Here is a 43,751-nt window from a genome sequence, read left to right as displayed (position 1 = left end):
ATTTCTTTCATTTACAAATTTAATAATTCTCTTGGCTTTATGCTATTTTGCTAGCACATTACAAACATAGGAACTAAGTGTTTGGCGATACATCCCGTTTGTCGGTTTGAATTGAAAAAAGAAAAGAGAGGCAATCCTCAATACGAGATTGAGAACGCCTCTCTTATCTTAGGTAAGCATTTGGTTATTAATTGTCTGGCTTAGAGATCCCAGAATCACTTTTTAACAGTAACAGGGAATGTCTTAGTCATCTTCAAGCCCCAAACATCTTCTACAGTCATCTTCACGTTGATGGTAGCCTTGCCGTCAACCAAATCAGAATCACTGATGTTAGATACAGTTTTGATTACACCTGTTGCAGCATCAATTGAACCGTATTTCTTACCGTCGTTGTCGGCGATAGCGAAGGTTACGTTCTTGATTTCGTTAGCTCTCGGAGTAGCAGCTGGTGTGAACGTATACTGAGCGGTATAAGCGGCTGCGTCTTTGTAGCTGTCGAAGAGTGCTTTTAAGGTCTTTTGAGTAGAACTCAAGTTTTCATCCTTGATGATTTGGTCGTAAGTACCCTTGTCTGCATTGTAAACATAGATAGTACCTACTACCTGGTTAACGATGTCTTGCCAGCCCATCAAAGTAGACGTCTTAGCATTTTGAGAATTAACTTTGATGTAGAAGTGGTCATTAGCTGTCAAGCTGGTATAATCGTCGATGGTCATGCCAAAGTCAATCAAATCGTCCTTGCTGATTTCGATAGGTTTGCCTTCTGCATTGACAACATAACCGCCATTGGTAGCATATGCACTATAATTATTAATCTTCTTCGGTGTTCCGTCAACAGCGAATAACTGCAAGTTCTTGCCTATGTTGATACCGGCAGCATAAGTTGCGCTGATACCGGTAGTCACGTCGATAGTCTTGCCGAATACGCCAGCCATCTTCGTGTCATCGATCTTGATGTTCGAACCGTCAGCAGTATAAACAGCACTCAGAACCTTAACCTTGAAGTCGTATTCGATTTCATTGTTAGTATTGCCGAACAGATAGAATGTACCGCGGATGTTACGTTCCTTGTTCATGTGGTTCTTGCCTTCATTGCCAAGTGCAACGCCTTCAATAGGAATTACGATATCGTTGCCGTATACCCAATTTTCAGAACCCCAAGCTTGAGAACCGTCTGATTCTAACCAGTTCATATAGTCAAGGTCTTCATAGCCAACCAATGTAGCGATGTTAGAAACTTTACGAACAACGCCTTCATCTATGCCATAAGAAACTTGTGTACCGTTAACTTTACCTACAACCTGCAGAGTCTTTCCGTCTTCTGTATAAGCTGTAGCCAAAGCGAACAGGTCTTCAACTTTCGGATTAGTAACTTCCATAGAAGTTTCGGTCTTGTAGATTACAGTTGTACCATTGGCAGCCTCCAATACAACTTTATAGTCACCCGGAATTACATCTGTAGACGGCAATACGAACTGGAATGCATCCGCATTCGAGTAGTTGGCCGATGTACCGTCAGCTTTCACTACCTGAACGGCATATGGACCGTATTCTACTTCATCTTTGTCTACCAAAGTAATAGTCGGACCAGCCGCAATAAAGTTATTAAGTTGAGTAGCGGTTGTGAATCCAAGTTCTTCGATATCCCACTTGATGATTTGTCCGATTCGTGAATCGCTGCTGCTTACAGCCTTAGTAGACAATGTGATGTTCTTTTCAGACAACTGTCCGGTAGAAGCGATAGTCTGAGCAACATAGATTGTAAATGTTTGGCTGTCAGCAGAACCGTTCAGACCAAGTGCTGTAACTTTAACGGTTACAGGAATCGTCGTGTCATTGCCTGGATTAGCGACAACCAGTTTATGACCGTCAACGATTGACAAACCGTATTTCTCAACCTGCAGCTGGTTTGCCAACTCAATGATGTATTTGCCTTCATATTCATTTTCGAAGTAAATAGGAGCTGTTGCCGTAGGCTCGTTGCTGACCGGAGCCAACAAATCGATTTCAGCAGCCAGTTCAGGATTATCACCTCGATAAATAATGACATTATTTCTTACTACTGTGTTAGAAATAGTATATGCAAACGGAGTTTTAACCACTTTGCCATTGGCATTTTCTACAACAAGTGCGGTAGCGCTCTTCGTTTCAGCATACTTACCGTCTTCATTCATTTCTTGATTAACCTGCAGCGTCCACAAGCAGTCATCTTCACTGGCAGATCTACTCATTACACCCCAATAATCAACATTCCATTCACCAGAAATGCCTTTAGTCGGGTTAGACAAAGTAATATCTTCTACTACACCATCTTTCAACGTTTGCAAGCTGAACTTAAATCCATCTGCTAAGTCAATAGAAGCCGGAGTTACCAATACAGGCAATTCGGCACCTTGTTTCAGCAAAGTTTCTTTTTCAATCTCACCGATTTCGGGGAATGCTTTCAGCAAAGCCTGATAGTTTTTACTGGTAGTTGTCGGATTCCATTCTGCAGTTTCCACTTCAACTTTTACAACAGCAGCCGGAGCTTCCACTGTATAAGCGTCCGAAGTAGTAGGCAACAGGTAAGCTGTTCCGTCTACGTTCAGTTCGATGAAACCATCTTTTTCTACTACATAGATTTGGGTAGAGCCAGCGTATACGCCTGAGTCAACAGCCTTGTATTCGCTTGTAGCTTCATCCCATTCCCAAACAAACCAGTTGCCTGTTTCCTTGTCGATGTAAGGAGACTTGCCCGGTTCGCCAGCTTCACCGGCAGGACCTTGTTCGCCAGCTTCACCTTGCTCGCCTTGTTCACCTTTTTCACCTTTAGCGCAAACGCCAGTGTCTACACCGTCAATGACCCAGTTGTTGGTAGTGGGGTCAAGTGTGATGACAGTACCCGGTTTTCCGTCTTCACCGTTGATACCGGTGATGTTCTGTGTGGTACCGTCGTTCATGGTTACAGTGAAACCATTTTCGATAGGAGTAACCGATGATACCCACTTGCCTTCGCCTACCAGCTTCTGCAAGGCTGCGATTGCATCCTTGTTAGAAGTGATTTGCTGTTGCAGGTTATTGATGTCATCATCATAATCCTTACAAGAGGTAAAAGTTCCTGCCGAAGCGAACAATAACGCTCCGAACAGCAGTGCACTTAAATACTTTTTTCTCATAACAAATAAAATTTAATTTATAAATTAAAAAACTCAAATCGTTCTAACTCAGGTATTTGCAAGCCCTGCTTTACCTTTTGTATCTGCCTGTTTCTACTCAGGCTTGTAACCGCTCCGGCTACTGACGGATTGTTTGTAAACGGTTGATTTATAGGAATGTATTCGAATTGCATTAGGATTTGTTAACTAAATGTGCCGGATATGTGCCGGTTTTGTAGTCAGGAAATTGCGCTAAAACGGGCATAAAAAGATGTATAAACAGCCTTAATGGAAATGTTTGGGACTATATTTTGTCACGAAAAATGGACATTAATAAAGTTTAACTTATCCTTTTTGAATGTTCCGAAGAAGGTTCCTTCTTAACCATGCGCTGTATGAAATTGTGCATTTTGTATATGCCATGTAGTAGAGACGATGTGCACATCGTCTCTACAGAAACAGTGCGAAATGTTCAATGAACTGATTATTTTATGGAAAGAATACACATTATCTGATTGAATTTAAAGAATTATTTCCGTAATCGCTTGTGTTATCTCAATAAATCTTCTAATTTTGCATCGTGTAACAGACCGTACTGGAGGATATTTTAGTTCAAACAATTAAATAATTTAAATTCAATCATTTATGTGGTTAAGTAATTCATCTATTGGAAGGAAAGTGGTGATGAGCGTAACAGGTATCGCCCTTGTCCTGTTTCTTACATTTCACATGTTGATGAACCTTGTTGCACTGTTTTCGGCGGAAGGTTATAACACAGTATGTGAATTCTTGGGTACTAACTGGTACGCTTTGATAGGTACCTTGGCGTTAGCTGCCTTGTTTGTAATTCACATCGTTTACGCTTTCTGGCTGACGATGTTGAACCGTGCCGCACGTGGTAACGAACGTTATGCGGTGAGTGCAAAGCCTAAAACTGTGGAATGGGCTTCTCAGAACATGTTGGCTTTGGGTGTGATTGTCATCCTGGGCTTGCTGTTGCACTTGTTCAACTTCTGGTACAACATGATGTTTGCCGAATTGATAGGCAATCCGATGATGGGCGGTCTGGAAGCAACCGACGGTTACGGTTACATTGTACAGACTTTCTCTAATCCGGTATTCTTCGTTCTGTACATCGTTTGGTTGTGCGCTTTGTGGTTCCACTTGACTCATGGTTTCTGGAGCTCTATGCAGACATTAGGCTGGAACAACACCATCTGGATCAACCGTTGGAAGTGCATCTCTAACATTTATTCTACGATTATCGTGCTGGGCTTCATGCTGGTTGCGGTAGTATTTTTTGTGAAGAATTTATAATGTAGGCACTAGGTTACAGGTACTAGGTACTAGGTTACAGATACTTTATATTAAGGATGAAAAAACCTAGTCAACTAGTCAACTAGTTCCTAGTCAACTAAAAAAGAAAACAATTATGGCTAATATACTCGACTCTAAAATTCCTGAAGGTCCGATAGCTGAAAAATGGACCAACTATAAAGCTCACCAGAAACTGGTGAACCCCGCCAACAAACGTCGTTTGGATATCATCGTGGTAGGAACCGGTCTTGCAGGTGCTTCTGCAGCCGCTTCTTTGGGCGAAATGGGCTTCCGTGTGTTTAACTTCTGTATTCAGGATTCTCCGCGCCGCGCTCACTCTATCGCTGCTCAAGGTGGTATCAATGCTGCAAAGAATTATCAGAACGATGGCGACTCTGTATATCGTCTGTTTTATGATACTGTAAAAGGTGGTGACTATCGTGCACGTGAGGCAAACGTTTATCGTTTGGCTGAAGTTTCGAACAACATCATCGACCAATGCGTGGCTCAGGGTGTACCTTTCGCACGCGAATATGGAGGTCTGCTGGCAAACCGTTCGTTCGGTGGAGCACAGGTGTCACGTACATTCTATGCCAAAGGACAGACCGGACAGCAGTTGCTGTTGGGTGCTTACTCGGCATTGAGCCGTCAGGTAGGTGCAGGCACAGTCAAGCTGTATACTCGCTATGAAATGGAAGATGTGGTAATCATCGACGGCCGTGCCCGCGGTATCATTGCCAAGAATCTGGTAACCGGTAAACTGGAACGTTTTGCTGCACATGCTGTAGTTATCGCTACCGGTGGTTACGGTAATACTTACTTCTTGTCTACCAATGCGATGGCATGTAACTGCTCGGCTGCAATGGCTTGCTACCGTAAAGGTGCGTTCTTCGCTAATCCGGCATACGTGCAGATTCACCCGACTTGTATTCCGGTACACGGCGACAAGCAGTCTAAGTTGACTTTGATGTCTGAATCGTTGCGTAACGACGGACGTATCTGGGTTCCGAAGAAGCTGGAAGATGCCAAGGCTTTGCAGGCTGGTACCAAGAAAGGCAGTGACATTCCGGAAGAAGACCGTGACTATTACCTGGAACGTCGTTATCCGGCATTCGGTAACTTGGTTCCGCGTGACGTTGCCAGCCGTGCGGCTAAGGAACGTTGCGACCACGGTTTCGGTGTCAACAATACCGGCTTGGCTGTATTCCTCGACTTCTCTGAAAGTATCGAACGTCTGGGATTGGATGTAGTGCGCCAGCGTTACGGAAACCTCTTCGATATGTACGAAGAAATCACCGATGTGAACCCGGGCAAATTGGCAAACGAAATCAACGGCGTGAAATATTACAACCCGATGATGATTTATCCGGCTATCCACTACACCATGGGTGGTATCTGGGTAGACTACGAATTGCAGACTACCATTAAGGGTCTGTTTGCTATCGGCGAATGTAACTTCTCCGACCACGGCGCAAACCGTCTGGGTGCTTCTGCCTTGATGCAAGGCCTTGCTGATGGTTACTTTGTATTGCCTTACACCATCCAGAACTATCTGGCAGACCAAATCACTGTTTCCCGCTTCTCTACCGACTTGCCGGAATTTGAGGAAGCAGAAAAGGCTGTCCAGGCTAAGATTGACCACCTGATGGGAATCCAGGGCAAACGCTCGGTAGATTCTATCCACAAGGAACTGGGCCACATCATGTGGGAATACGTAGGTATGGGACGTACCGAAGCCGGACTGAAGACTGCTCTTGCGAAGCTGAAAGATATCCGCAAGGAATTCGAAACCAACTTGTTCATTCCGGGCAAGAAAGAAGGTCTGAACGTAGAATTGGATAAGGCAATCCGCTTGAACGACTTCATCACCATGGGTGAACTGATTGCATACGACGCATTGAACCGTAACGAATCGTGCGGTGGTCACTTCCGTGAAGAATATCAGACCGAAGAAGGCGAAGCCAAACGTGATGATGCCAACTATTTCTATGTATCTTGCTGGGAATACCAAGGCTCGGATGATAAAGCTCCGGTTCTCTACAAGGAACCGCTGGTTTACGAAGCTATTAAAGTTCAGACAAGAAATTATAAGAGTTAATTAATTTCAGTTGACAAGGTACTAGTTGACTAGTTGACTAGGTTTTAAATAGTATAAGCTTATGAGGACCCATAAAGAATTGGTCGTTTGGCAGAAAAGTATGGAAATGGTCAAGTGTCTTTACTTGGTAACTCAGGCTTTCCCTAAAGAAGAAATATATGGAATCACTTCCCAAATGCGCCGTGCTGCCGTATCGATTCCGTCAAATATTGCAGAAGGATTCGGCAGAGGGTATGATAAAGAGTTGATTCATTTCCTATATATGGCTTTAGGATCTGCATCAGAATTGGAAACGCAGTTTCTTATTTGTAAGGATATTGCATATATTTCGGATGCACAATATCAAGAGCTGGACAGCATGAACAGTGAAATAATAAAAATGTTGACGGCTTTGATAAACAAACGTAAGTCATTTGTATTTTAAACCTAGTTACCTGGTACCTGGTACCTAGTAACCTTAAAAATAAAAACAATGGATAAAAATATATCATTTACGCTGAAAATTTGGCGTCAGAACGGACCGAAGGAAAAAGGTCATTTCGATACATTCCAGATGAAAGATATCCCGGGCGATACTTCGTTCCTGGAAATGCTGGATATCTTGAACGAGCAGTTGGTTGAGGCTGGTAAAGAACCGGTAGTATTCGATCACGATTGCCGTGAAGGTATCTGCGGTATGTGTTCTCTGTATATCAACGGACATCCGCACGGACCTGCAACAGGTGCTACTACCTGCCAGCTCTATATGCGCCGTTTCCACGATGGCGATGTCATTACCGTTGAACCGTGGCGTTCGGCTGGTTTCCCGGTTATCAAAGACTTGATGGTAGACCGTACGGCTTACGACAAGATTATGCAGGCTGGTGGTTTCATCAGTGTACGTACAGGCGCTCCTCAGGATGCCAATGCTATCCTGATTCCGAAACAAGTGGCTGACGAAGCGATGGATGCTGCTTCTTGTATCGGTTGTGGCGCATGTGTAGCTGCTTGTAAGAACGGTTCGGCAATGCTGTTCGTATCAGCAAAGGTTAGCCAGCTGAATCTGTTGCCGCAAGGTAAACCGGAAGCTTTGCGCCGTGCGAAAGCCATGATTGCCAAGATGGACGAACTGGGCTTCGGCAACTGTACCAATACCCGTGCTTGTGAAGCTGAATGTCCGAAGAACGTTTCAATCAGCAATATCGCTCGTTTGAACCGCGACTTCATCAAGGCAAAACTGAAAGACTGATGATTTTTAGGTGCCAGAGGCTAGGTGACTAGTTGACTAGGTACTAGGTGACTAGGTACCAGGTACTAGGTGACTAGGTATTAGATACTAGGTACCAGGCACTGGATATTTGACGAGTTGACAAGTTGATAAGGATTTAAATCCAAGTCTTCTTGTCAACTCGTTTTTTATGAATGTCCGGGAGCTATGCAAAAGAATTTTAAACTATTTGTAATATCCTTGTATAATGTTGGAAGAATCAAGCTGAATGACTATATTTGCAAAGTGATTTTTTTCATAGTATTAGATTTAAGGTTAACAAGGTTGGGAGAAAGCGTTCTCCCATTTTTTTTGTTCTTGGGAACAGTTTCTGAATATCTGCAAAATGCCAATGGTATAAAAAGGAGTTATGCTCGCTTCGCTCATAGGAGTTAAAGGACAATGGTTCTGTTAGGGTTTCCATTAGTAAAAGTATTGGCTTCTCACTCACTTTAACTTCTTGGAATAACTCCTTATCTTGAAATTATCCGTTATTTTACAACTTGTTAATTTGCCCCCCCCTATTCGTTAATGTGTTTTAAAAATTAAGCACTCGTATCTTAAATATATTTGTATTTAGTAATTAATTGCTACATTTACCCCGTTTTGATAGAGGTTCGATAGAGATTAAAAAAGTTCAGTATGAGATTACTAATTGTAAGTATTTGTCTGGTCGTGGCAAGTCTTACCGCATCTGCACAGAATGTAGTGGTAAAGACTAATTTATTATACGACATAACCGCAACAGCAAATCTTGGTATAGAATTTAAAGTGGCTCCGAAATGGACTGTAGACATATCGGGGAATCTCAATGCATGGACTTTCAGCGATAATAAGAAATGGAAACACTGGGTGCTGCAGCCCGAAGCACGCTATTGGCTGTGCGAACGTTTTAACGGACATTTTGTCGGTGCGCATCTTGTAGGCGGCATCTATAATATGGGAAACTGGAATACAGACTTTACTTTCCTGGGTACCGATTTCGGACAGCTGAAAGAACACCGCTACGAAGGCTGGCTGGTAGGGGCGGGCATAGCCTACGGATACCACTGGATGCTGGGCAGGCATTGGAGTGTAGAGGCTGAGATAGGCATCGGATATGTCTATACACAGGCAGATAAGTACGAGTGTCCGCGCTGCGGAGAGCAGCTGGAAAACAACAAGCCACACCATTACGTGGGACCTACCAAAGCAGCGGTCAATCTCATTTATGTATTCTAACGGAAGGGAGGCGGTGGATATGAAAAGAATGACACGTAACATATTATCTTATTTGTTCGGGAGCGGGTTGGCTTTGTTGCCACTCATGTCTTTTGCACAGGTACCATCGGCGGGCAATGCTGTCGGTGTCGATGACGTACAGATCAGCCGTGTGCGCGACAGTGTACGCATCACATTGCTGTTCCGTCTCGATAGCCTTCAGATACGTTCCAACCGTTCGCTGGTGCTTCAGCCGTTTTTCAAGGGAGAAAGCGGCGGGCAATGGTTGCCCTCCGTCGAACTGATGGGCCGCAAGCGTTACCTGTATTACCTGCGTAATGATTCGCTTGTTTATGCCGGAACGCCTTGCCGCGTGATGAAAGCCGGTAAAGGGATGCCGTCCCGGCTTCCCTATCAGGCAGTCCTGCCCTACCAGCCGTGGATGGAAGGTGCGTCGCTCTATCTGGGTAAGGACGAATGCGGGTGCGGACAAGTAATAAACACCATGCAGCAGCCCCTTGCCGTAGCAGATATTGCGTGGCATCCGGCATTGGCATACATTGCTCCGCAGGTCGAGACCGTAAAGAGCCGTCAGCTCAGCGGCCGTGCTTATCTCGATTTTCCTGTCAACAAGACTGAAATTTACCCCGATTACCGGCGTAATCCGGCAGAACTGGCAAAGATACGTGCCACGATAGACAGTGTGCGTGCCGATAAAGACGTGAATATCGTGCAGATATACGTCAAGGGATATGCTTCGCCCGAAGGTACTTACCGTTCGAATGCACGTCTGGCAGAAGGTCGTACCGAGGCATTAAAAGAATATATCATGAGCCGTTACGGGCTGGCTGGCAGCTTGTTTGCCGTAGATAGCGAGCCCGAGAACTGGGAAGGGCTGCGTGCCTATGTAGCCGGAAGCAACCTTGCCGATAAGGAAGGCATTCTGGAGATAATCGATAGCAAAGATGAGCCTGATGCCAAAGAGCACCGCTTGCGTTCGGCTTATCCGCAGGCATACCGCACCCTGCTTGCCGACTGTTATCCCGGACTGCGCCGTTCCGATTACCGCATCGACTATGTGATACGCGGATTCAATGTCGATGAGGCGAAGCAGGTCATCCGCACCCGTCCGCAGAACCTGTCGTTGCAGGAAATGTTTGCCGTGGCGCAGACCTACCGTCCCGGAAGTCCGGAGTTTATCGAGGTGTTCCAGATAGCCGTGCAATACTACCCTACCGACCCGGTGGCAAACCTCAATGCGGCAAATGCCTTGCTCGAACAAGGACTGGCGCAGCAGGCAATGCCTTACCTGATGAAAGCAGGCGACAGTCCGCAGGCAGCCAATGCACGGGGCGTAGCCTTACGTATGCTGGAACGGTACGATGAAGCCGTCCGCTGGCTTCACCAGGCTTCCGAAGCCGGACTAGAGGAAGCCCAAGCCAACCTGTCGGGCATTTGAAGGCTCACCACAGATTACACAGATTGAATAATTAATTTTTCATTGCCAATAAAAAATCTGTGTAATCGGTGGTGAAAGAAAAGAGAGTGGTTTTTGATAGAGATAACTTTCGTTCTTTGACTTATTGGGAAATACGGGAAAAACAATTAACTTTGCAGTGATAAGTTTAAATGAATATTCGCATTTTGCCCAATGCGCCCTCACAGGGAATATTCGCGGATATTCAATAAAACTTAAGAACTCAAAAACTCAAAACGATATGGCAACAAACAACCTGACATTGGAAATGCAGCGTGAAGAACTGATTCACGAATTGCAACGCGTAGATAACATTGAGGTTATCGAGAAGGTGAAACGTTCCTTGAAACGTGCCCTTGCCGCCGTAAAGCGCAAAGAGCAGGAAGAGGAATCCGACCATGTGACCAAGGAGCAGTTTGCAAACGATTTGTATAACGCCTTTGTAGAAATGTATCGTGCAGAGCGGGATGGCGTAAAACTGAAAACAGCGGAGGAATTGCTGAATGAATTATAGCATCAATACGCTTCTTGATTTCGACCGTGAACTAAAACGGTTAAGCAAGAAATATAAGTCGATAAAGCAAGATTATGCCCGCTTGTTGGACGAACTCCATGCCAACCCTACCGCCGGAGCCGACTTAGGCGACGGCGTGCATAAAGTACGTATGGCGATAGCCAGCAAGAACCGTGGCAAGAGTCATGGTGCACGGGTCATTACCTATGTATATAAGATAGATGAGGAAAGCGGCATCATTACCTTGCTCACCATTTATGACAAGGAAAAGGTCGACACGATTTCTGCTGAAGAAATAGTCCGGCTGAAAGAGTTGGCAAAAGCCCATCTCGGCATATCAGCCCAATAAAATTCCGTTATATTTTTCTGCATTTGCTTAGAAACTGTTTTGATATGAAATATCCGCAAACATCCTATGTAGGGGCGTATTGCATACGCCCTGAAAAACATCCACGTGGATTAGTTGGCGCATTCGGGCATATGCGATACGCCCCTACATGGCAATTGGGTGAATTGCGGAATCCATTAGATTTTTTGTAGAATTTCAAAACAGTTTCCTAGTCATACTACTGACTTTTTCGAATAATACAATCAATCCGCCAGTCCCAATGCAGTAGGACTGCTGTCCCATTGCACCGGTACTCCAGTCCTAGTACTATAAGGACTGCAGTCCTGAGCCCTTAGGATTTTGCGAGGACTGAACCTCCCGGTACTGCGAAAGTCGCTTCCTTGCCAAAGTCATATATCATAGTCTTTTTTCATAAGACCAGTTCACTTTTTCCCGTATTTCCCATAAGTTCGAAGGCAAAAGGTAACAAGTGTATTAAGAAACTTAGCCAACTAAAAAAGAGATTACTAATTTAATTATACTACGATTATGAAAAAAGTGAAGTATTTAGCAATGTTGCTCGCGGCAGGCATGTTTGCCGCATGTAGCGACAATTTGGAAGACACAGGCGCAGGAAATGCGGGTGGAGATACTCCGAGCACTACGGAGGGATATGTGAAAGTGGCGATTAATATGCCTACTACGAGCGGAAATTCTTCAAGATCAACAGATAATGGAGAATCAGGTGCAAATGTAAGCCTTGAAGATGGTGATCCTAAAGAATATAACATAGAAAATGCCATATTAGTTTTTTTTAAAGATGATAAAAGTGGAGATTCTCAAACAAATCCGCCTACAGATCCTGATGGAAATGCACAATTTGTGAAAGCCTATCCATTAACCAAAGCAGATTTAACGGTTTCTGGTTCTACTGAAACCCCACAAGTAACTGAACAAGTTTCAGTTATTACAGAAGCACCCAAAGTTGAAAGCACGGAACAACTTTACGTACTTGTGATTTTAAATTATGATTCAGATTTAATCTCTCCAACGAATGGTGGTTTATCTGTAAACAATACCCCATTAACAGCAGGAACTGCGACAGTGCAAGGAAGTAAGCTTTCTGCACTTCAAGCAAAATTAAATGGGGCTGACGTTGACCTTTCAGCTTTTATAGGGACTTCTAAGAATCAATTTACGATGACTAACGCACCTCTTTCTAGTGCAGCTGGTAATAGTGGTAGCATTGCGAGTGCAAAAGCTTACACTTTGGTCCCTGTAACAGTATATGATACAGAAGCCGATGCACTTAGTCATCCTGGTTCTTCTATTTATGTAGAACGTGTAGTAGCTAAAGTTTCTTTGAGCAGTACAAGCTTTGATGCAAATAAACAAATTAAAGTAACCAAACTTAATGCAAGTGGAACTTCTGAACCAACTGGCGATTTAGTAGAATTTACAGGTTGGTGTTTGAATGTAACAAACAATTCTACGAAATTGGTACGTGATGTTAGTGGATTTAACACAACTGATTGGCTTGAAACAACAAATGCTACCGGCAATAGGGCGGAAAGGTTTGCAGGAACGAGAAGCATCAATGCTTCATTCGGAATAACAGGAGAGAATGGTTATTATCGAATTTATTGGGCAAAAGATGGTAATTATGTTGGTTCTGGAGAATCGGATGCAACAGACTTTACAACTTATTATATTAAAAATGGAACGTTTATACCGAGTGAGCCGACTTGGGAAACCGAGTTACCAACAACAAAAACTGATAATGCTTGTTATTGTTTGGAAAATACGATGAATTATGACCAGCAATTAGAAGATCGTACGACAACAGTTTTATTGAGAACAAATTATTGGACGAAGTTTAATGGAGACAAAGCAGCAACCCAAAGAAGTTTCTTTATCTGTGGGATAAGCGACACTAAGTATCCGGAAAAACAAGTAGGAGAAAGTACCGGCACCCACACCGATTGTTTTATTGAACATCTCATAACAGAAGCTAACAAAATTCTTGCAGACGAAAATGACTTTGCAACTTATTCTGATAGCTATTCGGATTTAGTTGTAAAACAAGGTGCTAACTCTGGTACATATACTAATGTAGAAGATATATTAACTTTTAGTGCTACAGGAACTAAGAAAACGGCTCAAGTAGCAGCAGTAAGTGCTGTAGTAGGAGGAAGAATTTCTTATTACAAAGACGGTCTTAACTTCTATCGTACTACTTTAATTCGTCATTTCCAAGATGGAGAAGGAGTTATAGTTCCTGAAAGTGGTATAGCAGCAGCTACTGATTATAAATTGCAACATTTAGGTCGTTATGGTGTAGTTCGTAATAACTGGTATGAAATAAATATTAATTCTATCAGTGGTCCAGGTGATCCGGAAGTTGATCAACCAAAACCTGATCCTGACGATTCGGCAGAAGGTTTTGTGAATGTGACCATCAACGTCCTCAGTTGGGCAAAACGTTCTCAAAACGTAGACCTCTAATTTTGTAAAAGCAAAATATAAGCAATGTCATCCTGAGCGGAGCGAAGGATCTCGTGAACATCCACGTGGGCGCATCCGAGATGCTTCACTGCGTTCAGCATGACAACTGATTTTCATCAAATTAGGAAAGAAAACCTCTGTGCCATAGTGTTCATTATTAACTATTAATTATTAATTGTTAATTATTAAATGAAAGCGATATATACCCTACGAATGCTGGCTATCCTGTGGGCTGGAATCACCCTTTCCGCCTGCACCGACTGGATGTACGACGACCGCAGCGGATGCGAACACGGCGTATGCCTTAGCTTCAAGTACGACTACAACCTGCAGCGTGCCGACATGATCGGCCACGTGGGTAGCGTAGGCGTATTTGTTTACGATGAAGAAGGACGCTTTGTCACTTCCTATATCGAGCCAAATCTCCGCCGCACGCAGCCCTGCCTGTACCTCGACTTGCCCCAAGGAAACTACCAGTTCCTTGCCGTAGCCCAGCAGCGTTCTTTCGACGAGCTGCAAGCCGGACCCGGAGCAAACTTCACCTGGTCGGCACCCGATGCCGGAGACGGGATAGACGACTTCAGTGTATCGCTGGCACATCAAGACCTGGGCAACGGCTTCGCCACGGTGCCCCATGGCAACTTGCCGCTGGACACGCTTTGGCACGCCGTCAGCGCAACGCCTCTTTACGTCCCTGCCGAAGGCTATGCTTACGATACACTTTCGCTGGTGCGCGACACCAAGTCGATATCCGTATCCTTGCGTGAGATAGACCGTCCCGAAACCATGGACGTTGCCGACTATGATTTCTTCATTTACCACCGCGACCTGACCATGGCATACAGCCCAGCAACGCACGACCTGGAAGCATCTGCCCAAGCACGCACGGCTATCTATACGCCCTACGCCACTTGGAACACCTCGGACACCGATGCTTCGGCAGCAAGGTCGGACGCCGGACGCACGGCGCATGCCGACTTCATGACCTCACGTCTCTATGCCGATGGCGCCGAAGAAGACCGTGCACGCCTCGTCATCCGCCACCGCGACACAGACCATACAGTGATAGAAGCCGACCTGTGCAACCTCTTGGGTCAGCTTCGCAACTACGATGAAACGCAGCGTTACTCCCTCCAAGAGTTCCTCGACCGCGGCTACGACTTCCGCCTCACCTTCTTCCTGCAAGGTGGCGAGTGGCAATACGCCGAAGTATCCATCGGCATCCTCGGCTGGAGCAAGCGCATCCAGAATGTATCATTAGACTAAGCAAAACCATGAAACGAAACGCTCTGACATACCTCCTCCTCCCCTTCCTGCTGGCACTGCTCGTCACTGCCTGCAAGGACGACACGCTTCCCGCTTCTCCCGCAGAAGAAGAGGAAGCAGGCAGCGGCGTGTATGTAAGTGTGGTAGTGAATACGGGCGGCAGCAATGCTTCGCGTGTGCCTACGCCAGGAGAAGGCGGTGATGGTCCGCAAGCAGGTACAGTTGAGGAGAGCACGGTGCATGACTTGAATGTGTTTTTCTTTCAAGGGGATGATGGGATAAACTCGGATGCAAATACAGAAATAACTCATTGCCTATATTTTAGCCAAGACAACAATAACTTATTTGGTGGAATAGGGCAAGGTGATTATGATGCGGTTTATTATTCTGCCACAGAAGATGTAAGTGACAAGTTGCAAATAGGCGAAAGATATAATGTATTAGTGATAGCCAATGCAGGTGATTTAAGTAATAATGCGACATTACAAACTTTAGGTAATTTACGTGATTATCAAGTATCGGAAACAATAACCGATGACGGATATTTCTTAATGTCATCAGAATCAGACGCTTTTATAGATATAAAAGCAAATACTCCAGCCACAGCGGAACCAGTATCAGTAAATATTGAGCGGATGACGGCACGGGTGGATTGTGCGTGGGAAGATGATTATTATGAAATAGATAATTCGAGCGCTAAGGTTAAGATAGAATCAGCTATGTTAGTCAACAAATACATAGGGGATACCTATGCTTTTAAGAGGATAACAACCAGTATAACAGATAATACGATAGAATATTTAGGTGATGAAATTGGTGACAATGATACTCCTGCTGAGAATTATGTTGTAGACCTCAAAACGTTAGACGATGATTTTACTCCAAGTGCTACCTATTATGCAAATTATTATCCGACCTTATCACTGTCTGAGAATAGTGAATGGAGAATATTGGATAAAAATGTCACTTCTACAGACGAATCAGGAACGATCTATTACCGTTTAGATTATACGCAAGAAAATGTGTTTCGTGTGTCTGATGGGTTTAATGTTGCAGCTTGTTGCACTGGAATTGTTTTTAAAACCACTTACTATGCAGGTGGCAATACAAATGGGGCCGGCGAAACACGTTATTACAGCTATTGGATTCGACACGCTGCTGATAATAATGACGAAATTAGCCCGATGGAATATGCCATTGTGCGCAATAATATTTATCAACTTGAGGTAACGGGGTTTAGTGTAGAAGCAGTCACGCTAACAATCACAGTTGTACCTTGCGATCAAATAGAAAATAATATCACATTCGATTGAATGTATGATGAAAAATGAATACACTATGAAATTGAAGGCATACATACAATATTGGATTGCTTTATGCAGCATTATCTTTGTTGCTTCGTGTTCTGATGATTTGGATCTTCCGGTAGAAACAAATGTACGCGAAGGTATACCAGTAGAAATTAAGGTTAAATTTGGTACATCTGTACAACAAACTGTAGAAACACGGGCGGAAGGTGATGATGTGGTATATGATTATTACATATTTGTGTTTGACTCTAACAAGATATTAAAAACCAAGGAGTACCATAATGCTGCAGATGATCGGTTTACGTTCGAAAAGCAAATAACGATCCACACGACCTCGGGAGTCAGTTACATCATGGCTGTTGCCAATATACACGGAGAAGGATTGCCTTCTGAATATGGGAACAGCAATGTGACACGTTCTACTCAAGCGGCGTTAACCAATGCTACAGTGGGAACTTTTAGTATGGACGATTTAAAAAGTCTTCGAATCGGTCTGGTGGATGCATTGAATCCTGATGTCATCAACCGCCAGAAATCTTCTTTTGCGATGTCTGGCAAATATGTTCCAACAAGCGGTGAAGATCGTGGCGACGGTTATTGTGTAATTCCGGAACAATCTGCAACTTTGACCGGTGAAATCCAATTATATCGTACAGATGCCTGCATTACATTCAATTTGCGCACAGGAGATAAAGTATTGACGGTAAACGGTGGTAATACTCCCACATTTACTCCAACTTCTTTTCGAGTTGTGAATATTCCTCGCTATTCCCGAATGATGAATGAAACGGAAGATTGGGATGGTACTTCAGGCGGTGATAATGTATCTGAAAATGATTATTACGAAATCCCGGAAACTACTCCTATTACTATCTCTACGAATGTTACGGAAAATAATAAAACATATCAAACGTTTACATTTTATTTACCGGAAAACCGAAAGTCTGCTAAATCTGCTACGCAAACTGATGGCTCTCCGTTGGAATATACCGATCGTGAACGGCAAGAAAAGCAGGAAAATGCTGATGGAACAATGGATAATGGCGCATGGTCTTATGCTCCAGAACGGGGTACGTATGTTATCATCAATGGAACATTTTCCGGGTATGCTTATGAGAACGGAGAAAATGGTAATGTTGTTCCTATTGATGCAGAAGTGACTTATAAAATCCATTTGGGTGATTTTAGTGAAGCAAATGGCTACGACTATTCTAATTTTCATACTAAAAGAAACACGGAATACATCTACAATGTGTCTGTAAATGGGGTAGACAATATCATTGTAGAAGTTGAAACAAATCAAGAAAATCAACCGGGTGCTACGGGTGATATTTATTTTACCAATGAAACGAATTTATACACATTGGATGCACATTATGAAACCTGTTTGATGCGTTTTACCAAAGCTATGGTGACAGAATCTCCTTCAAGGCTTACTTATCGGGTGCGTACACCTTTTACGGAATATTTGGCAGACACGGATGAAAACAGAGCAGCAGATGCTAACTGGGTGCGTTTTGCTGTAAACAAGATAGACAATGGAGGAATATATAGCGATGACCTGCAGAGTTATAGCGAAGGAAATGCAAGTGAAGGAATATACAATAACGGTTCTTATAATGAGAAAGAGTTATTAACTGTAGATGAATTAATAGAAATACTTAAATATCTTGCAGACCATGAACACGATTCACGTTGGAGGAACGATGTGTTTGTGGTTACTTGTTTCGTGAATGAATATTACTATACCCATGATGCAAATGAAAGCGGATATCAAGATGATTATGATAACGGTGCACAATATGCTATACCTGCCACTGCTACCAATGTTGACAGAAGTGTTCCTGCTTGGAAGTATGCCGTAAATCAACCTAACCGCACTCTACAGTTGTTGTGTGATGTGCGCTCCAGCGCGGATGGCGAAAGCAGCATTGTGGATGCAGCCTATGTCATTAGCCAGCGTTCCATACAAACCTTTTATAATACAGATGTTTCATTGACAGGATTGACTTCTGCATTAGGGGTGGAAACTATCAGCGAAACAGGAAGTGAAATAACATCTATGGGGTATTCTGCTAATAACTCTTCAGATTATCCGCAAGACTTCCGGAGAGGATTGACCAATACCAAAGCAATGTGGGCAAACAATAATGGTGGGAATATGAGTTGGGGTAGCTCTCAGTGGGATAACTATATTGATGCGGCTGATAATGGCTATACAACTCCTCCTGCCATTGTACCGACAGAAACAGAAACTGCTTATATTGGTCTACAAAACAATTACCGAAATGTATATATAGCTTGCCTGCAACGAAACCGTGATGTAAATAGAGATGGCAAGATAGATGAGGATGAAATTAAATGGTATTTGCCGGCTCTGAATCAATATGCCGCTCTATATATGGGTGAAAACGCTTTAACGCAAGAAAGCCGTTTCTATACACATTCTGATTGGCGGTTAAAACATTTTTATAGCAGTACATACAATGACGTAGATTCAAAAACTATTACAACAGAGAAAGATGATGTCATTCCCAATCCAGAATATAATCAAATAGAAAGTGATGAAGTAATGACTTTTTGGTCAGAGGAAGGTTTTTCTACCAGCACATACGGGCAAACCATTGCTTGGAAAACAACGAGCAGTGAAACTCCTATTTATCGTTATTATCGGTGTGTCCGTAATTTAGGGAATACAACTATAGATAATGAAAATGAAGTGCCTCAGAATTATTGGGAAAGAAATGAACGCGTTATATCTTTTACTTATTTAGATAATGATGCAGTAAAAGGTGTAGCTTTAAGCCATGGAGAATTAAGTAATACTCACACCAATCGCAGTACACATAATCGTGTTTACTCTAAATTTGAATATGCTACAGCTGATGCTACTGGTCATATTAATGCTGCACAAGCGCATGCCTTATATGCGAATATATGTCAAAATTATCAACAAGATGGACATAGTTGGTGAATGCCAAATCTTCGAGAATTATTATTTTTAGCTTTGAATTCATATGTAAAAGGCGGAATACTGTCAGATTTTCCTACTACTACTGATCATAACTACCATAGCCGTACCCTTTTTTATTGGTATGCAAACGATAGTAGAAATGGTTCAAACTATCTTTCTCCATTGAACAATCAATATAGGTATGGATATAAGTATGAAGGAGGAAATATTTCTTTGGAGGAATCTGGAAGTTATAACAGCTGGGGAGGTGCATGGAATTTTAATGTCCGCTGCGTCCGTGATGTCACCGAGTAAACGAATATTCCCTTTATATTAAACAATACCAAGGTTTATGTGGTGGGATTTTTTCGAGTACTTGTATTGCTTTGGTATTGGCTTGACCATTACAAAATCGGCTATTGATTTATTGATATTTTCTTGTTTTATTCGTAAGTTTGCAAAAGCATGATTTTTAATAGTAATGACAAAGTTATAAAAGCATTGAGGATATGGCAAATAGTTACGAACAAATCATCAAAGACATAAATGAGCATCTGCAGAAAAGCGGACGAAGTTATTATTCCGATTTCTATATCGGCATATCAAGCGATGCCCGGAACAGATTGTTTAAGGAACATCATGTGAAAGAAAATTCCTGGTGGATTTATCGTGTTGCTGACTCTTCGGTCGTAGCCCGCGAAGTGGAACAATATTATTTAAAACTGGGAATGCGGGGAAACACTGGCGGAGGAGATGCCTCGGCTAATATGGTTTATTGTTATGCAGTCACTCCAACAACTACAGAATAACGCATTTAGGTTTTGAACACAAAGACAATGGACAATGAACAATTGACAATGGACAATGAACCGTGCGACATCGCAATTGTCAATTATCAATTGTCAATTGAAAAGAACTTTGCACCTCTGTGTCTCTGCGTTCCATTTCCCACAAACCGATTTGGTTCTACTATAACAAATAAAACAACACCATCGTTTTTCTTTCCGGCAGAAATTTTATATCTTTCCTCTAAAGAAAAACGTTTTCTTTATTCTGTCGGTGTAGAATCTCGCAGATTATATCTATATTTGCAATACCATTAATCAAATAGTCTGTAGTATGCAAGAAGAGGTTTTTAAATTCATTTCAGCCACATTCGGAATATCGGCAGCAATCACCTTTGCCGTTATCATGCTCGCATTTTGGTTGGTGTATTTCATCACGAAAAAAGTGACGATGATACATGCCAGACATGCCGAGCTGGAGAAAGACGAACAGGAAATGGAACAACGCGTCTTGAACACGCTTGACCGTAATGAGGATAATACGCGAAGACGGTTTGAGAGCGTAGAAAACAAAATCGATGAGATAAGAAGAGATATGTCATATATCAAAGGGAACATGGATTTCCTGCGCAACGGTGGCGCAAACCTGATACAAAGCCACAGCCCCATATCGTTGACAAATGAGGGTAAAGAAATTGCCACGCAGATAGATGCAGATGGCATTATTAGCAAAAACTGGGAAAAGATTCGGAAGAATATCGAACTGTCGGGAGTAAATACGGCATACGATGTACAAGAATATTGTTTTATGACAGCATCTGTAGAACCCGAAAAGTTTTTCGATGCGGATAGTATCATCCGGATAAAAGATTTTGCTTATCAGCACGGGAAGTCAGTACAGATTTACCTCCACATAATCGGTTTGCTGATTCGTGACAAGTTCTTGAAAGAACATCAAGGCAAGGCAACACTTTGATGAATCATCCCATATCTGTTCTTGCGGATTTTTTCGCTTCGCTCAACAACTCTTGCAATTCGCAAGTATTGAGTATGAGGAACCGAAGGTCGACGAAGTTTATTTTATAGTCTGGAGAATCGGGACATACGAAACGTACGGACATAAAAAAAGGAGTACCGCTGTACTCCAACCTTTGTTAACCTTAAATCTAATACTATGAAAAACACATTGCAAAGGTACGGACTTCTGGGAAATATGCAAGCATTAGGGTTATAAAAACGTGTTTTATAACATGCTTTAAGAAACGTTTCTTCTTATTCAAAAGTCTTTAACAGATTAAGGCATCAGCTTACGCCAAGCTCTTTCCGTGCCACATCGAGTGCTTCGTTGATGTTGCTGCAGATGTTTTCCTTGCCCAGTAAAGTATAGAAGCCCGACCGTTCCAATACGGCGTGCACCTGCGGATTGACACCCGAAAGGATGATGTGGATGTTTTCCTTTTGTGACATCTCGCACAGGGTAGTCAGGTTGTGTATGCCCGTAGAGTCGATGAAAGGCACTTTGCGCATGCGGATGATGCGTATCTGCGGGCGGTCGCCCAGCCGTGCCATGATTTCTTCAAATTTGGTGGCGATGCCGAAGAAGTAAGGTCCGTTTATTTCGTATACTTCCACGCCTTCGGGGATAACCAAGTGTTCTTCGTGCGTTTCCACGTCCGATTCCTTGTTGGGGTCGATTTCATCGGTAATGACCGATATCTGCGTGGTCTCCATCACTCGTTTCATGAACGATACGCAGGCGATGACCAGCCCCACTTCGATAGCCACGGTCAGGTCGAATATCACGGTGAGGAAGAAGGTGATAAGCAATACGGTGACATCGGATTTCGGGTTTTTCAGCAGCCCTTTGAATACTCTCCAGCCACTCATGTTATAGGATACTACTACCAGCACGCCGGCAAGGCACGCCATCGGGATGAACTTGGCGAGCGGCATCAGGAATATCAGGATGAGCAGAAGCACGATGGCATGAACGATACCGGCTATCGGCGAGCGGCCTCCGTTGTTGATATTGGTCATGGTGCGGGCAATGGCTCCCGTGGCAGGAATGCCGCCGAAGATGGGTGAGATAATGTTGGCAATGCCCTGTGCCACCAGTTCGGTGTTTGAGTCATGATGGTCTCCGATGACTCCGTCGGCTACGGTGGCGGAGAGTAAAGACTCTATTGCCCCCAGCACGGCGATGGTTATCGCTACGGGGAAAAGGTTTTTCACCGCTTCCCAGTCGAGCGAAGGTACGGTAGCTTCGGGTAATTGTGACTGGATGCTGAAGCGGTCGCCGATGGTGTCGATGCTGGTCACACCTCCGTACATCTTCATCAGGTATACCGCTACGGTCACAAGGATAATCGCTACCAGCGAGCCGGGAATCTTTTTCGAGAACTTGGGCGTGAGCGCGATAATCAGGATGCTGGCTATGCTGACCGCTACGTTCCACCAGTTGACGGTATCGAAATGACGTGCATAGAGTATCCATTTGCCGATAAAGTCGCCCGGCACCTTCTCACCTCCGAATTGCAGGCCGAATACATCAGCTATCTGTGTGGTGAAGATGGTCAGGGCGATACCGCTTGTGAAACCGATGATGATGGGGTAGGGAATGAACTTGATGATGGTGCCAAGCCGGAACACTCCTAATATAATAAGGAGTATGCCCGCCATTAAGGTCGCTATCATCAGGCCTTCCAGTCCGTATTGCTGGATAATGCCGTAGATGATAACGATAAAGGCTCCCGTAGGTCCGCCTATCTGTACTTTGCTCCCGCCCAAAAGCGAGATGATGAATCCCGCTACGATAGCGGTGATGATGCCTTTTTCGGGACTTACTCCCGAAGCGATGCCAAAAGCAATGGCAAGCGGAAGGGCTACGATGCCTACGATGATGCCTGCCATCAGGTCGGTAGAGAAGTCCGACCGGGTGTAGTTCCGAAGCGTATCTACCAGCTTCGGCTTAAACTGAAATGTCTTCATATACCTATTGAAATAATTAAAATAATAAAAAAGAAGTGCAAAAGTATATATTTATCCGAACATAAACGACTACATTCCCGTTAATCTTTCAAGAAAAGGCAAGAAAGTCTTAATAGAACATAAAAGATTGATTGTAATGATTACAAATTTGAATAAAAATACTATCTTTGTAATGTTGAAAAGAAAACAATGTCTAACCACTAAATAACTAACGATTATGGGAAAAAGTATTAAAGGAACAAGAACAGAGAAGAATCTGGGTATTTCATTTGCTGGCGAATCACAGGCAAGAATGCGTTACACTTATTTTGCAAGTGCGGCAAAGAAAGAAGGATATGAACAAATTGCCGCTATCTTTACCGAAACTGCAGACCAGGAGAAAGAACATGCCAAGCGGATGTTTAAATGGCTGGAAGGCGGAATGGTGGAAATCACAGCCAGCTATCCTTCGGGTGTCATCGGAACTACGCTGGAAAATCTGAAGGCTGCTGCAGCAGGTGAGAACGAGGAATGGTCGCTGGACTATCCGAAGTTTGCTGATATTGCCGATGAAGAAGGATTTCCTGCTATCGCCAAGATGTACCGTGAAATAGCTGTTGCCGAAAAGGGGCACGAAGAAAGATATCTTGCACTGGCAAAGAATGTAGAAGAAGGTAAGGTATTCAAGAAAGATACCGAAGTGGTATGGCAATGCCGTAATTGCGGATACCTGTATGTAGGTACGGAAGCTCCCGAAACTTGTCCGGCTTGCTTGCATCCACAAGCTTACTTTGAAGTGCAGAAAACGAATTATTAAGCCTTGCTTGACAGCTCGGTAATTCATCACAGGGGACACAGGGATACAGGGGTATTTCTGTGTCCCTTGCGGTTTAAAATACCTACTTTCAGGTATTGACAAAACAGATGAAAGTTTGCAATTTTGCGGACATAGAAAATAACTTTTAAAATCAATAAATGTATGAAAATCAAATCAATCATAGGTCGTGAAGTGCTCGACTCGCGTGGCAATCCTACCGTAGAAGTGGATGTAATGCTGGAATCTGGTATAATGGGACGTGCTTCGGTTCCGTCCGGGGCTTCTACAGGCGAGCACGAAGCGTTGGAACTTCGCGATAAAGATCCGAAACGCTATGGCGGTAAGGGTGTATTGAAGGCTGTAGAGAATATCAATACGGTCATAGCTCCGGCTTTGACGGGCTGGTCTGTACTGGAACAGCGTGCCATCGACCGGAAAATGTTGGAACTGGACGGCACCAAGACAAAATCGAATTTGGGTGCCAATGCCATTTTGGGCGTTTCGCTTGCCGTGGCAAAAGCTGCTGCAAATTACCTGCACATTCCTCTCTATCGCTATATCGGAGGGGTAAATACGTATGTAATGCCGGTTCCGATGATGAACATCATCAATGGCGGTTCGCATAGCGATGCCCCGATTGCATTCCAAGAGTTTATGATTCGTCCGGTAGGTGCTTCTTCGTTCCGTGAAGGCTTGCGTATGGGGGCAGAAGTATTCCACGCCTTAAAGAAGGTTTTGCACGACCGTGGACTGAGTACGGCGGTAGGTGATGAAGGAGGTTTTGCTCCGACATTGAATGGTACGGAAGACGCACTTGACTCCATCCTTGCCGCTATCCGGGCAGCAGGCTACGAACCAGGCAAGGATGTAAAAATCGGTATGGACTGTGCGTCATCTGAGTTTTATAAGGATGGAGTATATGATTACACCATTTTCGAAGGGGAAAAAGGAAAGAAACGTACATCGGATGAACAAATCGCTTATCTGGAAGAACTGATTGACAAGTATCCGATTGATTCTATCGAAGACGGTATGAGTGAAAACGACTGGGAAGGCTGGCAGAAACTGACGGCACGTATCGGCGGACGTTGCCAGCTGGTAGGCGATGACCTGTTCGTAACCAATGTAGAATTCCTTTCGAAAGGAATCGCTATGGGATGTGCTAATTCCATATTGATAAAGGTAAACCAGATAGGCTCACTTAGCGAAACGCTGGATGCTATCGAGATGGCACACCGCCATGGTTATACTACGGTTACATCCCATCGTTCGGGTGAAACCGAAGATGCCACCATAGCCGATATAGCTGTAGCAACGAATAGCGGACAAATCAAGACCGGTTCGCTGAGCCGTTCGGACCGTATGGCGAAATACAACCAGTTGCTCCGTATCGAAGAAGAATTGGGTGACTTGGCAGTATACGGATATAAGCGTATTAAATGAAAAAAATCACTTGAAGCTTGTTATAAAGGGGAGATTTCAGCTGAAATTCTCCCCTTTTTCCCCTAAAATGAAGAAAAAATGAAAAAAAACAGGGAAATGTATTGCAGGTTTAAAAAATAGTTGTACCTTTGCAACCGCAATCGAGAGAGATAGCAACGAAAGAAAAACAAAATGGTGCGTTAGTTCAGTTGGTTAGAATACATGCCTGTCACGCATGGGGTCACGGGTTCGAGTCCCGTACGCACCGCAATAAACATTGAAAATCAATGTTTTACAGAACAAACACCCGACTTTACACCCAAGAATGTAAAGTCGGGTGTTTTTTTGTATTATTTAATTTATCATCTTTGTGGTAGAGGATAAAAATAAAGCAAACGAAAAGAACAACCAAGTTTTCTTCATTTGCTTTATATGATATGCAGGCTTATCTGCTTAATATATCATTATCAATTCAGGATGTATTCAGGAATGGATGCTGTTGCAAATGCTCCTATTATTTCATAGTCTGTTTCGGGAACGGTCAGTATCATGGTGTAGTCTCTTGGGGGAACGCTTTTTGTCGTGGCATTGCTGATAAGTTCCACCCAATCCACATCCAAATAGCTTTTGATAATTTCCAGTACTGCTTGAGAATCACTAAACGATAGGGCGAAGTCGTGGATTTCCATTGGAGCATTTTGTGCAAAGTTTCCGGATGAATCGGCTGAATAACTCAGACGCAAATAAGAAACTGTTTCCTCTCCATTCTGCTTGACAAAGAACTCATAAGTGCCTTCGGCAAGTGGTGTATTATTCAATTGGTGCTGCATATTGTCCATTGTAAAAAAATAGCAATCCCGCGCTTTATTGTTAACCAGATAGAGCATAAGGTTTGAAGTCAGCGTGGGATGATTGCTTTCAGCAATGCCGTATGCAATGTAGCAGTCTGTGACTTTCACTTCGACTGTTTCCTTGTCGCCTGTCACATTGTCCGTCAGAGTAAGCGTAGTAGTTCCTTTCTGTTTGCCTTGCAAGGCAACATAGGTACTTCCTCCTTCATTCTGAACCTTGTTGGCTTCTACTATCGTTTCGTCCGCTACGGACAGGCTGATGTCGCCGCTTCCATTGGTAATGGGAATCTCAGTGATGCCGCGCCACAATCTTACTTCATAATAGGTCTTTTCAAGGCTGAACGGGGACATTGGTTCATTTTCATTATTGTCATCGTTACATGCAGAGATAAATAGACTGATGATAATAAAAAAGGGAGCGATAAGTTTATTCATCATGACTATGTGTTATTGTTTTTTTATGGTAAATTCCACCTTTTGAAGTCCCTTTTTATAAACATTGGCAAGGATGAGTGCGTAACGAACTTCTTCGCCGGACTGCATGGATTGTGTAATGTGGGTAAACTCATCTTCGGGTACAACATCTTTGAACATCGGACCGTGTGATTCGTTGCGTACCAAACGAATTTCATCTGTAAACGGAGACAGAACAAACGAATAAATAGCCATGTAAGGCACGGACTCAAATTTCACCCAATTCGGGTCTTCTTTGTCAAGGACATCTTCCAGCCATATACGCGCTGAACTGTAGGATGGCAGCATTGAATCATACCCATCGTCATAGACTATTTTACCATTCTCATCAACAATATACCCTTTGCTGATGGCATATTTCTCAAAAGGACACAAATCTTGATATTCAATATCTTCTTCGGATGTTATCTCCTCATCGACCGGAATTTCCGGTTCTGTCACAAGTCTGTCTTGGAGAATACGGATAAGCGAATACGTACGGTCGGAACCATCCGCAGGTGGATTGGCGAGAATTGTCCGCTTTACCGATAGATAGTATTCGTGTCCTTTTATGTAAGTAAAGCCCTCAATGCTGTTGAATCCGAGAGGTTGCCATTCTTCGGAATCACCTTCCGTCTTGACGAGCATGCACTCTATGGGATTCTCCTTTTTGTCGTCGCCCCATGCATACATTACGCCTGTTTCTGCTGAAACCAGCATTCTAATCTCTTTGACTGAATCTTGGGGCTCATCATCACTGCAAGCTGATAACAGAAAAACTGTGATGAACAGAAATGAAGTGATAAGTTTATTCATATTCTGACTGTTATGTTCTTGATTGACCCTGTCAAGATGTTAAGTTAATAATAGCAGAAAACGTGAGCCAACTATGCTACGTCTTAACTTGAAGGTCGTAGGAAACCATAGATGCAGATGTAACAATAGCAGCCCACGCTATAGCGTGAGAACCACTATGCTATCCTTGCATCTAATTTGAAAATTTCCTACGTTTTCAAGTACAAGATAAGCATAACGCTTCTTCTTTTTCTCTTATGTCTTGGAAAGAGTTGCCTCAATCCGTTTGCAAAAATACAGAATTTTATTGAAATCCAATCAAGTACCATCGAATTACATCCTAAATCCTCTACTTTTTCTTGGCTCTTCTGCTGATTTACGTAAACTATGCCGTAATTTATCAAACTGTTCTTTGAACCATTCGCCAATCGGTTGTCTGTTTATGGTCAGTACCAGTTTGCTGTCATCTGTCGGATTCTTTTCTACTTTGAAAATATCATTCCTGATGTCAAACTTCCGCCTGTGTTCTTCGGAATAAATCCTGCCGTTGCATCTGATAGCTTCTTTCTTTGTCAGAAGGCTCTCTATCATTTCTTTGGTGAAGCCGATGGCAGCGCACAACTTTTCCATTCTCAGCATCTCCCTGAGCATCGGAAACCACTTGAAAGCCTTTTCAAGCAGGATATTCAGCCGTGATATTTCCTTGTCTCTGGCTTCAAGTTCCCGATTATGTATTCCTTGAAGATTGCGTATCTGCTTGCCATGCTGCTCTTGCATGAGTTGCATTTGGGCTTTCAAGTCATCAATGCCCTTGTCCCGTTTGGCAATTTCCTGACGCAATTCTTCATTGGATTGTTCCAGTTTCTTCATTTTCCCGCTGCCGAAGAGAGAACCCACTCCGCTTGCTATAACCGTAGCGGCATCGGTGGCTGCACTTTTGAGCTTGTCCGTGCGTATCTCCGATTTCACCTGTCTGAGTTCCTGTTCGGCAAGATTCACCTGTTGCTCCTTATGCCGCTTTACGGCTTCTATGCGTTGCAGTTCGGCTTTCTGCTTCTCAATGATGAAATCGTTCCGTTCCAGATGTTCTTTGCCTGTTACGGCTTTTGACTTACCACGCTCCATCAGAAGGATGTCGGATGCCAAGGTCTGCATCTGCATCATGTCATCGTCATTGAGCTTGCGGCTCTTGCCTGTATCGTGGTTCATCCAGTCGAATACGATATGCGCATGGTAATTCGGCTTGAACCACCTTTCGCCTACCTTGAAACTCTCCCTGTCCTCCGGGTCAGGCTGTCCGTTCAGCCAATGCCCTTCGTCCTTGTGCAGGAAGATTTGGAGCGGTGTGATGCCCCAGCGTCTTTGGCACTCCTCGCCAAACTTATGCACATCTGCCAGTGTGGTGTCAGGTCTGATGAGCAACACTCCCTCACGTATGGGTGAACATCCTGCCACTTTGATAATCTTGCCGTTCTTGCCTTTGCGCTCACGTTCTTTTTCCTGCATGGCACGACCTGTCTTTTCCTTGACCATCCGTTTGATGTCCTCATAGTGCGCCTGCAATTCGGGACTACCGAAGTCCGGGTTTATCCACTGCTCGTTATTTGCAGAGAGTTCGGATACCACATATACTTTGGATTTTCCGATGTTGCGCATATACTCGGCAGTTCTCCGGTTATGAGCCTCGCTTGATGCCACGTTGCAAGGCTTGATATGTATGCTTGATTTTGTTGCCATTTTTTAATTCTGATTGGGTTGTTTACTAAATCTGTTTGTTGCTTTCCACTCATATCCGCAAGAGGTTCTTAGGGGTGCAACCCATGAGCGGAGTTTCCAAAGAGAGGGTCACTCTTTGGTCGGGTTGCATAGGGCTGAAAGCCCTTGCCGGGTTCTTAGGGCAGCGTCCTAAGCCCCTCGGGAGAGCCCACAACTACGCAAGCGGAGCGTGTAGTTATAGTGGGCTATAACCGGAAGCCTTTCGGTTTCTTGGATAGCGTATCATTCTTCTTTCTGACGGACTGTATTTGTTCCTTTCTATCCGCCATGCGCTTCTGCAAATACTCGTTCAGGTCTTTGCATCCGCAGTAGATTTGTGAAGCGTCCCGTATATGCCGTGTGCTTTCATATTCCTTGCGGATTTGCTGAAGGACTTCCATTCCTGCACGGTCATTGTCAAAAAAACAGTGGATTCGCTCATAGCTTCCCAACGGATAAAGTGCTTTGGAAACATTGGCAACAGAGTTCAGAACCATGTAGTCCTGCCTGTCGAAATCAGGGTATTGCGGACAGCTTTCGAGCCGCAGGGTCAGAAATGAGAGGTAGTCCATAAATCCCTCGAAAACGAAACACGCGTTTCTTGGCTCTCCCGATTGCCTGATATGGGATATTTCTTTCGGTGCAATGCAGCCCTTGAAATATCGGTTTCGGATTTCATAGCCGCCCGACATGTTGGGAAACGCAATGGCGAAGTACCGTTTGCCGTTGTGCGTAAACCGCGCGTCCTTACATTCTTTTTTCGCCAGTGCCGGATTTATCCCCCTTTCCTGCAAGTAAGCGAGCAAGGCAGGAGAAGAAAGCGGCACGATTTCCAACTGTTGGAAACTCGGCTCTGTAAATGACTGCTTGCGAAAAGAGAAAGAAACGGGGTGCACGTGCGGTGCTTGTTCCTCTATGCGTTTCAAAAGGTACGGCACGCTGTCCGTTGCATAGAGGTGCGAAGCCAGCGCAATGATGTTGCCGCCCTTGCCGAGCGCAAAATCATACCATTGGTTCCGCTCGGTGTTCACCTTGAACGAGGCTTCGGTTTCTTCCCTGAACGGTGATTTGTACCAAAGATTGATGCCCTGCCGCTTCACCGGGCTATATCCCAAGCTGTGAAGGTATTCTTCCAGCCTGATTTGTTTTGCTGTCTGTATGTCCATAAATGATTGTCTTTATCGGTTATTGTTTGTTTTTCTTTTCGCCAGTATCTGTTTATAGGTTACTGGCTGTATAACCACTTCACTTTATTGTCGTATATATAGGATACGGCTTAAAGTGAAGCGGTTTGATGCGCTCCTGCAACCACTTCGCTTTATCCTAATATATAGACCCGGAGAATAAAGTGAAGTGATTGCAGGAAGCGTGTCAATAGTGGAAATCCGGTTCGTATCTGTACTTCCTGCCATTTTCCTGCACTATCATCCGCTTGTTCTTCAACACTGTGATGAGTTTAACCAGCTTGTTGTCGCTTAACGGAACACCCACCAAGGCATACGACTCTTTCAATGCTTTGCTCAGTTCCTTATATCCGTATTCGTCCTGCAACGAAAATGCTGCTTCCAGTGCTATCCGGTGTTGTTGCTCGGAAATGTCCTTGCAGGCATCAAACCTTTCGCCTTGGGGTCTGCCGGGCGCTTTGGCTTCTGTCTGGTAATCCTCCATCAGTTCAGGCAATGCCCTTTCATTGATGCGGAAGGCAAACGGCTCGAAGTCCATCGCACGGATGTGCATGGCGGAAACCTTGCTGATGTCCCCGTTACTTTTGTCCTTTTCAACGAGCAGTACGGTTTCAGCCTTGTTGTTCAGTTCCGTGCCGATATGTCCCCTTGCGTTCTCATCCCCCTTGTTCTGGTGGAGTATCGTGTGGATATGTATCTGCCTGTCGTCCGTCCACTGCATCAGTTTCGATATGATGCGTGTCGATTCGCTGGGGCTGTTGATGTCATACACCATGTCACGGATACCGTCTATCACCACCATACCGAGGTTCGGTGTATGGTAGATTGCCTGTTCGACAATCCTTATGCGTTGCTCCGGCGTATATTTCCGCAGGGCAAGGAACTCAAGGTTCTCGTTGTCCCTGTCATCGGGCAGCCCTGCCATGCGCATGATGCGTTCCATCACATTCAGGCAGTGGTGGGGGCTTTGCTCCGTATCGACATACAGCACTTTCCGCTTGGCTTCGGGAAGTTCAGCCGCATACCTGAGCACCGTGCCGTTCTTCAAAGCCGCAGCCACGATAGCCGACACATTGAATGTCTTCTTGCTTTTGGCTTTGCCGATGGATGCACTGAAATTTCCCAACGTGCCGATTACAGAACCTTTCACGCTGAGGATTTCTGGCGCTTTCTCGTATTTTCCCGACAGGCTCAACCGTGAGGCTTGCCAGAGGATTACCGCCTGTTCGTCCGATATTTCCCGGATGTCTTTCATATAGTCCATAGCAATTCCTCCCGTTACTTGCGTCCGCCTGTTTTCTTCCCTGCCAGTTCAAGGGCAAGTTCCGCATCCACGATAATCTTGCGCCCTATCTGGGTGATAGCCTTGTCTATTTTTCCGCTTTTCTTTATGCGGTTGGCGGTGGGCAGGCTGCATCCGAACAGTCTGGCTATGCCGGGTATTCCGTACACATACTTTCTGTTTGTGTCCGTTACGGGCTGTGGCTGCGCTTCCGTCTGAACGGAAGCGTGTCTGCTTAACATTATGAACTCTTCACCCGTCATCTGCCAGACGGGTTTGGATAATAATTCTTGTAGATTTTGCATAGTTCTACTTTTTTGATTCAACAATCAGCCCTGCGCACTGGCTGTTATTTCTGTTCTCGAACGGTGCAAAATTAGGTAGGGTTATGGGTGGTAAGGATGGGGACGGTATAATCCGAGCATCGCTGTATCTTATTGAATATCAGAAAATAAAAATACCACTCAAAAATTAATTTGAGTGGTAAAAGTGGAACTTTCGTAAAATATCAGGATATGTCACCGATTATCTGAATATATGCTCCATTTCTTTGGCGAATTTCTGGTTGCTGTCACTGGGGAAATCAGAAACTGGCTCCTTGTACTTGGACTTGTAGTAGCTGTCATCAATATCCAGCAGTTTCAGTATCCCGGCTTTCCATTTGTCCTTGTCCTGTTTGGAGAGTTTTTCGCTCATGAGGAATATCAGATAACATACACGTATCTTCTCTCTCGGTTTAATTCTCAACTTGCAGTTGCAGGGGTGCAAGTTCATATTGGCATAAAAATCCGGTGCGGAAATTTCATCGAACTGTTCTCCAACACATACCTCATGAATGAGCGAAAGCAATTTCATGCTGAAATACTCTTGTTGTTCATCCGCCGTTTCCTGCTGACTGATTGGCTTGCTCGGCTCGTCCTGTCGTTTCCCGTCAGGAATGTATTTCTTCAATATATCCAGAAAAAGGCAACTTTGACGGTACATGTCCTCACAACGGTTCTTCATATATTGGAATGCCTCTTTCCTTGCTGCCTTTTGCTGGTCATAGAGTTCATTCAGTTTGGCTCTTTCCTTGTCATATTCAGCCTTGCAGCGTTCATATTCTTTTTCAGCCTGTTTTTCCTCTTCGGCAGTATGTTCCCTGTAGCCAATGGAATCATATCTGTTGTTGGCTTCATTCAGCGGCTTGCTTAGGCTCCTTGTTACATCCTGTTGGGCTTCAATTTCAAGGGAATACCTTTCCATGTGTTGATAGCAAGCACGCTCTACGGCACTATCACTTATGGGGTGTGTTTCATAAGCCTGTATGCTCTTTTCTATTTCGGTTTTCAGGCTGTTGAGTATCAAGGTGTATTGTTCTTTTTGCCTGTCAAGCACCAGTTCAAGGATGGCGGCTTCAAAAGACTTCATGTCATTGTATTCCTGACAGAAATCGGAAATGAATTTTTGCCTGTCAAAAGAGAAAACTCTATTGTCTATATAGTCCCTATATATTCTGTTGAGTTCCCCGTATCGGGGAATCATCGTCTGTATATTGTCTGCCATAGGTGTCCTACTTTTGTCTGTTCCTTTCATTGTCAAGAAGCATCGTCAGTTCTTCTTCCACCTGTTCTATACTCGGCAGTGCCGATTTCAGGTTTTCCGGCACAGCCTTGCTAAGCTGATAATCGCTGATGCCGATAGGTTGGTCATAGCCGGTCAGCGCATATTGTGCGACAATCTCATCCTTACCCTTGCACAACAGCAGCCCGATGGTCTTGTTGTCGTTCTCTCCCCTCAGCTTGTCATCCACTACATTGATGTAGAAGTTCAACTGTCCTGCATATTCCGGCTTGAACGGGGTCGCTTTCAGTTCCACGACCACATAGGCATGGAGTTTTATGTTATACAGGATTAGGTCGGCATAGAAATCGCTGTCGCCAATCTGGAAATGTTTCTGCCTTGCGACAAAGGCGAATCCGTTGCCCATTTCCAAAAGATAACGGGTGACATGCTTCACCAACTGTTCTTCTATGTCCCTTTCGTCCGCACGTTCTTTGGCTCCCGCCAAGTCAAAGATATACGGGTCTTTCAACAGGTAATTGGCAAGGTCGCTTTGCGGTGCGGGAAGCGTGGCGGTAAAATTATTGATTTTGCGGCTGTTGATTTGCCGTTCAAACAATTTGCTTTCAATCTGCATTTTAAGAACATTGCTGCTCCAGCCCATTTCCACGGATTGCTTCATATACCAGTAATCGACACCTAACGGAAGGGAACTGTTCAGCAGAATCACATGGCTTGCCCAATTGATTCTTGCAACAGGTGATGCTAGGAACAGTTTTTCCATGTCCTCAATCGGCATCCGGTAAACGACGGCTACTGTCTGGGTTACATCCTGAATTTGCGCAAGAGGTTCTTGCACAATTGCAACTTCCTTGTTGTCTGAGGATTGTATTTGCGCAAGAGGTTCTTGCGTAAATGGCACATTGTTCAGGCTTTGGATTTCATCCGTGATTTTCCGCACACTTGGAGTAATCAATTTCGCATCGGTTTCGATGAAACTCCGTAATACGGTCAATGGATATGAACGTGCGAACTGGCACATATAAGCCAAGTTCCTGACCGAATATCCTTTCTTTTCGGGATAATTGAACCGTATCGCCTGCGCCAGTTTCTTGATGACCTTGCCGCCCCAGCCTTGTCGGTTCTGGTGGTACAATATGTAGTTGCCCATCTTCCAGTAATGGAACAGCATCTGCGCATTGGCGGCACTAATGAGCCGGACTTGCGCCTGCTCTATTTCTGACCCAATGGCATTGACAAAAGCCTCGAAACTCCTTTTCTCTATATTGTTATCGTTGTTGCTCATTGTTATATGTATTGAAAGTTACAAAGATAAGCCCAATAACAGGCATCCCGTGAAACTTGCTGATTGTTTTTATAGTTGGTTGAATTTGTTCATCGCACTGGCTTTCACATCATCGGCAATGTCGATGTAGGGTTTCATAGCCTTGTAGTCGCTATGTCCCGTCCATTTCATCACTACCTGTGCCGGAATACCGAGAGCCAGAGCGTTACAGATGAAAGTCCTTCTCCCGGCATGGGTACCCAGCAATGCGTATTTGGGTGTAATGGTGTCTATACGGCTGCTTCCTTTGTAGTAGGTTTCACTTACAGGTTCGTTGATTTCGGCAAGTTCGCCCAGTTCCTTCAAATAGTCATTCATCTTTTGGTTGCTTATGACAGGGAGAGCCTTGTGCCCCTCAAATTCCACACCCTTGTATTTGTCGAGTATTGCCTTGCTGTGGTTGTTAAGTTCGATGATGAGCCTTTCGGCGGTCTTTACGGTAGTAATTTCTATATATCCGTCCCTGATGTCGCTTTTCTTCAGATTATGCACATCCGAATACCGGAGTCCGGTAAAGCAACAGAACAGAAAGACATCCCTCACCCGTTCAAGGTATTGCTTTGTGTCGGGTATCTGATAATTTTTGAGTTTGTTCAGTTCTTCCCAAGTGAGGAATATCACCTTTTTCGGTGTGCTTCGTAATTTGGGGTTGAAATCTTCATAGGCATTGTTCATGCAATACCCTTTCTTGGTACACCAGCGCAGGAACCATTTCAGATAAGCAACCTGTTTCATGATGGACGTGTTCCGCATATCTTCGGTGTCTTTCAGGAAATTCACATACTTTGTTAGCTTGGGTTCGTCCAACGATTCAAAAGTCAGTCCCTTGTCAAACTTTTCAAGATGTTTCCTTACTGCGGCAAATTTCTCATAGGTGGCATCAGACCAACCGTTTTGCGTGCCGCACTCCTTAATGAACTCATCAAATACCTCCAACGGAAGAAACACCACCGGGGCTTCCTCCTCTTCCTTTTTCCCATCGTGCAATCTGTTGAACGCATCCTTTACCTGTTCGGTAGTGGGCATGAATCCCTGCACCTCGAACTCCTTGAAGATATTCTGTATTTCGGTGTAGTATTTCAGCAAGTCCGCATTGATTTCCGATGCGCTTTGCTTCAGCTTGTTGGTGCATCCGTTCTTTACCCGCTGCTTGTCGGCATCCCATTTGGCGACATCAATGCGGTAGCCCGTTGTGAACTCAATGCGGTGGCTGGCGAAAACCACACGCATACGGATAGGGACATTCTCCACGATTGGCACTCCGTTCTTCTTCCGGCTTTCCAATGAAAAGATGATGTTTCGTTTGATATTCATAATTGGGTGCGTTTGAAATTCAACACCCAAATATACACCCAATAATTGAAATAGCAAAAGGTATTTAATGATATTTAGTAATATAGCCGATTTATAATAATTTGATTATTATCAGTATATTGCAGTTTTATGAGATTTCTTGATTGTGTAAGTTAAAGTCCCGTACGCACCGCAATAAAAATAAAAAATATTCGCTTATGAATCCCTAAGTTGTTACAACTTAGGGATTTTATTTTATAGTACTCCCCCTTCTAGCCGCACAAATAACAGCAAGGTGCGCAAGAAACACACGCAAACGTTTGATTGACTGAATGAAAATTCCTAATTTTGCACAATTATTTGAAATTACGTAATTTACTATAAGATGAACCAAGAATTCGAGCTGATCGCCAAAACCTTCCAGGGATTGGAAGAAATATTGGCACAAGAACTCACCGAACTGGGAGCAGGAAACATCCAGATCGGACGGCGTATGGTATCGTTTACCGGAGACAAAACAATGATGTACCGCGCCAATTTCAACTTGCGCACTGCTATCCGCGTGCTGAAACCCATCAAACATTTTCAGGCGACAAATGCCGACGAGGTGTACAATGCCGTAAAAGCCATAGCTTGGGAGAATTATATGGATAATACGACCAGCTTTTCGGTAGATGCAGTGGTATTTTCGGAGGTTTTCCGTCACTCCAAATTTGTAGCCTATAAAGTAAAAGATGCCATTGTTGATTATTTCCGCGAAAAAACCGGAAGTCGTCCATCGGTACGGATCAATAACCCTGACTTGGCACTGAATATTCACATTGCTGAAGATCAATGCACACTTTCACTTGATAGTTCGGGCGAATCGCTTCATCGCCGCGGTTATCGGCAGGAACAAGTAGAGGCACCCTTGAACGAGGTGCTTGCGGCCGGAATGATTCTAATGACAGGCTGGCGGGGAGAATGCGACCTGATAGACCCGATGTGCGGTTCGGGCACCATCCCCATTGAAGCGGCACTGATAGCCAGAAATATAGCTCCAGGCGTGTTTCGTAAAGAATTTGCTTTTGAGAAATGGAAAGACTTTGATAAGGAACTGCTGGACTCCATCTACAACGATGATTCACAGGAACGTGAATTTACCCACAAAATTTACGGTTACGACAACAATCCGAAAGCCAATGAAATAGCAACTCATAATGTAAAGGCAGCCGGATTGACCAAAGACATCGTATTGAAGGTACAGGCGTTCCAACAATTTGAGCAACCCAAAGAAAAGAGTCTTATCATTATGAATCCGCCTTATGGCGAACGTATCTCTTCAGATGACTTGTTAGGATTGTATCAGATGATAGGCGAACGGTTGAAACACGCATTTACAGGTAATGATGCGTGGATATTGAGTTATCGGGACGAATGTTTCGACCAGATCGGACTGAAAGCATCAGTAAAAATTCCGCTCTTCAACGGTGCTTTGGAATGTCAGTTCCGCAAATACCAACTATTTGACGGTAAATATCGTGAATTCCGTAGTGAGAATCCTGACAAAGAATTCAAGCCAAAGGGTGAAGAAAAGATAGTACGTGCGCGTCATCACGGTGAAAAAGTGGAATACGGACGGCGCGAAGGTAAAGAACGTTTCCGTGACAGCGCCCGTCGGGAATGGGATAAACCGGGATTTCGTCCGCGTGAAGACCGTCGCAGGGAAGAAGATGACCGTCGTTCGTTCCGTCCTCGCAGGGCTGAAGACGGCAAAGAGTTTACACGGGAACGCAAACAAGCTTTCAATCGCGAAGAACCGAAACGTTTCTCACGCAATGAAGAAAGTGATAAACTGGCCAGAATCCCGGCAAACCTGCGCTATATGCATCGCCGCCGGAAACCGGAAGAAGAAAATTAAGTTTGTAAGTTTGTAAGTTTGTAAGTTTGTAAGTTTTTGAGTTTGTAAGTTCTTTGGTTTAAAGTTTCAAGAACTCAAGAGCCTGAAAAACTTACAAACTAAAGAACTCAAAAACTAAAATCACAACCTATATGAAAAAATTTCTATCATTTATTATAACACTTTGCATGACCGTTACTTTGTGCGCCCAAGAAAAAAAAGCGTTCACACTGGATGATGTGATTCCCGGTGGAAGCAATTATTTTAACCTGACTCCTCAAAACTTACCAGGGTTGCAATGGTGGGGAGATGTATGTGTGCGTGCAGATGTGGACGATATCAGGCAAATAGATAACCGTACCGGAGAAGAAACTATACTGGTGACATTGAAAGAAGTGAACGAAGCCTTGCAAAACGGAGAAAAGCCGTACAAACTTTTAGCTCCCATCAAGCCGCTTCACACCCTGCAAGGCGCTTCCCTGCCTTGGGAAAACCGGAACCTCCTGATGTTTTCGGACTATGTGGGAGATGAAGAAAAAAGTGAAAGCTATGTCTTCTTCTATGACTTTATCCAGAAGAAGTTAACCAACATGTTCCGCATCCAAGAAGCAAACGCCACCAACTTTGATTTCTGCAAAGAGAACGGCTATCTTGCTTATACGGCAGGCGACCATTTATATATTGCCAACCACGGGGATTTTTCCACCGCGGTAAGCCCGCACCCAACGGGTGGAAAGGAAATAGATAACGACATCGTTTACGGCCAAGCGGTTCACCGCAACGAGTTCGGCATCATGAAAGGTACGTTCTGGAGCCCGAAAGGCACGTATCTGGCCTTCTACCGGATGGACCAAAGCATGGTGACCGATTATCCGCAGGTGAACACCACCACCCGCATCGCAACCCTCGTGCCCGACAAATATCCGATGGCAGGCATGACCAGCCACAAGGTGACCGTCTGCATCTATCATGTAAAGACGGGAAAAACCATTTACCTGCAGGCAGGTGACCCAACCGACCGTTACTTTACCAACATCAGCTGGTCGCCCGACGAGAAAGACATCTATGTCATCGAACTGAACCGCGACCAGAACCACGCACAACTGGTGCAATACAATGCCGAAACCGGCGAGAAGAAAGGCGTGCTTTACGAAGAGAAGCATGCCCGTTACGTAGAGCCGCAACACCCCTTGGCTTTCTTGCCCTGGGACGAAACCAAGTTCATCTACTGGAGCCAACGCGACGGGTATCACCACCTTTATCTAATGGATACCCAAAAGCCTCAGGCAGGCGAATGGAAAATCGGAAAGGATGCGGACGACACGTATTGCGAATACCTGCAGACCGCCCCGCTCACCCAAGGAGACTGGCTGGTGCAGGAAATCTTAGGTTTTAACAAGAAGATGAAGACCGTCATCATCGGAAGCACGGAAATCTCTCCGCTCCAGACCAATGTCTTCAGCCTCGATGTAAAGGCCGGGAAACGTACCTTGATAGGCAAACGGGACGGAATGCACCGCGCGCAACTCTCGGAAAACGGAACATTCCTGATAGACAATTTCACTTCGAACGATGTTCCACGTGAAATCAGCATCCTGCCTACCGACGGGAAAAAAGGCGTTACATTGCTTACTGCCACCGACCCGATGAAAGAACAATACAACTTGCCCGAAATCAGCATCGGCACCATCAAAGCCGCCGACGGAAAGACCGACCTGTATTATCGCCTGATTAAGCCGGTGGGCTTCGACCCGAACAAGAAATACCCTGCCATTATCTACGTATATGGCGGTCCGCACGCACAGATGATTCACAACACACGCTTCTATGATGCACGCGGATGGGACCTTTATATGGCACAACAAGGCTATGTAATGCTTACGGTAGACAACCGGGGAAGTGATAACCGGGGCATTCAGTTCGAAAACTGCACCTTCCGCCAATTAGGCGCAGAAGAAGCCAAAGACCAAGTGGAAGGAGTCAAGTTCCTGCAATCACTTCCGTATGTGGATGCCGGAAAGATAGGCGTACACGGCTGGAGTTTCGGCGGCTATATGACCACCAACCTGATGCTGACTTACCCTGACCTCTTCAAGGTAGGCGTGGCTGGAGGTCCGGTCATCGACTGGAAATATTACGAAGTGATGTACGGCGAACGCTATATGGACACGCCGCAAACCAATCCCGAAGGATATAAAAGCCGGGATTTGAAAGCCAAAGCCGGCAATCTGAAAGGAAGGTTGGAAATCATCATCGGCGGAATGGACCCCACGTGCGTTCCCCAACATACGATTACCTTCCTGCGTGCATGCATCGATGCCGGAACGCATCCCGACCTCTTCATCTATCCCGAAGACGGGCATAACATGATGGGACGTGACCGCGTTCACCTGCATGAACACATCACGCGTTATTTCCTTGATTATTTAAAATAACCCGATATGACCCGATTTCACCACAGAGGAAATAATAAAAACGCAGTGTGCTTCTGTGTCCTCTGTGGTGAATAAATATAATAAAAGACATCAACTTAAATCGAACGGATATGAAACTACTGTTATTAGGTTCAGGCGGACGCGAACATGCATTGGCATGGAAAATCGCACAAAGTCCGAAAGTAGAAAAGCTGTACATCGCTCCGGGCAATGCCGGAACGCAAGAGGTAGGCGAAAACGTAGCCATCAAAGCCGATGACTTCGAAGCCATCAAACGTTTTGTCCTTGAAAACAGCATCGACATGCTGGTAGTGGGTCCTGAAGACCCGCTGGTAAAAGGCATCTACGACTTCTTCCGCAACGATGAAGCCTTGAAAAATATTCCGGTTATCGGTCCGTCGAAAGCCGGAGCAACCTTGGAGGGAAGCAAGGAATTCGCTAAAGGGTTCATGCAACGTCACGGCATCCCTACGGCAGGCTATAAAAGCATAACTTCTGCCAACCTGGAAGAAGGACTGGCATTCCTCGAAACCCTGCAGGCACCTTACGTGCTGAAAGCCGACGGCTTGTGTGCCGGCAAAGGCGTGCTTATCCTTCCCACTTTGGAAGAAGCTAAGAAAGAATTGAAAGAAATGCTGGGAGGAATGTTCGGAAACGCTTCGGCAACCGTTGTCATCGAAGAATTCCTGAGCGGCATCGAATGTTCGGTATTTGTACTGACCGATGGAAAACATTATAAGATTCTGCCCGAAGCCAAAGACTACAAACGCATCGGCGAAGGCGACAAAGGACTGAATACTGGCGGTATGGGTTCGGTATCTCCCGTTCCGTTTGCCGACAAAGCATGGATGCAAAAGGTAGAAGACCGCATTATCCGTCCCACGGTAGAAGGGCTGGCTGCTGAAGGATTGGACTACAAAGGATTCATCTTTTTCGGACTTATCAACGTAAAAGGAGACCCGATGGTCATCGAATACAACGTACGTATGGGCGACCCCGAGACGGAAAGCGTCATGCTTCGCATCAAGAGCGACCTGGTAGACCTCTTCGAAGGCGTGGCAAACGGAAACCTCCATGAAAAGACCTTGGAAATCGATTCGCGCTCAGCCGTATGTGTCATGCTGGTATCCGGCGGTTATCCCGAAGCCTATCAGAAAGGATTCCCCATCAGCGGCATTGAAGAAGCCAAAGCAGGCGGAAGCATCGTGTTCCATGCCGGAACGGCAATAAAAGACGGGCAAGTGGTAACAAACGGCGGACGTGTCATTGCCGTCAGCTCGTATGGAACCAATAAAGAAGAAGCCTTAAGACAATCGTTCACCAATGCCGGAAAGATTCATTTCGAGAAGAAATATTTCCGTTCCGACATCGGATTTGATTTATAAATGATACTCGTTATATTATCTGTGTGTCATAAATCAATGAACTGTTAATTATGTTTTCATCAAGAAACAGATTCCAATACCAAGTAGCTACAGGAAGATTGACCCTTCCTGTAGCTGCTATTCTTACGCTGATCGTTTGGACACTTTCTTCGGTTCATGATTGGCCAAGCATAAGTTCGTTGCTGGCATATGGACTTACCTCTTACCTGCTGATTGAAACAGAAACCAAGTTCGTTTTAATACGTACCCGCACTACACTTCCCGCAGTTCTGTTCCTGTTGCTTTATGCAGCTATGCCGTTCTTACACGAAACTTCGCTGACATGTATTTTGCCAGTTTTGTTTATACTGATGCTCTTGTTCCTTTTTCGGAGCTACGAGTCTCCTTATGCTTCTGGAGCCCTGTTTCAAGCATTCTTCTGTCTGGGGCTAAGCAGTTTTATACTTCCTGCATTGGCCTGGCTTACACCTTTATTATATATACACACTATCAGCCTGCGTTCACTCAATATCCGTAGTTTCTTTGCCGGCATTATCGGCTTTACACTACCCTACTGGCTACTGTTCGGATACTACGTATGGACAGACGACTTAGAAGCGGTTTATCCTTACCTGATGCGTCTGTTCCAATTCCAGCCCATCAACTATCATACACTGACGCTCACTCATTATGTGTCATGGAGCATTGTTCTGATATTCTCCGGTATTTACGGCACATTCTACCTGCGGTCTGCCTTCAAAGACAAAGTACAGACACGTATTCTGTTGCGTATCTTTGTATGGATGATGCTTTGGCTTAACCTTTTGTGTGTGTTACAGCCACAATATTTCCAGGCATTGTTACCATTGATGTTGATTCCTGCCTCTTTGATAAGTGCACATTATTTTGCCCTGACGTTCAACCGGGTTTCGCATATCCTGTTCAATACTACCCTTATCTTATGGGTTTCACTTTGTTTATTTAATCTATGGATGCATTTTTTCAACTTCTGACAGACTGGGGATACATCGGGATGTTTATTTCCGCCTTTCTTGCCGGAACTGTCTTGCCATTCTCATCTGAAGCTGTTCTGTTGGCATGTGTAGGATTAGGGTTGGATCCTGTATGGTCTACAATTGCTACAACCAGTGGCAATGCATTAGGAGGCATTACTTGCTACTGGATAGGGCATCTGGGCAAAATGGAATGGATAGAGAAATACCTGAAGGTAGATAAAAAACAGATGGACCGTGCCGAACGTTTTATTCGTGGGCGAGGTTCGTGGATGGCATTGTTTTCTTTCTTGCCTGTGATAGGTGACGCCATCCTCATTGTGCTGGGTTGGATGCGCGCCAACGTATGGATAGTAACACTCTCGATGACCCTTGGAAAACTGGCACGTTATACTATCTTGGTAGCTGCAACGCTAGGGGTAATTGATTTAATGTAAGAAGTGAAAAAATCTGGCTTAAACTTGAAATATATTGACTAAACCACAAATAAAGATGATAGAACTCGAACAAACCGCTGATGGAAGCAACACACTCTTCGTCCCCGAATTGAATGAACACTACCATTCTGTAAAAGGAGCACTCACCGAATCGGAACACATCTTTATCCGAATGGGACTGGAACACCATCCTTCTCCCTCTCCCCACATATTGGAAATAGGCTTCGGCACAGGACTGAATGCCTTCCTTACCTTGCTTGCAGCCGGAAAATCCGGACGTACCGTATATTATACCACCCTTGAACGCTACCCTATAACACCCGAACTGGCAAACTGTCTTGCTTATCCCGAACAGATTTCTCCCGAACATGCCACAGCTTTCCGTACACTTCATACTGCACCATGGGAAAAAGACGTTCCGCTTACCCCTTTTTTCACTTTACACAAGGTACAAACCGACTTTACTACCTATACTTTCCCCGATTTGTACGACATAATCTATTTCGATGCCTTCGCTCCCGAAAAACAACCTGAGATGTGGAGTCCGGAACTCTTTACCCGTCTTTTTACCCATTTGAATCCTGGAGGTATCCTCACTACCTATTGTGCTAAAGGTATCGTGCGTCGTACCCTACAAGCTGCAGGCTTTACCGTAGAACGCTTGCCCGGTCCTCCAGAAGGCAAACGTGAGATATTACGGGCAAGTAAGATTTAGAAGCTGTTTTGAATTTATCGTGCGATGATTTGGGATGAGTTTTTGAGGCATTTTCGCTTCTGTGATGAG

33 protein-coding genes and 1 tRNA gene are annotated in these 43,751 nt (G+C 44.5%); 23 read left to right on the top strand and 11 right to left on the bottom strand.

Annotation, left to right across the window (positions count from 1 at the left end; genetic code table 11):
• Positions 1–215: 215 nt before the first annotated feature.
• Positions 216–3,155 (bottom strand): PL29 family lyase N-terminal domain-containing protein, encoded by a 2,940-nt coding sequence (locus tag H9625_RS10205; RefSeq protein WP_191764219.1) that lies wholly within the window; start codon positions 3,153–3,155, stop codon positions 216–218.
• Between the two features lie 624 nt (positions 3,156–3,779).
• Here H9625_RS10205 and H9625_RS10200 point away from each other — a divergent pair.
• The 14 genes from H9625_RS10200 (at position 3,780) to H9625_RS10135 (ending at position 21,109) form a co-directional block, all read left to right on the top strand.
• Entirely contained in the window at positions 3,780–4,451 is a 672-nt protein-coding gene (locus H9625_RS10200) for a succinate dehydrogenase/fumarate reductase cytochrome b subunit (protein ID WP_087213311.1), read from the top strand.
• A gap of 115 nt (positions 4,452–4,566) precedes the next feature.
• A complete protein-coding gene (locus H9625_RS10195) occupies positions 4,567–6,549 on the top strand; it encodes a fumarate reductase/succinate dehydrogenase flavoprotein subunit (protein ID WP_191764217.1) in 1,983 nt (660 codons plus the stop codon).
• Between the two features lie 61 nt (positions 6,550–6,610).
• Positions 6,611–6,973, top strand: a complete 363-nt coding sequence (locus H9625_RS10190; protein ID WP_191764215.1) for a four helix bundle protein — start codon at positions 6,611–6,613, stop codon at positions 6,971–6,973.
• A gap of 48 nt (positions 6,974–7,021) precedes the next feature.
• Entirely contained in the window at positions 7,022–7,777 is a 756-nt protein-coding gene (locus H9625_RS10185) for a succinate dehydrogenase/fumarate reductase iron-sulfur subunit (RefSeq protein ID WP_013618090.1), read from the top strand.
• Between the two features lie 660 nt (positions 7,778–8,437).
• Positions 8,438–9,016 (top strand): DUF3575 domain-containing protein, encoded by a 579-nt coding sequence (locus H9625_RS10180; RefSeq protein WP_087250754.1) that lies wholly within the window; start codon positions 8,438–8,440, stop codon positions 9,014–9,016.
• A gap of 19 nt (positions 9,017–9,035) precedes the next feature.
• Positions 9,036–10,454 carry a DUF3868 domain-containing protein gene (locus H9625_RS10175; RefSeq protein ID WP_191764213.1) on the top strand — a complete coding sequence of 473 codons (1,419 nt, stop codon included), beginning with the start codon at positions 9,036–9,038 and terminating at the stop codon, positions 10,452–10,454.
• 259 nt (positions 10,455–10,713) lie between these two features.
• Positions 10,714–10,986, top strand: coding sequence for a hypothetical protein (locus H9625_RS10170; protein ID WP_191764211.1), 273 nt, complete (start codon positions 10,714–10,716; stop codon positions 10,984–10,986).
• Positions 10,976–11,335, top strand: a complete 360-nt coding sequence (locus tag H9625_RS10165; protein WP_191764209.1) for a type II toxin-antitoxin system RelE/ParE family toxin — start codon at positions 10,976–10,978, stop codon at positions 11,333–11,335. Before H9625_RS10170 ends, H9625_RS10165 begins: the two co-directional genes overlap by 11 nt.
• A gap of 528 nt (positions 11,336–11,863) precedes the next feature.
• The gene (locus tag H9625_RS10160) at positions 11,864–13,819 is read left to right on the top strand and encodes an Mfa1 family fimbria major subunit (RefSeq protein WP_191764207.1); all 1,956 of its coding nucleotides are present in this window, start codon (positions 11,864–11,866) and stop codon (positions 13,817–13,819) included.
• A gap of 189 nt (positions 13,820–14,008) precedes the next feature.
• Positions 14,009–15,085: a FimB/Mfa2 family fimbrial subunit gene (locus tag H9625_RS10155; RefSeq protein WP_087250747.1), complete on the top strand. Its 1,077-nt coding sequence runs from the start codon at positions 14,009–14,011 to the stop codon at positions 15,083–15,085.
• A gap of 8 nt (positions 15,086–15,093) precedes the next feature.
• A complete protein-coding gene (locus tag H9625_RS10150) occupies positions 15,094–16,398 on the top strand; it encodes a fimbria major subunit (RefSeq protein ID WP_191764205.1) in 1,305 nt (434 codons plus the stop codon).
• 25 nt (positions 16,399–16,423) lie between these two features.
• Positions 16,424–19,369 (top strand): DUF4906 domain-containing protein, encoded by a 2,946-nt coding sequence (locus H9625_RS10145; protein WP_191764203.1) that lies wholly within the window; start codon positions 16,424–16,426, stop codon positions 19,367–19,369.
• Between the two features lie 488 nt (positions 19,370–19,857).
• Positions 19,858–20,157: a hypothetical protein gene (locus H9625_RS10140; protein ID WP_191764201.1), complete on the top strand. Its 300-nt coding sequence runs from the start codon at positions 19,858–19,860 to the stop codon at positions 20,155–20,157.
• A gap of 310 nt (positions 20,158–20,467) precedes the next feature.
• Positions 20,468–21,109 (top strand): hypothetical protein, encoded by a 642-nt coding sequence (locus tag H9625_RS10135; protein ID WP_191764199.1) that lies wholly within the window; start codon positions 20,468–20,470, stop codon positions 21,107–21,109.
• A 326-nt stretch (positions 21,110–21,435) separates the two neighbouring features.
• Here the strand turns inward: H9625_RS10135 and H9625_RS10130 are convergent, their stop codons facing one another.
• Positions 21,436–23,121, bottom strand: coding sequence for a SulP family inorganic anion transporter (locus H9625_RS10130; protein WP_191764197.1), 1,686 nt, complete (start codon positions 23,119–23,121; stop codon positions 21,436–21,438).
• A 217-nt stretch (positions 23,122–23,338) separates the two neighbouring features.
• Here H9625_RS10130 and rbr point away from each other — a divergent pair, with 217 nt between their 5' ends.
• From rbr to H9625_RS10115, 3 genes are all read left to right on the top strand, one after another.
• The gene (gene rbr, locus H9625_RS10125) at positions 23,339–23,917 is read left to right on the top strand and encodes a rubrerythrin (RefSeq protein WP_013618245.1); all 579 of its coding nucleotides are present in this window, start codon (positions 23,339–23,341) and stop codon (positions 23,915–23,917) included.
• A 162-nt stretch (positions 23,918–24,079) separates the two neighbouring features.
• On the top strand, positions 24,080–25,360 hold the full coding sequence (gene eno / locus H9625_RS10120) for a phosphopyruvate hydratase (RefSeq protein ID WP_022038855.1): 1,281 nt from the start codon (positions 24,080–24,082) through the stop codon (positions 25,358–25,360).
• Between the two features lie 173 nt (positions 25,361–25,533).
• Positions 25,534–25,607: transfer RNA gene (locus H9625_RS10115), tRNA-Asp, on the top strand.
• A gap of 199 nt (positions 25,608–25,806) precedes the next feature.
• On the opposite strand, the gene H9625_RS10110 is transcribed toward H9625_RS10115, so the two are convergent.
• The 9 genes from H9625_RS10110 to H9625_RS10070 all read right to left on the bottom strand — a co-directional run bounded on the left by H9625_RS10110 (position 25,807) and on the right by H9625_RS10070 (position 35,860).
• Positions 25,807–26,628 (bottom strand): hypothetical protein, encoded by an 822-nt coding sequence (locus tag H9625_RS10110; RefSeq protein ID WP_071150055.1) that lies wholly within the window; start codon positions 26,626–26,628, stop codon positions 25,807–25,809.
• 9 nt (positions 26,629–26,637) lie between these two features.
• Positions 26,638–27,459 carry a DUF4377 domain-containing protein gene (locus tag H9625_RS10105; protein WP_071150056.1) on the bottom strand — a complete coding sequence of 274 codons (822 nt, stop codon included), beginning with the start codon at positions 27,457–27,459 and terminating at the stop codon, positions 26,638–26,640.
• Between the two features lie 312 nt (positions 27,460–27,771).
• Positions 27,772–29,175 (bottom strand): coiled-coil domain-containing protein, encoded by a 1,404-nt coding sequence (locus tag H9625_RS10100; protein ID WP_071150057.1) that lies wholly within the window; start codon positions 29,173–29,175, stop codon positions 27,772–27,774.
• Between the two features lie 224 nt (positions 29,176–29,399).
• A complete protein-coding gene (locus H9625_RS10095) occupies positions 29,400–30,359 on the bottom strand; it encodes a toprim domain-containing protein (protein ID WP_191764194.1) in 960 nt (319 codons plus the stop codon).
• Between the two features lie 205 nt (positions 30,360–30,564).
• The gene (locus H9625_RS10090) at positions 30,565–31,641 is read right to left on the bottom strand and encodes an AAA family ATPase (protein ID WP_071150059.1); all 1,077 of its coding nucleotides are present in this window, start codon (positions 31,639–31,641) and stop codon (positions 30,565–30,567) included.
• A gap of 14 nt (positions 31,642–31,655) precedes the next feature.
• Positions 31,656–31,964, bottom strand: a complete 309-nt coding sequence (locus H9625_RS10085) for a DUF3853 family protein (RefSeq protein WP_025066904.1) — start codon at positions 31,962–31,964, stop codon at positions 31,656–31,658.
• Between the two features lie 220 nt (positions 31,965–32,184).
• Complete coding sequence (locus tag H9625_RS10080; RefSeq protein WP_071150775.1) at positions 32,185–33,204, bottom strand: hypothetical protein; 1,020 nt, start codon at positions 33,202–33,204, stop codon at positions 32,185–32,187.
• Positions 33,205–33,211: 7 nt separating this feature from the next.
• Positions 33,212–34,507 (bottom strand): PDDEXK nuclease domain-containing protein, encoded by a 1,296-nt coding sequence (locus H9625_RS10075; RefSeq protein WP_071150060.1) that lies wholly within the window; start codon positions 34,505–34,507, stop codon positions 33,212–33,214.
• 69 nt (positions 34,508–34,576) lie between these two features.
• Positions 34,577–35,860 carry a site-specific integrase gene (locus H9625_RS10070; RefSeq protein WP_071150061.1) on the bottom strand — a complete coding sequence of 428 codons (1,284 nt, stop codon included), beginning with the start codon at positions 35,858–35,860 and terminating at the stop codon, positions 34,577–34,579.
• A 364-nt stretch (positions 35,861–36,224) separates the two neighbouring features.
• Between H9625_RS10070 and H9625_RS10065 the strand changes: the two genes are divergently transcribed.
• From H9625_RS10065 to mnmD, 6 genes are all read left to right on the top strand, one after another.
• The gene (locus tag H9625_RS10065; RefSeq protein ID WP_022038717.1) at positions 36,225–37,739 is read left to right on the top strand and encodes a THUMP domain-containing class I SAM-dependent RNA methyltransferase; all 1,515 of its coding nucleotides are present in this window, start codon (positions 36,225–36,227) and stop codon (positions 37,737–37,739) included.
• Between the two features lie 131 nt (positions 37,740–37,870).
• Positions 37,871–40,153 (top strand): S9 family peptidase, encoded by a 2,283-nt coding sequence (locus H9625_RS10060; protein WP_191764192.1) that lies wholly within the window; start codon positions 37,871–37,873, stop codon positions 40,151–40,153.
• A 110-nt stretch (positions 40,154–40,263) separates the two neighbouring features.
• Positions 40,264–41,538, top strand: coding sequence for a phosphoribosylamine--glycine ligase (gene purD / locus H9625_RS10055; RefSeq protein WP_191764189.1), 1,275 nt, complete (start codon positions 40,264–40,266; stop codon positions 41,536–41,538).
• 50 nt (positions 41,539–41,588) lie between these two features.
• Positions 41,589–42,530 carry a hypothetical protein gene (locus H9625_RS10050; RefSeq protein ID WP_087407139.1) on the top strand — a complete coding sequence of 314 codons (942 nt, stop codon included), beginning with the start codon at positions 41,589–41,591 and terminating at the stop codon, positions 42,528–42,530.
• Entirely contained in the window at positions 42,506–42,967 is a 462-nt protein-coding gene (locus H9625_RS10045; protein WP_087213074.1) for a YqaA family protein, read from the top strand. The genes H9625_RS10050 and H9625_RS10045 overlap by 25 nt, the downstream gene beginning before the upstream one ends.
• 58 nt (positions 42,968–43,025) lie before the next feature.
• A complete protein-coding gene (mnmD, locus tag H9625_RS10040) occupies positions 43,026–43,682 on the top strand; it encodes a tRNA (5-methylaminomethyl-2-thiouridine)(34)-methyltransferase MnmD (RefSeq protein ID WP_191764221.1) in 657 nt (218 codons plus the stop codon).
• Positions 43,683–43,751 lie beyond the last annotated feature (69 nt).

The sequence above is a fragment of the Phocaeicola intestinalis genome, from assembly GCF_014837065.1.
GTDB classification, from domain to species: Bacteria; Bacteroidota; Bacteroidia; order Bacteroidales; family Bacteroidaceae; genus Phocaeicola; species Phocaeicola intestinalis.
The sequence above is the reverse complement of the archived record's forward strand: the minus strand, read 5'-3'. Positions and strand labels throughout refer to the sequence as shown.

What these genes read in the sequence shown, in the direction of transcription:
- H9625_RS10205 (WP_191764219.1), bottom strand. Translation starts at nt 3,155, where the DNA reads ATGAGAAAAAAGTATTTAAGTGCACTGCTGTTCGGAGCGTTATTGTTC.
- H9625_RS10200 (WP_087213311.1), top strand. Translation starts at nt 3,780, where the DNA reads ATGTGGTTAAGTAATTCATCTATTGGAAGGAAAGTGGTGATGAGCGTA.
- H9625_RS10195 (WP_191764217.1), top strand. Translation starts at nt 4,567, where the DNA reads ATGGCTAATATACTCGACTCTAAAATTCCTGAAGGTCCGATAGCTGAA.
- H9625_RS10190 (WP_191764215.1), top strand. Translation starts at nt 6,611, where the DNA reads ATGAGGACCCATAAAGAATTGGTCGTTTGGCAGAAAAGTATGGAAATG.
- H9625_RS10185 (WP_013618090.1), top strand. Translation starts at nt 7,022, where the DNA reads ATGGATAAAAATATATCATTTACGCTGAAAATTTGGCGTCAGAACGGA.
- H9625_RS10180 (WP_087250754.1), top strand. Translation starts at nt 8,438, where the DNA reads ATGAGATTACTAATTGTAAGTATTTGTCTGGTCGTGGCAAGTCTTACC.
- H9625_RS10175 (WP_191764213.1), top strand. Translation starts at nt 9,036, where the DNA reads ATGAAAAGAATGACACGTAACATATTATCTTATTTGTTCGGGAGCGGG.
- H9625_RS10170 (WP_191764211.1), top strand. Translation starts at nt 10,714, where the DNA reads ATGGCAACAAACAACCTGACATTGGAAATGCAGCGTGAAGAACTGATT.
- H9625_RS10165 (WP_191764209.1), top strand. Translation starts at nt 10,976, where the DNA reads ATGAATTATAGCATCAATACGCTTCTTGATTTCGACCGTGAACTAAAA.
- H9625_RS10160 (WP_191764207.1), top strand. Translation starts at nt 11,864, where the DNA reads ATGAAAAAAGTGAAGTATTTAGCAATGTTGCTCGCGGCAGGCATGTTT.
- H9625_RS10155 (WP_087250747.1), top strand. Translation starts at nt 14,009, where the DNA reads ATGAAAGCGATATATACCCTACGAATGCTGGCTATCCTGTGGGCTGGA.
- H9625_RS10150 (WP_191764205.1), top strand. Translation starts at nt 15,094, where the DNA reads ATGAAACGAAACGCTCTGACATACCTCCTCCTCCCCTTCCTGCTGGCA.
- H9625_RS10145 (WP_191764203.1), top strand. Translation starts at nt 16,424, where the DNA reads ATGAAATTGAAGGCATACATACAATATTGGATTGCTTTATGCAGCATT.
- H9625_RS10140 (WP_191764201.1), top strand. Translation starts at nt 19,858, where the DNA reads ATGGCAAATAGTTACGAACAAATCATCAAAGACATAAATGAGCATCTG.
- H9625_RS10135 (WP_191764199.1), top strand. Translation starts at nt 20,468, where the DNA reads ATGCAAGAAGAGGTTTTTAAATTCATTTCAGCCACATTCGGAATATCG.
- H9625_RS10130 (WP_191764197.1), bottom strand. Translation starts at nt 23,121, where the DNA reads ATGAAGACATTTCAGTTTAAGCCGAAGCTGGTAGATACGCTTCGGAAC.
- rbr (WP_013618245.1), top strand. Translation starts at nt 23,339, where the DNA reads ATGGGAAAAAGTATTAAAGGAACAAGAACAGAGAAGAATCTGGGTATT.
- eno (WP_022038855.1), top strand. Translation starts at nt 24,080, where the DNA reads ATGAAAATCAAATCAATCATAGGTCGTGAAGTGCTCGACTCGCGTGGC.
- H9625_RS10110 (WP_071150055.1), bottom strand. Translation starts at nt 26,628, where the DNA reads ATGATGAATAAACTTATCGCTCCCTTTTTTATTATCATCAGTCTATTT.
- H9625_RS10105 (WP_071150056.1), bottom strand. Translation starts at nt 27,459, where the DNA reads ATGAATAAACTTATCACTTCATTTCTGTTCATCACAGTTTTTCTGTTA.
- H9625_RS10100 (WP_071150057.1), bottom strand. Translation starts at nt 29,175, where the DNA reads ATGGCAACAAAATCAAGCATACATATCAAGCCTTGCAACGTGGCATCA.
- H9625_RS10095 (WP_191764194.1), bottom strand. Translation starts at nt 30,359, where the DNA reads ATGGACATACAGACAGCAAAACAAATCAGGCTGGAAGAATACCTTCAC.
- H9625_RS10090 (WP_071150059.1), bottom strand. Translation starts at nt 31,641, where the DNA reads ATGGACTATATGAAAGACATCCGGGAAATATCGGACGAACAGGCGGTA.
- H9625_RS10085 (WP_025066904.1), bottom strand. Translation starts at nt 31,964, where the DNA reads ATGCAAAATCTACAAGAATTATTATCCAAACCCGTCTGGCAGATGACG.
- H9625_RS10080 (WP_071150775.1), bottom strand. Translation starts at nt 33,204, where the DNA reads ATGGCAGACAATATACAGACGATGATTCCCCGATACGGGGAACTCAAC.
- H9625_RS10075 (WP_071150060.1), bottom strand. Translation starts at nt 34,507, where the DNA reads ATGAGCAACAACGATAACAATATAGAGAAAAGGAGTTTCGAGGCTTTT.
- H9625_RS10070 (WP_071150061.1), bottom strand. Translation starts at nt 35,860, where the DNA reads ATGAATATCAAACGAAACATCATCTTTTCATTGGAAAGCCGGAAGAAG.
- H9625_RS10065 (WP_022038717.1), top strand. Translation starts at nt 36,225, where the DNA reads ATGAACCAAGAATTCGAGCTGATCGCCAAAACCTTCCAGGGATTGGAA.
- H9625_RS10060 (WP_191764192.1), top strand. Translation starts at nt 37,871, where the DNA reads ATGAAAAAATTTCTATCATTTATTATAACACTTTGCATGACCGTTACT.
- purD (WP_191764189.1), top strand. Translation starts at nt 40,264, where the DNA reads ATGAAACTACTGTTATTAGGTTCAGGCGGACGCGAACATGCATTGGCA.
- H9625_RS10050 (WP_087407139.1), top strand. Translation starts at nt 41,589, where the DNA reads ATGTTTTCATCAAGAAACAGATTCCAATACCAAGTAGCTACAGGAAGA.
- H9625_RS10045 (WP_087213074.1), top strand. Translation starts at nt 42,506, where the DNA reads ATGGATGCATTTTTTCAACTTCTGACAGACTGGGGATACATCGGGATG.